General features: G+C 44.5%; 31 protein-coding genes, 1 tRNA gene and 2 rRNA genes. 24 read left to right on the top strand and 10 right to left on the bottom strand.

Going from position 1 to position 43,430, the window contains the following annotated elements:
• The first annotated feature begins 4 nt into the window (after nt 1-4).
• From rrf to recC, 4 genes are all read left to right on the top strand, one after another.
• Nucleotides 5-120: ribosomal RNA gene (rrf, locus tag K6Y31_RS19945) — 5S ribosomal RNA — on the top strand.
• 44 nt (nt 121-164) lie between these two features.
• Nucleotides 165-240 (top strand) — tRNA-Thr (locus K6Y31_RS19940).
• Nucleotides 241-393: 153 nt separating this feature from the next.
• Nucleotides 394-1,311, top strand: coding sequence for a Dyp-type peroxidase (locus K6Y31_RS19935; RefSeq protein WP_233054792.1), 918 nt, complete (start codon nt 394-396; stop codon nt 1,309-1,311).
• Nucleotides 1,312-1,389: 78 nt separating this feature from the next.
• A complete protein-coding gene (gene recC, locus K6Y31_RS19930; RefSeq protein ID WP_233054791.1) occupies nt 1,390-4,788 on the top strand; it encodes an exodeoxyribonuclease V subunit gamma in 3,399 nt (1,132 codons plus the stop codon).
• 556 nt (nt 4,789-5,344) lie between these two features.
• Here the strand turns inward: recC and K6Y31_RS19925 are convergent.
• On the bottom strand, nt 5,345-6,433 hold the full coding sequence (locus tag K6Y31_RS19925) for an AI-2E family transporter (RefSeq protein WP_233054790.1): 1,089 nt from the start codon (nt 6,431-6,433) through the stop codon (nt 5,345-5,347).
• A gap of 162 nt (nt 6,434-6,595) precedes the next feature.
• Here K6Y31_RS19925 and recB point away from each other — a divergent pair, with 162 nt between their 5' ends.
• The 4 genes from recB to K6Y31_RS19905 are packed head-to-tail and all read left to right on the top strand — an operon-like array spanning nt 6,596 to nt 12,998.
• Nucleotides 6,596-10,129, top strand: coding sequence for an exodeoxyribonuclease V subunit beta (gene recB, locus K6Y31_RS19920; RefSeq protein ID WP_233054789.1), 3,534 nt, complete (start codon nt 6,596-6,598; stop codon nt 10,127-10,129).
• Nucleotides 10,123-11,994: an exodeoxyribonuclease V subunit alpha gene (gene recD / locus K6Y31_RS19915; protein WP_233054788.1), complete on the top strand. Its 1,872-nt coding sequence runs from the start codon at nt 10,123-10,125 to the stop codon at nt 11,992-11,994. Before recB ends, recD begins: the two co-directional genes overlap by 7 nt.
• Nucleotides 11,995-12,005: 11 nt before the next feature.
• On the top strand, nt 12,006-12,332 hold the full coding sequence (locus K6Y31_RS19910) for a hypothetical protein (protein WP_232803889.1): 327 nt from the start codon (nt 12,006-12,008) through the stop codon (nt 12,330-12,332).
• A gap of 12 nt (nt 12,333-12,344) precedes the next feature.
• On the top strand, nt 12,345-12,998 hold the full coding sequence (locus tag K6Y31_RS19905) for a YceH family protein (protein WP_233054787.1): 654 nt from the start codon (nt 12,345-12,347) through the stop codon (nt 12,996-12,998).
• 39 nt (nt 12,999-13,037) lie between these two features.
• On the opposite strand, the gene K6Y31_RS19900 is transcribed toward K6Y31_RS19905, so the two are convergent.
• Nucleotides 13,038-13,397 carry a hypothetical protein gene (locus tag K6Y31_RS19900; RefSeq protein WP_233054786.1) on the bottom strand — a complete coding sequence of 120 codons (360 nt, stop codon included), beginning with the start codon at nt 13,395-13,397 and terminating at the stop codon, nt 13,038-13,040.
• A gap of 847 nt (nt 13,398-14,244) precedes the next feature.
• On the opposite strand from K6Y31_RS19900, the gene K6Y31_RS19895 reads away from it, so the two are divergent.
• Complete coding sequence (locus K6Y31_RS19895) at nt 14,245-15,207, top strand: methylenetetrahydrofolate reductase (protein ID WP_233054785.1); 963 nt, start codon at nt 14,245-14,247, stop codon at nt 15,205-15,207.
• Nucleotides 15,208-15,313: 106 nt separating this feature from the next.
• Here K6Y31_RS19895 and K6Y31_RS19890 read toward each other — a convergent pair whose 3' ends face one another.
• The 4 genes from K6Y31_RS19890 to K6Y31_RS19875 all read right to left on the bottom strand — a co-directional run bounded on the left by K6Y31_RS19890 (nt 15,314) and on the right by K6Y31_RS19875 (nt 21,855).
• A complete protein-coding gene (locus K6Y31_RS19890; RefSeq protein WP_233054784.1) occupies nt 15,314-17,473 on the bottom strand; it encodes a sensor domain-containing diguanylate cyclase in 2,160 nt (719 codons plus the stop codon).
• Between the two features lie 135 nt (nt 17,474-17,608).
• Nucleotides 17,609-18,277: a hypothetical protein gene (locus K6Y31_RS19885; protein WP_233054783.1), complete on the bottom strand. Its 669-nt coding sequence runs from the start codon at nt 18,275-18,277 to the stop codon at nt 17,609-17,611.
• 296 nt (nt 18,278-18,573) lie between these two features.
• The gene (locus K6Y31_RS19880) at nt 18,574-20,268 is read right to left on the bottom strand and encodes an alkaline phosphatase family protein (protein WP_233054782.1); all 1,695 of its coding nucleotides are present in this window, start codon (nt 20,266-20,268) and stop codon (nt 18,574-18,576) included.
• Between the two features lie 15 nt (nt 20,269-20,283).
• Nucleotides 20,284-21,855 (bottom strand): alkaline phosphatase family protein, encoded by a 1,572-nt coding sequence (locus K6Y31_RS19875; RefSeq protein WP_233054781.1) that lies wholly within the window; start codon nt 21,853-21,855, stop codon nt 20,284-20,286.
• A 254-nt stretch (nt 21,856-22,109) separates the two neighbouring features.
• On the opposite strand from K6Y31_RS19875, the gene K6Y31_RS19870 reads away from it, so the two are divergent.
• Nucleotides 22,110-23,390, top strand: a complete 1,281-nt coding sequence (locus K6Y31_RS19870) for a trypsin-like serine protease (RefSeq protein ID WP_233054780.1) — start codon at nt 22,110-22,112, stop codon at nt 23,388-23,390.
• A gap of 43 nt (nt 23,391-23,433) precedes the next feature.
• Here K6Y31_RS19870 and nhaA (K6Y31_RS19865) read toward each other — a convergent pair whose 3' ends face one another.
• Nucleotides 23,434-24,732 (bottom strand): Na+/H+ antiporter NhaA, encoded by a 1,299-nt coding sequence (nhaA, locus tag K6Y31_RS19865; protein WP_233054779.1) that lies wholly within the window; start codon nt 24,730-24,732, stop codon nt 23,434-23,436.
• Between the two features lie 323 nt (nt 24,733-25,055).
• On the opposite strand from nhaA (K6Y31_RS19865), the gene K6Y31_RS19860 reads away from it, so the two are divergent.
• Nucleotides 25,056-26,309, top strand: coding sequence for a DUF945 family protein (locus K6Y31_RS19860; protein WP_233054778.1), 1,254 nt, complete (start codon nt 25,056-25,058; stop codon nt 26,307-26,309).
• Nucleotides 26,310-26,342: 33 nt separating this feature from the next.
• Here the strand turns inward: K6Y31_RS19860 and K6Y31_RS19855 are convergent, their stop codons facing one another.
• The gene (locus tag K6Y31_RS19855; RefSeq protein WP_233054777.1) at nt 26,343-26,690 is read right to left on the bottom strand and encodes a response regulator; all 348 of its coding nucleotides are present in this window, start codon (nt 26,688-26,690) and stop codon (nt 26,343-26,345) included.
• A 218-nt stretch (nt 26,691-26,908) separates the two neighbouring features.
• On the opposite strand from K6Y31_RS19855, the gene nhaA (K6Y31_RS19850) reads away from it, so the two are divergent.
• Both nhaA (K6Y31_RS19850) and nhaR read left to right on the top strand, forming a co-directional pair.
• Nucleotides 26,909-28,105, top strand: coding sequence for a Na+/H+ antiporter NhaA (gene nhaA, locus K6Y31_RS19850; RefSeq protein WP_233054776.1), 1,197 nt, complete (start codon nt 26,909-26,911; stop codon nt 28,103-28,105).
• A gap of 113 nt (nt 28,106-28,218) precedes the next feature.
• Nucleotides 28,219-29,130: a transcriptional activator NhaR gene (gene nhaR / locus K6Y31_RS19845; RefSeq protein ID WP_233054775.1), complete on the top strand. Its 912-nt coding sequence runs from the start codon at nt 28,219-28,221 to the stop codon at nt 29,128-29,130.
• A gap of 82 nt (nt 29,131-29,212) precedes the next feature.
• On the opposite strand, the gene rpsT is transcribed toward nhaR, so the two are convergent.
• Nucleotides 29,213-29,473, bottom strand: a complete 261-nt coding sequence (gene rpsT, locus K6Y31_RS19840) for a 30S ribosomal protein S20 (RefSeq protein ID WP_233054774.1) — start codon at nt 29,471-29,473, stop codon at nt 29,213-29,215.
• Between the two features lie 191 nt (nt 29,474-29,664).
• Here rpsT and murJ point away from each other — a divergent pair, with 191 nt between their 5' ends.
• The 7 genes from murJ to glnB all read left to right on the top strand — a co-directional run bounded on the left by murJ (nt 29,665) and on the right by glnB (nt 37,414).
• Nucleotides 29,665-31,227, top strand: a complete 1,563-nt coding sequence (murJ, locus tag K6Y31_RS19835) for a murein biosynthesis integral membrane protein MurJ (RefSeq protein WP_233054773.1) — start codon at nt 29,665-29,667, stop codon at nt 31,225-31,227.
• Nucleotides 31,228-31,282: 55 nt separating this feature from the next.
• Nucleotides 31,283-32,215, top strand: a complete 933-nt coding sequence (gene ribF / locus K6Y31_RS19830) for a bifunctional riboflavin kinase/FAD synthetase (protein WP_233054772.1) — start codon at nt 31,283-31,285, stop codon at nt 32,213-32,215.
• A gap of 34 nt (nt 32,216-32,249) precedes the next feature.
• A complete protein-coding gene (gene ileS / locus K6Y31_RS19825) occupies nt 32,250-35,075 on the top strand; it encodes an isoleucine--tRNA ligase (RefSeq protein ID WP_233054771.1) in 2,826 nt (941 codons plus the stop codon).
• Nucleotides 35,068-35,592, top strand: coding sequence for a signal peptidase II (gene lspA, locus K6Y31_RS19820; protein ID WP_233054770.1), 525 nt, complete (start codon nt 35,068-35,070; stop codon nt 35,590-35,592). Before ileS ends, lspA begins: the two co-directional genes overlap by 8 nt.
• A complete protein-coding gene (gene fkpB, locus K6Y31_RS19815) occupies nt 35,585-36,019 on the top strand; it encodes an FKBP-type peptidyl-prolyl cis-trans isomerase (RefSeq protein WP_233054769.1) in 435 nt (144 codons plus the stop codon). The genes lspA and fkpB overlap by 8 nt, the downstream gene beginning before the upstream one ends.
• A 9-nt stretch (nt 36,020-36,028) precedes the next feature.
• On the top strand, nt 36,029-36,958 hold the full coding sequence (gene ispH / locus K6Y31_RS19810) for a 4-hydroxy-3-methylbut-2-enyl diphosphate reductase (RefSeq protein ID WP_233054768.1): 930 nt from the start codon (nt 36,029-36,031) through the stop codon (nt 36,956-36,958).
• A gap of 117 nt (nt 36,959-37,075) precedes the next feature.
• Nucleotides 37,076-37,414 carry a nitrogen regulatory protein P-II gene (glnB, locus tag K6Y31_RS19805; RefSeq protein WP_232803871.1) on the top strand — a complete coding sequence of 113 codons (339 nt, stop codon included), beginning with the start codon at nt 37,076-37,078 and terminating at the stop codon, nt 37,412-37,414.
• Between the two features lie 98 nt (nt 37,415-37,512).
• On the opposite strand, the gene K6Y31_RS19800 is transcribed toward glnB, so the two are convergent.
• Nucleotides 37,513-38,271, bottom strand: a complete 759-nt coding sequence (locus K6Y31_RS19800; RefSeq protein WP_233054767.1) for an outer membrane protein assembly factor BamD — start codon at nt 38,269-38,271, stop codon at nt 37,513-37,515.
• A gap of 126 nt (nt 38,272-38,397) precedes the next feature.
• On the opposite strand from K6Y31_RS19800, the gene rluD reads away from it, so the two are divergent.
• The 4 genes from rluD to K6Y31_RS19780 all read left to right on the top strand — a co-directional run.
• Nucleotides 38,398-39,372, top strand: a complete 975-nt coding sequence (gene rluD, locus K6Y31_RS19795; RefSeq protein WP_233054766.1) for a 23S rRNA pseudouridine(1911/1915/1917) synthase RluD — start codon at nt 38,398-38,400, stop codon at nt 39,370-39,372.
• 4 nt (nt 39,373-39,376) lie between these two features.
• Nucleotides 39,377-40,111 (top strand): peptidoglycan editing factor PgeF, encoded by a 735-nt coding sequence (pgeF, locus tag K6Y31_RS19790; RefSeq protein WP_233054765.1) that lies wholly within the window; start codon nt 39,377-39,379, stop codon nt 40,109-40,111.
• A gap of 67 nt (nt 40,112-40,178) precedes the next feature.
• Nucleotides 40,179-42,755, top strand: a complete 2,577-nt coding sequence (gene clpB / locus K6Y31_RS19785) for an ATP-dependent chaperone ClpB (RefSeq protein WP_233054764.1) — start codon at nt 40,179-40,181, stop codon at nt 42,753-42,755.
• A gap of 558 nt (nt 42,756-43,313) precedes the next feature.
• Nucleotides 43,314-43,430, top strand: a 16S ribosomal RNA gene (locus K6Y31_RS19780); the annotation flags it as partial.

The following is a 43,430-nucleotide window of genomic DNA, read 5'->3' as shown; positions in this document are numbered from 1 at the left end:
TATGCTTGGCGGCAATAGCGCTGTGGAACCACCTGAATCCATGCCGAACTCAGAAGTGAAACGCAGCAGCGCCGATGGTAGTGTGGGGTTTCCCCATGTGAGAGTAGGACACCGCCAAGCGCCAAATAAGAACCCTCGTCAAAGACGAGGGTTTTTTTCTAAATGCTGATATGGCTCAGTTGGTAGAGCGCACCCTTGGTAAGGGTGAGGTCCCCGGTTCAACTCCGGGTATCAGCACCATCTCCTTCTTCGTTACACAAGTCCTAATACCTCCTGTTATTTTGATATAGATAGAGAAATGCTTTCTTTTACTCGCTATATTAAGCTTCAATAAACATATTTTTATGTACTGATCTGGCAACTATTGCTGGGTTATAGAGAAGTGAGGTTTCAATGTTTACACAAAGCGCAGTGCTAACAGATGCTAGCCCTTTTGCTGACTTTATTACTATTACACTCAATGATAATGAAGCTATTTCAGAGCAATTCCTTCCTTTACTGAAGCTCGTTCCCACTTTAATTAAAACAGTCAATCAAGCTGATAGTTCATGTAATATTGAATGGCTAATCGCATTCTCTGATTCGGCTTGGGGTAAGTTATTTAATACTGAAAAACCGACGGCTTTAGTCCCGTTTACTGAGATGAAAGAAGGGAATCGCCATTTCCCAGCGACAGTCGGTGACGTGTTTATTTTCATTAAATCAAGCCGCATGGATTTAAATTTTCGCATTGCTAAAGGCCTTGCCGATTTATTCGCAAGCTGTGCCACTGTCAGTGAAGATATTCAATGTTATGAGTATCTTAAAGATCGAGACATGATTGATTTTGTGGATGGCACCGAAAACCCAACAGATCAAGAACGTGCTAAAGCGGTACTCATTGGCGAAGAAGATCCAGCCTATCAAGGTGGCAGCTATATTACTCTGCAGCGTTATGTTCATAACTTGAATAAGTGGAATGACCTTAAAGTCTCACAACAAGAGCAGGTGATTGGGCGAACTAAAGTAGAAAATATTGAATTAACTGGTGCAGCAAAGCCTGCTTATGCACATGTTAATAAAGGCAAGGCTACCGACGCCGACGGCAAAGAAATCCCTATGTATCGCCAGAATATGCCCTATGGAAATGCCATTGAGCACGGCAGTATGTTTATTGGTTTTGCCAATACGCCAGAAGTAGTGAATATCGCGCTACGCAAAATGATTTATGCTGACAGCGAGGGCCATTATGATCGCTTATTGGATTACACCCGAGCGGTTACGGGTGGTATTTTCTTTGCACCGCCAGCAAGTTTTCTCAATAGTTTATAGAGTTACCTCCTAACATTTGCATCTTAGGTTAAGATCTTTCACACTCGGTTTTATCTGCTCTTAACCTGAGTTTTGCACTTGTTTAAGTTATACCATTCCAATCGTCTCGATTTTTTAAAAGAAATCCTTGCCCATTTGATCCAAAGTGAGCCATTAGACCATCCCTTTACTGCTGAGCAGATACTAGTACAAAGCCCAGGCATGGCGCAGTGGCTTAAATTAGAGCTGGCCAAGAAAACGGGGATTGCGGCTAATATAGACTTTCCATTACCAGCCAGTTTTATTTGGCAGATGTTTAAATTGGTGTTGCCTGGCGTGCCAGAAAAGAGCCCCTACAACAAAGAATCGATGGCGTGGGCCTTAATGACCTTGCTGCCTAGCTATCTTGAACACCCCGCATTCGCGCCATTAAAAATCTATTTAGATAATGATGAATCAAGTCTGAAACGCTACCAGTTATGCCATAAAATTGCGGATATTTACGATCAATATTTAGTTTATCGACCTGAGTGGATTAATGCTTGGGAGGCGGGTTTAGCTGGACCTGAATGGGAAGAACAGCAAGCTTGGCAACCTATTTTATGGCAAGCCCTATATCAAAAAATCAATCAAGAATTCAATACTAATGAGGGTGTAAAGCCTTATCATCGCGCAGGCTTGTATGCCGATTTGATTAGCCAGTTGCAACAACACAATGAGGTCGCAGGGTTGCCTAAGCGACTGTTTGTGTTTGGCATATCAGCTATGGCGCCAGAGTATTTAAAGGCATTGCTAGCATTAGGTCAACATGTTGAAGTGCATTTGTTTTTAACCAATCCATGCCAAGAGTTTTGGGATGATATTGTTGATGCCAAATACCTCGCCCGCTTAAGACAAAGGCAGCGCACCGAGTTGTCGCTACAGGATAATCAACTAGTCATTCAAGGCTCTAAAGCCTTGGTTCCCGATAGTTTTGAGCTGGATCCTGATATGGGTTATCAATTAGGTAATCCACTGCTAGCTTCCATGGGTAAGCTTGGGCGGGACTTTTTATACCAATTGCATTCGTTACAAGTCGATGATTACGGACACTTTATTGAGCCCGCAGCTGACAACCTATTAGTTTGGGTTCAATCGGATATTCTGTCTTTACACAATGCCACTGCGCAACCTCATCGTACTGTCGCGCCAGACGACAACTCACTGGCGCTAGTAGGTTGTCACAGTGCGATGCGTGAAGTGGAAGTGTTGCACGATCATTTGTTGTCATTGCTACAGCAAGATCCTGAGCTTACACCAAAAGATATCATAGTGATGATGCCAGATGTTAATGCTTATAGCCCTTACATTCAGGCGGTATTTGGCAGCGCGGCTCATGCTACCCATATTCCATTTTCCATTTCAGATCGCAGTGCTTGCCAAGAAAACCCAATCCTGACCAGTTTTATTCAACTGCTGCGTTTACCACTTTCGCGCTGTACCAGCAGTGAATTGTTAGAGCTGTTGGCCGTGCCTGCGGTATTGGCTAAGTTTGAAATTAGCCAGGGCGAGTTTGAACAAATTCGCCAATGGGTGATTGAGAGCGGTGTACGCTGGGGGCTGGATCATCGCGATGGCGAGAAATTCTCGTTACCTGAATTGCCGCAAAACACTTGGCTGTTTGGCTTGCAGCGCATGCTATTAGGCTACGCCATGGATCAACAAATGTTCCAAGGGATCTTGCCTTACACTGAATGCCAAGGTTTGGCTGCCGCACCGCTTGGTAAATTGTGCCAGTTTGTTAACCAGCTGATTGAATTGAGCCGTGAGTTGCAACAGCAGAACAAGGTGGAGCAATGGAAACATATTTTGTTCGCCTTACTTGACGATTTCTATCAAGTTGATGATGCTGACTTTGAAGCGCTCATGCTAATTAAAGAGCAGCTAAATCAACTACATCAACAGGTGGATGCCAGCGGCTTTGATGAAACCTTGAGTCTTGCGATTATTAGCGATTACTTACAGCAAAAGCTTAACCAGAGTAGTGGTGGGCAACGTTTTCTCGCTGGGCAGGTGAACTTTTGTACCTTAATGCCGATGCGCTCTATTCCCTTTAAAGTCGTTTGTTTATTAGGCATGAACGATGGCGCTTACCCGCGCAGTATTCCGCCATTAGGCTTTGATTTGATGGCGGAAAAAATGGAAAAAGGCGATCGCTCTCGTCGCGATGACGACCGTTATCTATTCCTTGAAGCCCTTTGTTCGGCGCAGCAACACTTATACATCAGTTACATTAGTCGTAGCATCAAAGACAATACCGAGCGTACGCCTTCGGTGCTGGTCAGTGAGTTATTGGATTACTGTGAGCAAGGTTTCCATTATGAAAGTGATGATTGGCGTAAACAGCTAATGACTGAATATCCGTTACAACCTTTTAGCCCGCGTTACTTTAATGGTGATTACACTACCTTTGCCCAGCAGTGGTGGTTTGATGGCGAGCGGCAGCAAAAGCTTAACTTTGTTGAGGTAAATGACGGTAAGGTGCTAAGCCAAATTTTGCCTAGTGATGACGTTGATTTTAGTCAGCCCATAGAGCTGGATTTACAGCAATTAATCCGCTTTTTTCGTCACCCATGTCAGAGCTTTATGAACCAAACCTTGAAGGTTTGGCTGCCATTAGAAGAGTGTGGGCAGTTTGATCATGAGCCGTTTAGCTTAAATGGTTTAGATAATTACTTGCTGGGTAACCAGATCTTAATTAAGCAGTTAGCATCCCAAGACACTCAAGCTTTATTTGAAGAAGTGCAAGCTCAAGGTGTTCTGCCTCAAGGCCAGTTTGGCCTAATGGCGTTTCAGCGCCAAGTGGATGAAGTGAAGGCTTTAGCGCAGCAGCTACAGCCTTTACTTGAGCATAAGCAACAGGATTTAGCCTGCGAATTAGGGTGCGTTTCTCGTTATGAAGAAGACGGCGTTGATATAACGGTGAATTTAGTCGGCTGGTTGAAAAACCACTATGGCGCGGGCCTAGTGAGATTTAAGGCAGGCGGCTTAAACGGTAAAGATTTGCTACAACATTGGATTTTACACTTGGCTTATTGCGCCATGGGTTATCCCGCGCGCGCAAGTTACTTATTAGGCAAGGTGCAAGGTGTGGAGTTTAATTCGTTAGAGCAGGAATATGCCAAGCAAAAACTCACCGAGTTAGTTGGTCTATATCTTAAGGGCCAAACTCAACCGCTGCCTTTGTTTCCTAACAGTGCTTATGAATGGGCGGCTAAAATTTGTGAGAAAGAGCCGACGCATATCGTGCAAAACAGTTTTGATGATGCGTTGGCAATGAAAGCGAAGGAGCAAGCTTTAAAGCGTTTTGAGGGTAACTTTGTTGCACAAGGTGAGGGACAAGACCCTTATATTGCGCGTTGTTACCAAGATCTTAACTTAGTATGGGCTGACTTTGCCGCCAACAGTGCAGTATTGTTTGGCCCGTTAATGGCCAACATTAGTCCTTTTGAACCTTAATGGAATTCTTGGTGTACGCCTCAATCTGGCAGGATAATATTTCGAAATCGCCGTGAACACATCCGTGTGGGCTCTGCATCAGCTTCCATGCTGATGAAGTTTCGAACCATTACCCTGCCAGGATCATCCAACCTCCAGCACTGTATAACCTCAATTCTGGTTAATATTTCTACCGCTGGATAGAGTATTTTTTTCCGGCAAATTTCGTTTTCAGGGATGAAAACGCAAAGCGTATAGGGATATATTCACAGCGTTTTGCAGGGAAAATATACTCTTTCCTTTATCTATAGCCAAGACACCTCAAGATGCAGGATTCAGAGCCGCTTATTCAGTTTGAGGCAAAAAGACTAAGGAATTGTCAACCCTTTCGAGGCTTGTTAACGAAAAAATGGGCATAATGAGCGGCTCCCAAAGGGCGAGTTTTGTAGGCTGTTATGCTTTGTTGCTGATTTTCAACGTAGAATTACTATGTCTCAAATCAGCGTCGCGCCTAACAGCCTAAAAATTCTCGCTGAACAAGCATCTTGAGGTTACTTGGGTATATGATTCGGGTTAACTAGTGCTTATCTTGGTAATTTAAGAATTCTTTAAATTCCGTTTCATACAAGTGGAATAAGACAAAAGTAGTGGCAATAATGATAGGTCCGTAAATTAACCCCATTAAGCCAAAGGCGTGGATCCCGCCCATTAAGGACAGAAAGATCACTAAGGTGTTCATTGATGAAATGTTATTCATCAGCACTGGCCGTAAAAAGTTATCGATAGAGCCTACCACCAGTACTCCCCACACCGCTAAAAAAGCGGCCCATTGCCATTCACCAGTCAATAGTAAAAACAGTGCAGCTGGAACCCAAATTAGCGCGGTGCCCACCACCGGAATTAATGAAGCAAAAGCCATGATCGTGCCCCAGAATAGACCAGGGATCCCAACAATCCAAAAGCCAATACCACCAACAATACCTTGGCATAATGCGGTAAGAAATGAGCCGAGTAATGCCGATTTAGATACCATCTGAATTTCTTGGAGCAGGCTATCCTCTTGGCTGCGTGATAATGGGATCGCATGGCGCAAAAAATCGGTGAGTTTGTGATAATCACGTAAGGTAAAAAACAGCACAAACAGCATCAGTACAAAGCTAAAAATAAAACTGGAAATACTGCCAGCAAATTGCGCACTCAGTGATAACGCTTGTTTACCTGAGCTTGAGGCTAATGCCATTAAATCTTGGTTGATCTTCGCACTATCAAATACATCGACAGGTAACCATTCTCTGGCTAGCTGCAGCACTTGGCTTACCCAAGGATGGGCTACGAGTTGTTCGATGCCGCCTGCCTGTATCCAAGCTAACACGCTTTTAGAGTAGCTGGCCGCTTGATTTAAAATGGCTAAAAAGATGAAAAACATCGGTAATAAGATCACACAAGTGATTAAAGTACAGGTTAGCGCGGCCGCGACATTTTCTCTGTGTTTGAGCCTGTTATTAATCCAGCTATGCAGCGGGTGGCACAGCATGGTAAAAATTAAGGCGATGATCACCGGCTCAATATAGGGGGAAATTAACGAGTAGCTGGTATAAGCCGATAGACAAAGCGCCAAAAGGAGTATGACGCGACCGGGGTGTTTCTCAAAATTTAACGCTTTCATTGTGATTAACTGTATGAATAAAATAAACAAATACTCTACTCGTGCGCTGAACCTCAAGCAAGGCAATTTGCCCCTTTTTACACCAGCTTGAAACAAGCTTTTTTGCCTTGATTCGGTATACTAAAGCTATTCTTAATGCTCTTAGTTTGGTGACCCTCCTTTATGGCGCAACAGCTTGATGCAATTACTTTTCCTTTACATGGCCCGCGATTAATTGAAGCTTCAGCGGGTACGGGTAAAACCTACACCATTGCCAGCTTAGTACTGCGCTTATTACTGGGTCATGGTGATGATACCTCGCGTCGCAATGCACCTTTGACCATAGATCAAATATTGGTGGTGACCTTTACCGAAGCCGCAACCGCTGAATTAAGAGATCGTATTCGCCAACGAATTCGCCAGCAGCGGCAGTTTTTTATCGATGGCATCGCACCTGATCATGATCCGGTTGGACAAGCGTTATTAAGGGATATTAGCGAGCATCAACGCGCCGCCCAAATATTGCAAGATGCCGAGCGGCAGATGGATGAAGCGGCGGTTTATACTATTCATGGTTTTTGTCAGCGGATGCTGAAACAACATGCGTTTGAGTCGGGCGCACTGTTTGAAGCGGAATTAATTCAAGACCAAAGTCATCTACTGTATTTAGCGGTAGTGGACTATTGGCGCATTCATTTTTATCCCCTTGATGTTGAGCTTAGCCAAGTTATTTATAGTATTTGGCCCGATCCCAGTGCGCTGCAAGGAGATTTACAAGGCTTGCTGAGCAAACCAAACCTGACGGTCTTGCCGGCGCTAACCGATGCTAGCTTGGCAGAAAAGCACCAACAAATTATTGGCCAAATTAAGCAAGTAAAGGCGGCATGGCTTGAGGTCGGTAGCGACATTTTAGGTATTATTAGCGACTCAGGTGTCAGTAAACGCAGTTACAGTAAAAAGAACCTGCCGAACTGGTTTGCCGCTGTTACGGATTGGGCGCAGCAAGACACCATCGATTATCAGATTAGCGATAAGCTAAATAAATTTAGCCAAGCCGAGCTGTTTAATAAAACCGACAAAGGTGCAGCGCCAGAGCATCAGGTATTCGTTCTCATTGAAGATTTGTTAAGTGCGCCTTTATCCATTAAAGAGCATGCCCTGCAGCAGGCGCTAAAATGGGTCAAAGCGCGCTTATCCCAAGCTAAGCAGCAAACTAATGAACTGAGCTTTGATGACTTACTGTTAAACCTTGGCGCCGCATTGGCTAGCCCAAGTGGTCAATTATTGGCTGAGAGTATTGGTCAGGCTTACCCGGTGGCGATGATCGATGAATTTCAAGATACGGACCCAATCCAATACCAAATATTTCATCATATTTATGGCGCGAGAACTGATGCTGGCTGGTTTATGATTGGCGATCCGAAACAGGCGATTTATGGCTTTCGTGGCGCGGATATTTTCACTTATATTCAAGCGCGCCGTGAGATTAGCGATCATTACACCTTAGGCCATAACTATCGCTCATCGGCCAGTATGATCAATGGCGTGAATCAGGTGTTTTTGCACGCCAATAAGCCGTTTATCTACGATCAAGATATCAGCTTTCAAGGGGTGAGCTACCCCGAAGGCAAGTCTGCCAAGCAATGGTTATATGATGAACAAACGCTGCCTGCGTTACACATTTGGCTCAGCGAGCCTGAAGCGGGTTTACTTAACAAGCACGATTACCAAAATCAAATGGCGCTGACCTGCGCCAATCAAATTAATCGCTTATTGCGTGCGTCGCAGCAAGGGCGCAATTATATTAAAGATGCTAAAGGCATGATCAAGGCAATTAATGCCGGCTCTATTGCGGTGCTGGTGCGAACCGGACGAGAAGCGGCGCGGGTAAAACAGGCGCTGTCGGAGCAGGGCATTAAAAGCGTGTATTTATCGAATCGAGACAGTGTTTTTGCCACTCCCCAAGGCGTTGATCTGTATCGCGTGCTGGCTGCGTGTTTAACACCAACCGATGATCGCTTATTACGGGCAGCGTTGAGCACTTCTTTGTTTAACTACAGTGCCAAGGCTTTAAATAAGCTGTTCGAAGACGAAAACGCGTGGGAGCAAAAGATAGCCGAATTTGTCGATTATCATACTCGCTGGCAAAAGCAGGGCGTGTTGGTGATGATCCGCGAGTTGTTATCACAGCAAGGGATCAGCGCGCGTTTACTGGGTGAATTAAATGGCGAGCGTGAGCTGACTGATTTACTGCACTTAGCCGAGTTACTGCAACAAGCCAGCTTTGAGTTAGAAGGACAATTTGCCTTAGTGCGTTGGTATATGGAGCAAATTAACAACGCCAATGGCAACGCTGATGAACAACAATTACGCTTGGAAAGCGATCAAAATCTAGTGCAGATAGTCACCATCCATAAATCAAAAGGCTTGGAATACGATTTTGTTTTCCTGCCCTTTGTCTGTAATTTTCGCGCCGAAACCACCGCCTTATATCACGACGAGGCAACTGGGCAACAGTATATCGACTTAAGTCGCGCACCTGAGCATATTGTAGCGGCCGATAAAGAGCGCTTAGCTGAAGATTTACGCTTGCTCTACGTGGCACTCACCCGCAGTGTGCATGCTTGCTACCTTGGCTTAGCGCCGCTGAAGTCGCGCATTGGTAAAAGCCCTATTTCCGACTTACATCAATCTGCTATTGGCTACTTGATCCAGCAGGGGCAAGAAATGGACTTAGCTGGCTTAAAGCAACAGTTAACGGAATTAGCTCAGCGTTGTCCCGATATTGCCATTAGTGCGCCAGATGATAGCCCTGAGCCCTTATATGAAGAGGTTAAAGACTCACAAGCGCGCATTGCGCCAGCTATTTTTAATGGCACCATCGAAACCAACTGGTGGGTCACTAGCTATTCTGCGTTATCCCGATTGCATGAGCATGCGCCGTTACCACGTAAGGAAGAGTTACCCGTCGCGGTAGAAGTGGAAGCCGAAGAAGGGAAAAATGTGTTTAGCTTTTACAAAGGCGCACGTGCCGGTACTTTTCTACATACCTTGTTTGAAAATATTGATTTTGCTAATGCAGATCGTCAAAGCTTAACTGAGCTTATTTTGCAACAGTTGGAGCAAGAAGGTTATGAAGTGGAATGGCTGGATGTATTAGTTGAGTGGGTAGAGCAAGTATTGGCGAAAGACTTAGGCCAAGGTTTTGCTTTGGCCGATCTCACGCAAGATAAAAAGCTGGTTGAGATGGAGTTTTATTTACCCATAGCCGCTATTTCCGCGTCGCCTCTAAATCAATTACTGCTGCGCTTTGATCCGCTATCACAGCAGGCTGGGGCGTTGAAGTTTAACCAAGTACAGGGCATGTTAAAGGGTTTTATCGATTTAACCTTTGAGCACCAAGGCAAGTATTACGTCTTAGATTACAAGTCGAATCATTTGGGTAATCAGCTCAGTGATTATCATCAGCAGGCGATGGCGCAGGGCATGATAGCGCACCGCTATGATTTTCAGTATCAGCTGTACAGCTTGGCTTTGCATCGGTTCTTAAGGCAGCGCATACCCAATTATGATTATGATCAGCACTTTGGCGGCGTTTATTACTTATTTTTACGCGGTATGCAGCCTGGTGGTGATGGTGTGTTTTTTACCAAACCGGATGTTAACTTTATTAACGCCCTTGATCAGCTGTTCGCCGGGGAGGAAGTGCTATGCTAGCCCTACTTAACGAACTGCATCGCGCCAATAAAATTCGCCCGTTAGATTACTACTTTGCGCAGTTGATTAATGAACTGAGTCAGCAAGATGATGACGATACCCAAGCTTTAGCAACATTCTGCGCTGCATTTGCTAGCTATGAATTAGGGCAAGGTCACGTTTGTTTCGACTTAGCGCACATCGATAAACTCTTTGCCTCGGGCGGACCGCTGCAAGGCTATGAACTCGATAAATTAGCACTGCCACCACGCGCCAGTTGGCCACAGCATTTAGCGGCCAGTCAGGTTGTCGGTGATGGGCGGCCGATGCAGTTTGAATTAGGCCGGGTTTATCTATCTCGTTACCAGCAGTTTGAACAGCAAGTCAGCCAACGTTTAGCGGTACCTGCAAACATTAGCAATAGTGCAACATTAGCATCGGCTTTAGCAGAGTTATTTGCTGAACGTGGCAATAGCAATGAGATAAACTGGCAAAAAGTCGCGGCGGCGGTGGCGGCAACATCGCCCATTTCAGTGATATCCGGTGGCCCCGGCACGGGTAAAACCACCACTGTCACCAAATTATTAGCCTTGCTTATTATGCAGGCCCAACAGCAAGAGCAAAGCTTAGATATTCGCTTAGTAGCGCCAACCGGAAAGGCGGCGGCACGTTTAACCGCTTCCATTGGCGGCGCGCTGGCGTCGTTAAAATTATCTGAACAAGTTACACAAGCGATTCCGGTGCAAGCCTCGACCATACATAGATTGCTTGGCGTGATCCCGGGGCGCAATGAATTCAGGCATCATCAAGAAAACCTACTGCATTTAGATGTATTAGTGGTAGATGAGGCATCAATGGTGGATCTTTCCTTAATGGCAAGACTACTGGCGGCATTACCGGCATCCGCCAAGCTCATTCTACTGGGTGATAAAGACCAATTGGCCTCCGTTGAAGCCGGCTCGGTATTAGGCGATATTTGTAGCTTCGTAGAACAAGGTTACAGCCAAGGGCGCGCTAAGCAATTGGCGCAGCTCACTGGTTTTGATTTAGTTCATCACCATAAGGTGAGCGCGGCGCCTTGTGTAATGGCGGATAATATTTGTCAACTGCAAAAAAGTTACCGATTTAATGAAAACTCGGGCATTGGCTTTTTAGCCAGAGCGGTCAACGTGGGCCGAGCGGAGCAGATTCCGCCATTGTGGGATAAGTTTGCTGATATTGAGTTATTCGCCCTCGACCAACAAGAACAGCTCAAAGCCATGGTACTAGCAGGTTACGGCTGTTATCTAGAGCTGTTAAAACAAACATCAGCAACAGGTGCCCGCTTTGATGAACATGTACGGCAAATTCTTGAATCATTTAACCGATTTAAACTGCTGGTGGCGCTGCGTGAAGGATCTTATGGTGTAGCAGGATTAAACGAACAGGTTGAGAACTGGCTGAGTGAGAAAAATCTAATCAGCCTTAATCAAGATAATGGGCCTTGGTATATCGGGCGGCCGGTGATGATCAGTCAAAACGATCACCAAGCGGGTTTATTTAATGGCGATATTGGTGTGTGTTTAGCCAATGAGTCGGGAGATAAGCGGATTTACTTTGAACTGGCCGATGGTAAAGTGCATCACTTTTTACCGAGTCGTTTACCTACTCATCAAACCGTGTTTGCGATGACAGTGCATAAAAGCCAGGGGTCAGAGTTTGATCATACAGTGATGATGCTGCCTGAAGCGATGAATCCAGTATTAACCCGAGAACTGGTTTACACTGGCATCACTCGAGCGAAAAAGAAATTAAGTTTGTTTGCCCCTGTGCATATATTAAATCAAGCGGTGCGACAAAAAACGCAGCGTGCGAGCGGGTTAATCGAGCGATTAGCCGCTAAATAATCGGAGTAATAATGAAAGTATATTTAGATTTATCCACTGTGTATGGTTGGCAAGACTTTCATGGCGAAAGCTTCCATGTATTTAAATTCACAGGCTTTTATGACCATGACATGGAGTCATGGACTAATGCGATGATCAATATGATTGAGGATGACGACGAACTAACGGGTATTTACCTAAGTGGTGATGAGCATCTCACCATCATGTTGTCAGGCGTTGAAATGGTCATCAACAATTGTCCTGAAGTGTTGATGGGCTTTATGGAAGGGGTGGCATTGGTAAATCAACGCTTTGCTGACGAAGGTGTGAACAGTCGCATTCGTATTATTGCTAGTTAGAAGGAATCTTCGATGGAACAAAATCTGAGTTTATTTGAAACCCGAGTGCTGGGATGTTTATTTGAAAAGGCGGTTACCACACCGGATTATTATCCGTTAACGTCCAATGGTTTGTTAAGTGCCTGTAATCAAAAAAGCAATCGTGATCCGGTGTTAGCAATGAGCGATAACGACCTGCAAAATACCTTAGATGAGCTTAATAAAAAGCGCTTGGTGACGGTAGAGTCAGGTTTTGGTAGTCGAGTTAATAAGTATGCTCATCGTTTTTGTAACACTGAATTTGGTGAATTAAAGCTATCGGATGCGGAGCTGGCGATTATAGGTGTGTTGTTCTTACGCGGTCCGCAAACACCGGGTGAGCTGAGAACGCGCACCCAGCGACTACATGAGTTTGCGGATGTTACTGAGGTTGAAGCTTGTTTAGATGCAATGTCACAGCGCGCAACACCGTTAGTGAAAAAGCTAGCAAGACAAGCCGGTAAGCGTGAGAGTCGCTATGTGCATTTGTTTAGTGAAGTTAATGAGGCTGAATTTTCGGTGGCGAGTGTAGCAAGTGAAAATCTGGGCAATGATAATAGCCGATTGGATCAGTTGGAATCAGAAGTAGCGGCATTGAAACAAACCGTTGCTGAACTGCAGCAAAAGATATCGGATTTGTTGGATTAATTAACTGAACTAATACAGATTAACGGTTATTCAGTGCGACTAGGCTGCCAAATGGCTTAGTCGAATTTCATTAAATTCGGTATACAATTCTTGTAGCTGCGCTTTTTGCTCTAGATAACTCAACTGGTTGGCCACAGCTAATTCAGTAATGGCTAGATCTGCACTATTTACATCATTTAAATCCATATAGGCCATCGCTTTGATGTTTAATCCCGCCAACTGCGCCATGTATTCATTCGTTTTGATCGCGCGATTAGCAAAAAACAACGCCTGCTCGTGATGAAATGCTCTGAGTTCGAGTTGCGCTTGCGCGACATCTTGTCCGAGCATTTGTGTGGCGGTTGCTTTACCGCTGGACAAAGCAAACAAGCCAAGTAAGGTTCCGGTGATGCTTCGCATAATTACCTGCAATAGCCTAATCAGTTAGACAATAAAACTAAATATTATTTAGTTAATAGTCACCCTCAGGTGAATAAAGCGCAAATTAGAAAAGAAGGGGGTGTGATCTTGACTCTTGTTTTTATCAGCTTTGTTACATTATTTGTTAACAGGGTCAAAAGCTGTTAACAAGGGGATTAAATAGTGATCCATTCTAGGGGAGGGTTAGAAAGCCTTCTTCCTTTGATGGGGGCGCTACATGGCCTAGTGTAAGTGGACTGCTTGGCGATGGTTTGCACTGAGTCAATCACTTTAATCTGCCGGAAGAAGGCATTTTTTTAAACGCAATGTTCATAAAGCTACTAATTAATAAAAGTTACTCTTCGGGTCTATTATTCTATTTGCAACAAAACTGATATGAGCTTGCTTGCAAAAACACCGAACGCTGATACTTTTTCATCACTATGTTACTGGTGTCAAAACGCTTAACTTGTAGCATCAGCTGTGTTCATAATAGATACGCTTTACACTGACTCCTCTGTTGTTAACTAGGTATTAAGTTTTACTTGTTACTCAGTTACTAACACTGGTGTTGCTTACTATTTTTACTCTGTCTTTCACTTTTATATGTTGTCGCTATAACAATTTCGATATTACGTTTGTTTCATTTGTCTTCATTTTCTAACAACTGGCTGGCCTTGTGGCTCTGCCAGATCCGATATGCGATGGGAAGCTTTTGCATATCTCAAATTAATTGTGGAACCAAAACTCTTATTGAGCAAATACAAATTAGAAATATATTTGTACAAGTTTGAGATTTATCCTGTGAGTGTGCGACAATTCTGTCAGTATTTTCAGGAGCCTTGTTATGGAATCAACGTTAAAACAGAAATTTACCGAGCTTAGCCGCGGTGTTTACTTTATTGGCACGACGCCACCGAAAGAAAATACTGAGCTTGATCAAGTCAGCACTATTGCCGCAAAGTTGTTGGCGAGACTCGATGAGATTGAGTTCGACGGTTTGATCGTCTACGACATACAAGATGAAACCTCGCGGATTGATAAGCCACGGCCATTTCCGTTTAAATCAACTCATGATCCCCGTATGTATAGCCAATTATTACGAGAGCAATCTGGTCGTGAAGTGATTACCTATAAAAGCGTATCGCAACGTGATGAGGCTGATTTTTCTGCGTGGTTAGAGCAGGCTTGGCAAGATTTTTCTATTCGGGATTTAGTGCTGGTGGGAAGTCCTTCTTCTGAGGGAGATATTAAACTGCCTTTGGCAGGTGCTTATCAAGTGCTGGCCAATAACTCTTTAGACTTCCAATTGGGTGGCGTGACGATTGCAGAGCGCCACGCTAAAAAAGGCGATGAGCATTTACGTTTGTTAACCAAAGGTGAACAAGGCTGTGAGTTTTTCATTTCCCAAGCGGTTTATGATGCCCAGGCTACCATCGATTTGTTGACGCGATACGCCCATGAATGCCAGCAGCAAGGGAAACAGCCCGCGCGTATTATTTTAACCTTTTCCCCTTGCGGTAGTGCTAAAACGTTAGAATTTATCGAATGGCTTGGCATTTCAGTGCCTGAAGCGACAAGTTTGCGCATTTTAGCTGCAGATAATCCATTGGCTGAGTCGATCAGAATTTGTCACAATAACCTACAGCAAATTCTATCTGCTTGCTTACCATTGGGGATTCCATTGGGTTTAAATATAGAAAGCTTAACCAATCGAAAAGAAGAGATAGATGCCGCTATTTTGTTGTTCAAACTCCTTAAAGCTACTTTGGAGCTATCTCTGGCTGAACAGCAATTAGAAGAGCTTTAAGTATTAATAATCATAATAGCGACTTGAGTAAGGTGCTATTAGCAATCATCATTGTTCTGATTGTTTCATGATTGGCGAAAACCGCCCCCTGAAGCCGTTAGTAAAGTTAACCTGATGGGGCCAGTACTATTTGATTTCGCCCTGCGCTTTTAGCTTTATACATGGCTTTATCAGCTTGTTCGATAAGTTGTTTCGTACTGATTTCAGGCGTTGGCGTTAATGCGGCAACGCCAATCGATACAGTTAAATAGGGCTTAACCTTTGATTCCTTATGAGGCAGTTTTAAATCGCGGATCGTCTGCTGAATTTTCTTTGCCATCACTTGGCCTTGCTCTGCGTTGGTGTCGGGCGATAAGACAATAAACTCTTCGCCGCCAAAACGAGCGCAGCAGTCTGTTGCCCGGTGGCACACTTTCTTTAGTGAATCGGCAACGTCTTTCAAACATGCATCACCACTTAGATGGCCGTATAAATCGTTATAATTTTTGAAAAAATCAACGTCTAGCATGATAGCGCATAGAGGCTTTTTAAGCCTTGTCATGCGGCTCCATTCATTTTCTAACGTTTGTTCAAAGCTACGTCGGTTATGCAATCCGGTGAGGGGATCTTCTGTGGATAGGGTTTCTAGCTTTTTATTGAGGGTTTCTAGCTCATAGGTGCGTTGCGCGACCTTTGCTTCAAGTTCAATATTAAACGCAATCACTTGTTCCTCAGCGCGGCGTTTTGAGATCATTTGTGCCACGTTAAGACCGAATAAACGGATCAATTCTTTTTGTCCTGAATTTAATACGCGACGGTGGGTAAAGTTATCGGCGAACAGGTATCCCATGATGGCGTCTTTACTGCGTAGACACACCACCATATTCCAGCCATAGCCAATTATTTTTGCATCTTGATAAAGCGGCGCTGGGTCCATAAAGCAGTAATTTTTTCCAGAGGTGGTTGCCAAACGCATTATTTCAGTATCAGGCTTGGCCGACTCATAGTAAGACTCATCCACAACTTTTCCAGTCATGTCAGTACCATATGTTCCGGTTAGCTTAGTGTTGTCACTGTTGCTGAGCATAATCGCCACTCGGTCTAAATTCATTTTAGTGCGGGCTAATTTAACAGCGATGTGGCATACGTCTAGTACACTACTGGCATCAGACATTTCAGAAATAGCATTGTTGAGAAAAATCAAATCACTTTCACTACGCCGACGAATGAGCTGTTGAGATAAGGCTGCGCCATAGTGCTGCAGCAGCTTTTTTTGATATTCATGTAAAGGTGCTTTGTTAATTAAATTATCGATGGCAAGCCAGCCAATCGCTTGCTCTCCATCGCGCAAAATTAGCATAGCATTCCAGCCCTGCCCGACAATCTCCTTGAGAGTATAAAGTGGCGCATTTTCTAGTATCACTAGGTTTTGTTTAGGATTACTTAGGGCTTCGAAAAACAGTGGGGCCAAGCTAGACAGTTTAAAATTAGCTTGATATTCATCAGTGGTAATCCCTCGAACATCTGTGCCATAAGTACCGGACATTGACTGAGTTGAATGATCTATTAAATATAAACTCGCGCGGTCAAACCCTAGATCTTCACGAACACTGGTGACGGCGTTAAGATATAAACTATCTAAATCTAAGCAACTGCTAAGCTTTAGGTTTACTTGTTGCAATTTACTCATGTGCTCGATAAACACTTTTTGCCTGCTTATTTCATCTTTTAAAAAGCCTTCTTTTTTATCTCGCTCAAAAGTCTGTTGGAAGATTTTTTGCTTTAACTCGAACCCCTGCATAGCCAATGCACTTTGATTTAATATGTTGAGTAGATTGGGATCTTCTTCGCAATTAGTTGGCGCTTTAGCTGATTGCGGCAGCTCTACCAAAAGCAATATTTGCTCTTGGTGTATTTGCAGTAAATTCACGCCGTAGAAATGTCTATAAGCTTGGTACTTTTCTTTGTCTAGGCTGAGTTCAGGTATTTGTTCGAAGTTATAAAAAGGGGGAAGCTGGGCCCCTCTTTGAAAAAATAACCAAAGCATCTCCTCTGGTACTTCAAGCTCTGTCTGATTAAGAGGCGTGCTTTCATGCCGAGCTGGATGCGATTTTTTTTGTTGGCAGATAAGTTGAAAGTGGGGGTCTTGTGCCAATAAATAAGCGTTAATCGCTTCGGTACGCTTAAAAATAAATTCAAATAAACATTCGCGTAATTGGCGGCCATCTTGCAAGCTGTGTAATTTCTGCTTTAGGGTAAGTAATTCTGCATCACTCATCGATCGCATATGGTCTCGCCTTCAAAGTCCCTTCTTTTTAACACTCTGAAGTATAGGCTAACTCGCCTATGGTTGTGATTTATCTATTGTCGTCGCGATCAATAATTAAGAGTGGATCTGGGCATCACAAATGATGCCCTTAGTTTAGTGTTGATGAGATGAATTAGGGTAGTTATTGTTATTACCGTGGTTAACATAACCTAACTTAATCATTCTACGAACAAAGGGGTCGGCTTCACTGTCCCCGATGTCTGCAAAATCCAATAGATCATACTGGTCAACTTGCGAAAAAAAATCTTGGCTTTGTTTGCTGCTAAACAGCTCTCGTTGTTGAATGCGCTGTTTCTTTTCTAGGTTAACGATTAATGTCGGTACATTTAAATCTTGGTTCCAAGTGAGGCTTAATTGCCCATTTTGTTGATAATGTTGGTAGTGGAAACAATTATCTTCTTGCTTCGTTGCTTTGCCAAGTTGTGAGCGACGATTTGGTGGTAGCATTTGATTGACTTGTTGCCAATCAGGACTTTGATTGATGGATCTTAAGTCACCGTAACTGTAGTAAATTCCTCTTTTTTCTTGGCTAAAGACACGAATAAATTCAACTTTTTCTTGTTTTAATTGCCAGATCTCAATTAACCCTTTACCGGGGTATTCATAAGCAATGCGGTTTGGTTGGCGCCAGACGCGCCAGCTGGCTTGGCCAAAGCCTTTTTGGTTTACATATTCAATGCCTAATTGGTCGGCAGACACGTCTGGGCATGTTGCGCCTTGCGCGAGTCCGCTAATTAGGCTTAATAAGATTAGGTATTTCATTTGTAAGGTCCTTGCCATGGGCGTCGCCCCATGGCGTTATTGATACCCAACCAACTTGAAGATACATGTTTCAGAGCGCTGCCGTGTTCTTAATACTAGGCTCGCTAATGCAGGAGTCTTGGCACTTTCAAATTAGCGTAACAACTCAGCTGTGTTCCCGAAGGGCAAGTTTTACACGCGTTATACTTCGTTATTGATTTTGGTAAGGTGAAAGCCATTACCTGCAATCAATGCCTTGTTTAAACGCGTGTAAATCCTTGCCGAAAGCAAGCATCTCCAGATTGTTTGGGTATAGTTTAAAGGTTTGCTTGTTGTGTAAGCTCACCAGCATGGTTCATCACATGGAAAATCAGGTTTTGCTCTAGAGTGCCTTGGAATAAGTGCGCCCAAGGCCCGACGGCATAGATACCAACATCTTCACCAGCATGTGTTTCAGAGCCAAGTGGCACAAGTGCTTCTTGGTTAAAGTCTGATCGACTTGTATCTATTTGGCTCAAATCCACTCGACCATTGTTGTTTTTCTCTAACTTAGCGCCATCTAACCAAGCGCCAGGACCATTGGTGTAACCTACTGTGGTGTATGGCATACCGTTTAAATCCAAAGATGGATTGAGTTCAGGGTTACCAGCACTGTCGTTGGTGATTACTTTGCCCAAAATTGGGTTACCACGAGTAGGATAGCCTGCAATGGTAAATACATGGCTATGGTCTGCAGTGACGATAATAAGCGTTTCCGACAGGTCTATATTTTGGTGTTTTACCGCCGCTTCAATAGCATTAGAAAACTCTACCGCATCGGTTAATGCGCGATAAGCGTTGCCAGCATGGTGGCCATGGTCTATGCGACCAGACTCCACCATTAAGAAAAAGCCCTTATCTTCATCTTTGGTTAGCATGTCCAAGGCCTTGTTGGTCATGTTCGTAAGCGATGGCTCCGTGCTTGGTCGATCTGTTTCATAGCTCATATGTGAGCTGGTGAATAAGCCCATAAGCTTATCAGTGCTCGCGGTATCAACTGCATCAAGGCTAGCTTTGTCACTCACAAAAGCACGGTTTGCGCCTTTATTTAACCAAACTTGGGTGAGGTCTTGGTTGTCTTTACGTTTGCCCCCCTCGGTGGTCGGAATAAATTGGCGTAAGCCTCCTCCTAGTACCACTTCAATACCATCGCCATAGTTGTAATCAACGAGTTGTTGTGCAATATCGACGCAGCCTGCTGCTTTCTCTGAACTTGGTATATTGCTATCACTTTCCCAGTTTCGTTCTGGAGATACCGCATATGTAGCTGCTGGTGTGGCGTGAGTAATACGTGCTGTCGAAATAATCCCGGTTTTTTTCCCAGCCAGTTCGGCTAAGGTAAGTGCAGAAGTCAGTTCATTACCTGCTACCGAAGCGCAGTTTCCACGAATGACTTTTTCACCCACGCTGATTACGCCGGCTTTTGATTTTACACCTGTCATCATAGCTGTCATGGTACCAGCGCTATCAGGCGTTTGTTGGTTGGTATTGTAGGTTTTTGATAATGCGGTAAAAGGGAATTGATCAAAGCTGAGCATGTACTCTTCACCTGTTTGTCCCTGCTTTTGTCCAGCAAGGATTCGTGCAGCAGTGACAGTTGAAATCCCCATGCCATCACCGACAAAAAGAATAATATTTTTTGCTTTTTTAGTGCTGATTTTAGCTGACTTTACTGGGTCTAATGTCATTGATGCTAAGGCATTTGTTGTTGTAAATACTTGCTGTGCTTGAGCTAGTTCTGCTTGCCCCGCCTCATACCATGTGTTGATAGCTTGCTTTTGGGCATTGGTACGTGGGGTTTCGTAAAGTTTTTCTAATGCCGATTTAACCGGCTCCGGCGTTACTGGAGCTGGAGTTGCCGGCACAGGCGTTACCGGAACAGGTTGCTCTGTTGTCTCTTTATTATTTGAACTGCCACAACCTGACAACACTAATACCGCAGTAATGGCAGTACTGATAAGTGATAATTTCATGATTATATTTCCTTATTAATATGCTTTGGCATCAAGTTGAGCGGCATGGTTGATAATGTGGAAGAGAGTGCTTTGTTCTATCACACCTTGGAACAAGTGCGCGCTTGGGCCTTGCGCATGAAGCGAAATATCTTCACCAGCATGGGTTTCTGATTCTAGTGGTATTAATGCTTCTTGATGGTAGCCTTGACCTTGAGTATTGATATTGGTGGTATCTTGACGGCCTGTCGTTGGCGCTTCATTGTAGCGAGTGTCGCCGCCAACGCTTAAGTCAGCAAAGCCCAAACCATTGTTATAGCCTAGGGTGGTATATGGCAGGTTATCACTTGCTAGGCTTGGCGTGCCAGTACTGCTGCCTGTTGCATCATTGCTAACTACATGGCCAAGTATTGGGTTGCCCTTAGTTGGATAGCCGGCAATGGTAAACACGTGACTGTGGTCAGCTGTTACCACAATTAAGGTCTCGTCGAGGTTGATTTTGTTGTTTTCTGTTGCCGCTTTGATTGCATCGGAAAAAGCCACTGCATCAGTCAAGGCGCGATAAGCATTACCCGCATGGTGACCGTGGTCAATACGGCCAGCTTCAACCATTAAGAAAAAGCCTTTATCGTTATTTGCTAGTACATCGATGGCTTTGGTTGTCATGTCAGCAAGTGATGGCTCGCCAGTGCCCGTGCTATCGCGGTCAGCTTCATAGTTCATGTGTGAGCTGTTAAATAGGCCTAACAACTTAGTTGTTTCTTTTGCATCAATCGCCATTAGCTCTTGACTGTTATTTGCTAGTTGCCCTTGCGGAAAGCGAGTTTGCCATTGACTAATTAGATTGCGGTTATCAGTGCGCTTTCCACCATCTTGTTTTGGTATGAAATGACGTTTGCCACCACCTAGAGCTACATCAATACCATCGCCGTAAGGAAACTCAACCAGCTGCGTAGCAATGTCTTTACAGCCTGAGCTAATCGCTTCTGCTGGCATATTGTTGTCGCTTTCCCAATTACGCTCCGGGCTGTGAGCATAAGTAGCAGCTGGCGTTGCATGAGTGATACGTGCAGTCGATACAATACCTGTTGCTTTACCTAAGTTTTCAGCCAGCATTAGGCTAGTTACTAGCTCATTGCCTTTACTGCTATTGCAATCCCCCCTCACTGCATTTGCGCCTAGAGAGATAACGCCTGCTTTGTTTTTTACCCCTGTCATCATGGCTGTCATTGTGCCTGCACTGTCTGGGGTTTGTTGGTTAGTGTTGTAGGTTTTAACTAATGCTGTATGTGGGAATTGTTCAAAACTAAGGAAGTTTTCTTCACCTTCTGCACCGTTATTTTGCCCTTGTAAAATACGGGCAGCAGTTAGGGTTGATATACCCATGCCATCGCCTACAAATAGAATTACATTTTTTGCTTTGTTGGTGTTTGGTTGTTGAGCAATTTTTTCGGCAATAAGCTGTTGGCCACTCGTAAACCAAGGGTTTTGGCTTTGAACCTCATTGAGTGATGCGGCGTTAGCCGTTATAGCTGAGCTAGCAATTACGGAACTAATGACTGTCGCCACTAACGAGGGGCGAAGCAGTCCATTCATTTTATGGCCCATACGAAAATCCTTGAAGTTATTGGAAAAAATTCATGGTGTAAACTAGCGATCTTCGATGACGCTGATGTTACTGAAAATTTAAGCTTTTAGTTTTGTTATTTGAATCATGAGTCGTTGGCAAATAAACGAAGTGGTTAAACTTGATGGGAGTAAGGTTAAGATTTGTTTGGATAAAGCGACTTCATCTGCTTATCTCGTATCGTTTTAAACGGCTCTTTGTTAAAGTCTATGTATTGATTGATGGAGCGCTCAATATGAAATGGTTTTTGCTTAGTTCTGCTTTGGTTTTTTCGTCTTCTCTTTTCGCGCAAACTCATTTGGCACAAGTCAGCCCGCGCATTGTCGGGGGAGAGGAAGTAACACAAGTTGTGCCTTGGATGGTCAGCCTTCAGCTGGATTATAATGATAGCTTTGCCCATATATGTGGCGGCTCATTGATAGCCTCTCAATGGGTATTAACTGCTGCTCACTGCACTAGAGGTATAAAGTACAGTGGTCAGTTAAATGCTCGACTTGGCATCACCGACTTAAATCAAAAGGGTGAACTCATCCGCGTAGACAAAGTATTTGTTCATCCAAACTACAGTGAGGCAACCTTAGCCAATGATATTGCCTTGCTGCATTTAGAGCGTGCCACGAGCGCAACACCGGTTCCGCTTATCGCGTCACTTGAATTCGCGCAACTAGCCTATCAAACGCCTTTTAAAGCCATAGGCTGGGGGGCGATTAATACCAAAGGTGATGAGTACGGTAGTGTATTAAAACAAGTACAAGTGCCTTATGCTGACTGTAGTAACTTTAACTTACCCGACGGTGTTATTTGTGCTGGTGGAATTGCTGGAGAAGATGCGTGTTTTGGTGACAGTGGCGGGCCGTTACTTTATCAAATGGGTGCGGGTTATCAGCAGGTTGGGCTAGTTAGTGCTGGTTATGGGCAAGGATGTGGTGAGGTTGATACGCCAGGTGGATATAGTAGCACTAGTTTTTTCAATACTTGGCTACAAGCTAATTTAAGTCAGGTTTGGTTGGCTGATAAAGTGGTGAATGATGTGCCCTCGCTTGGCGAATATCGCTTTAGCATCACGCTACATAATGATTCATCGCAAGTTGTTACTCTGGGAGATATCATTACATCGAATGAGGATTTAATGGTGCAATATGGTGAGTTTGATAGACAGATCTTACCTCATTCTCGTTTGTTCATTCCTTTAATCTATTATCCTTATCTTACTCTTGGCTCAACCTCGAATCGCTTTACTTATCAGGTGATTGCTAGGTTGAATGAAGATTTAGACAATAATGGCTCTAATGACTTTATCTCGTCAGAGGTCGTGCTTACTGTCGCGCCTGCTTCTCCTGAACCCATACCAGCGGTGACTCCCGTTCCAACTCTTGAGCCGACACCAGGGGTGACAATAGCCCCAACGCCTGTTCCTACTGTTGTGGTAACCCCTGCGCCATCTTCGGGTGGTGGCAGTCTGTCTTGGTTCAGCTTGCTTGTTTTAACTGGATTAGGACTGAGAAAGCGAGGTTAACAAATAATAAAAAAGCGCGGTCTCCCGCGCTTTTGTTACTTGGTTATTTGTCAGCCACTTTAGGTGATTGCGTCAGTAAGGTGTAACCAATCACACCTGAAATAATAGAGGCAATCAGTACCGCCATTTTTGACGTTAACTGATTAACTTCAGCAACGAACGCGAGGTCGGTAATAAATATCGACATGGTAAAGCCCATACCGGCAAGAAAGCCTGCACCGATAATATGACGCCAAGTGATCCCTTCTGGCAGTGAGCCTATTCCTAATGCAACCAGTGCGCGAGTAAATAAATATATACCCAAAGGTTTACCTACCAGCAAGCCTAACCCGACCCCTAGCGCAATAGGGCTTAATAATTGCGACATAATTTCTTGGTTAATTGGAATGCCCGCATTGCCTAACGCAAACACCGGGACAATAAATAGGGTCGCGAAAGGGTGCAGTGCTTTTTCTTTAATCTGTAGAGGGTTGGATGCTTCATAGCTTAAGCGTTTTATTTTTCGCAGGGTTTTAATTGCGTGTTTGCTAAGTACATCCGCTTTATCGTGACGGTCGGCTTCTAAGCTATGCATCAGCTGTTTTAATTTATCTAGGTAGTCATTCATTGCCATGCCGCGACGTGACGGTACGGTGAACGCAACGGCGACCCCGGCGATTGTGGCATGAACACCTGAAGCTAAAAAGCCCATCCAAACAATACCTAAGCCTGCAACATAGTAAACCCAAAGCTTGCGCACACCGAAACGGTTGGCCACCCCAAGAATGGCTAAACCAATAAGGCCGTATAGCAACTCATTAAAGTTGATTTCTGAAGTATAAAATATAGCAATGACCAGTACCGCCATTAAATCGTCACCGATCGCCAGTGCTGATAAAAACACTTTTAATGCTAGCGGTGCCCGACTGCCAACAAGGGCGAGTACGCCGAGGGCAAAGGCAATGTCGGTGGCCATTGGCACACCCCAACCGCGCGCGGTGTCGCTGCCGCCATTGAAGGCAAGATAAATAATCACAGGAAGAATAACACCGCCTAACGCAGCGACAACAGGTAACGCAGCTTTTTTAACAGATGACAGCTCGCCATCGAGTAACTCACGTTTGATCTCTAACCCGATAAAGAAAAAGAAAATCGCCATTAAGAATTCGTTGGCGATGGCATGTAAATTAATGCTATGTACACCTTTAGCGCCTGCACCTACTTGCCAAATAGTTGCGTGCCAAAAGTGGTGGTAATGTTCAGGGGCAAGGTTTGCCCAAAGTAATGCAGCTAAGGTGGCGGCTACCAATAGAGCTCCACCTGTGATGGGGCTATGTAGCCAGGCCATTTTCTTTCCGGCCATAGAGAGTGCTCCTATAAATAGAATGTAAACAATATGTAAGGTTACAGTAAAAAATTGAAATTGATAAAGATATTTGTACTCACTTAATTGCACCTTTAAGGTTGGCAGTCGAACTTTTTTCACTGCTTTGTTGGTTGCTCTAACCCCTTTTTTTGTTTTTTTGTTGATAAGTTTCAATCCTATTAATTGCAAGAATAGGCGTCAATTTGCCAATGTGCGTTATAAAATTTTGATGCTTAGAACATTCTGTTGGTTTGAGGCTAGGATTCGTAGTGTTGATTTGCTAGCCTCTGCGACGTTAATTTTCTTAAATAAGGTTAAACATGAAAAAGACCCTGATCGCAGTTGCTGTTTTAGCAGCCGCTGGCGCTGGTAGCGTTTACTATGTTGGCGAGTACACCCAGCAGCAAGTAATTGCATTAATCGAACAAACGAATCAACAAGAGAATGGCGTTAGTGCAAAACTAGTGAACTACGATAAGGGCTTCTTAGCTGCGCAGTCACAAATTGAATTAACGTTTGAGCATCCTGAAAACGCCGAGCAAAAATGGGTGTTGATGGTGGATGGGAATACCCAGCACTGGCCTTATAAAGCGGTCATTAATTCTAAAGTATCCGTGACAGATGAAACCAGTAAAGAAGTGGTGCAGAAGTTGTTTGGTACCACAGCTCCCTTTACCGCAAAGGATGAAATCAATTTACTGGGGCAGCTACAAGGGCATGCGCAGCTAGCACCTATTGACCTTGCTGACGGCGGAAATTCAGTGAAAATGACGCCTGTAAGCATGACCTATTCAATGAATTTAAACGAGATGTCAGGTCAGTCATTAATTGAACTGGCGTCGCTGGACATTAGCAGTAAAGACGGCGAGCACTTTATGTTTAAAGGCTTGGAGGTGGATGGCGATTTTGCGCAAATAGCCGATTCCAGCCTGATGACATATGACTACTTATTTAAGATAGCTGAAGCAGAAGTGAGAACCGATGATGCTAATGCTGATTTCACCCAAGTTACGATGCAGACTGCCTTTAAGCAAGGCTTGCAAGCTAACACGTTAGATACGTTAGTTGGGCTCACTGTTGGTAATTATGTGTTAATGGGTGATGAGTTATTGGCTTTTTCAAATACCGCGGTTGAGCTCAATGTGACAGGTTTAGATGAAAGTGCGTTACTTGAGTTATCTCGCTTGCAGACTAACCCTGAGCAAATTGATGAAGCATTGGCACAGCAGTTGCTGTTTGATCTGGTAGGAAAAGGAGCGAATGTATCGGTATCTAAGTTAACCTCGCAAACTCCTTGGGGAGATGTTAATGCCGATCTAAACATTAATTTACCCGCAGGCGTCATTGATGAGACTATTTTAATGCGCGGTCCACAAGCTGCATTAGCTTATATTTCGGGCTCTGCTAATGCGCGTTTGTCTAATAAGTTTCTTGAAATTCCGGGTATTGGCGATCAACTTAATGTGGCCATTATGATGGGCGTGTTAGCACAAAAAGGTGAAGAATTAGTGCTAGAGGGATCGTTAAAAGACGGCCAATTAGTGGTGAATGATAATACTTTCCCTGTTATGTAATTACTCTGCTATGCAGCGACTGAGTCTGATGGTTTAGTCGCTGCTGACATTTCTTAAGCTAGCCTTTAGTTGCGCCAATTTAAAAGGTTTAACCAAAAAATGTCGATATTTTATCCCCGTGCTCTGCAATGCCCGCTCATCATCTAAATGGCCACTCATAAAGATAAATGGGATATGGTCTGGAATACTCTGCTTCAATTTAATCCCGTCCATTTCTGGCATGCGAATATCTGAAATAATGAGATCGGGAACTCGGTGCAACATGGTTGCTAATGCCTGCTGGCCGCTTTTGGCTGTGTCCACTTGATGACCAAGAAGTTCCAAGCAATCCGTTAGGCAGCTAACAATGTCTGGCTCATCATCAACAAGTAGAATGTTCATTTTTAATTAGTTTCCTTGCGTAAATAGAGTTTTAAAATAATCTGATATTCATTTTTCAGTTGGCTAACGGCTTGTTAACATTTCGGACACTAAATGTATTATTAGTCTTAATTGTCGGAAAATCCGATATTTCGTGTTGCTAAAAGTGATTTTCTTATGCAGTTCACTTCCCTGTAGACTGAAGTCCGTTATATCCATTTATACAGGTTTTGTTTCATATGGCACTTAAGCAGTTTTTCAAACAAGAGTCTGCACCCGGCATTATATTGATTTTTGCAGCCCTCACAGCCTTACTGATCGCAAATTCGCCTCTCACCGCTGTTTATCAAGATTTTCTCGATATGCCGGTGCAGTTACGCATTGCGGCATTAGACATTGATAAGCCATTATTGCTTTGGATCAATGATGGTCTGATGGCGATTTTCTTCCTACTTATCGGTTTAGAAGTAAAACGAGAGTTAGTTGAAGGCGATTTATCAACCCGAGAAAAAGCCATGCTACCGGCGATTGCGGCCATTGGCGGCATGGTGGTACCTGCTGCGGTATTTTTATTGTTTAACTTTTCCGACCCTGTCGCTAGCTCCGGCTGGGCTATCCCCGCAGCCACAGATATTGCTTTTGCGTTGGGGGTATTAGCGCTCTTTGGCAAGCGTGTCCCTGTAAGTTTAAAAGTATTCTTACTTGCGCTCGCTATTATTGATGATCTTGGCGTTATCGTAATTATTGCACTATTTTATAGCTCAGATTTATCGCTGACCTCATTGCTGGTGGCGGCGCTAAGTTGCGCTCTATTATTTGCGATGAGTATTCGCGGTGAGCGCCGTATCAGCTTGTACATGGTAGTCGGGCTAGTGCTATGGGTGGCGGTATTAAAATCAGGCGTGCATGCCACCTTAGCCGGCGTGGTGCTTGGTTTTGCTATTCCGCTGCGCAATCGTGATGGTGAAACGATGGCAGCTAAGCTTGAACATGGCCTTCATCCTTGGTGTAGCTTTATGATTTTACCGTTATTTGCGTTTGCTAATGCAGGGGTATCCCTTGCTGGCATCCCATTTAGCGCGGTATTACAGCCATTACCAATGGGCATTATTTTGGGGCTGTTAATAGGTAAGCCATTAGGTGTGTTCACCATGAGTTACCTTGCGGTGAAAATGGGCTGGGCGAGTTTGCCAAAGGGAATTAACTTTATGCAAATATTTGCAGTGTCTATTTTATGTGGTATTGGTTTTACCATGTCTATTTTTATTACCTCTCTAGCGTTTACTGCAGAAGCTGCTGCGTTAGGTGACATTTCACGCTTAGCTATCTTAATTGGCTCTGCTATTGCGGCGATATTAGGGTATATGACATTGCACTTCTCGCTCGCTAGCGAGCCTAACACTCAAGTTAATCGCTCAGAATTGAGCCTGAACTAACACTATTTTTAGCTTTTATTATGTAAAACACCTGCTTCCTTTGCGTGGCAGGTGTTTTTTATTACAACTTATATTAACCTCTGAACAATATTGTTTCTTTACTGAGAACAACCATGTCCCATCTTAACTACAATCACCTTTACTATTTTTGGATGACCCAAAAGAAAGGCTCAGTGACGAAAGCTGCTGAAGCGCTGTTCTTAACGCCACAAACGGTTACCGGGCAAATTCGTCAGCTAGAGCAGCGTTTAGGCGGCCGCTTATTTGTGCGCAAAGGCCGTAATTTAGAAGCCACTGACTTGGGGCAGCTGATATTTAAGTATGCTGATCGCATGTTTACTTTAAGCTATGAAATGATCGACATCGTGAATTACACCAAAGATAAGAACATATTATTTGAAGTTGGAATAGCGGATGCGTTGTATAAACGCCTGGCTAGCCGGGTGTTAATGACAGTCGTTCCCGATGATGGCTCAATCCACTTATGCTGTTATGAATCGACTCATGAAATGTTGCTTGAGAAGTTAAGTCAGCATAAGTTGGATATGATCTTATCAGATTGTCCGGTTGACTCTAGCCAAAACCCGGGCTTGTTTAGTAAGCAAATCGGTTACTGTGGCGTGAGCTTCTTTTGCCATAAGCCTGTGCCTACTTCACCTTTCCCTGCATGTTTAGAAGAGCGTAAGCTGTTAATGCCGGGACGCAGAACATCTCTGGGCCGCAAGCTCATCACCTACTTAGACGAATTAGGGGTGTCGCCGCAAATTCTGGGCGAGTTTGATGATGCCGCCTTAATGAAGGCGTTTGGTGAATATAACAAGGGTATTTTTGTTGCGCCAAGTATCTACAGTGATGAAATCACCGCCTCTGGTAATGTTGAGTTGATAGGTGAAACCCATGAAATTACAGAAGAATATTATGTGATTTTTGCTGAGCGCATGATCCAGCATCCAGCGGTAAAACGTCTGTGCGAGAGTAACTTTTCTGCGTTATTTTCAGGTTTAGAAAGCCCTGCTAAAAGATAGGTTTCCGGTTGAGGCATAAATAACAGGCAAAAAAAAACCGACCTAGGTCGGTTTTTTCAAATACTTAGCTTAGCAACAAAAATTAAAGCGCTTTAATTTTCGCGTTAAAGTTGCTCTTATGACGAGCAGCTTTGTTTTTGCTGATTAGGCCTTTAGTTGCGTAGCGGTCAAGGATAGGTTGAACCTTCTTGAATGCTTCTTGTGCAGCTTCTTTGTTACCTTCTGCAATAGCGGCAACAACTCTTTTCATGTAAGTGCGCATCATGGAGCGACGGCTAGCGTTATGCTGGCGGTTCTTCTCAGCTTGGATTGCGCGTTTCTTAGCAGACTTGATATTAGCCAAGTTCTAACTCCTAAAATCTGTCTAAACAGGGTGTATTTAAAGGCCGTGGAATATGCCTTATTGTACGTGTTTTGTCAAACCTTTTGTGTAATTAAACACCACTGCATGGTATCTCACCCGCAGCACGGTTAAACTAGTCGGCGGATTTTAGCAGCATTCGCGCTGCACTAACAGTTCTAATGAGGCAATACTTGAGTAAAAAGCTACTTAAATCGGGCGCAGTCGTCAGTGCCATGACCTTGATCTCGCGGATCTTGGGTTTAATCAGAGATATGGTGGTCGCAAATATCTTAGGGGCAGGCGCCGCTGCAGACGTATTTTTAATGGCCAATAAGATCCCCAACTTCTTACGGCGCTTGTTTGCAGAAGGGGCATTTGCGCAAGCATTCGTACCTGTTTTCTCCGAGTATCAGCAAAAAGAAGACGAAACCGAATTACGAAAGTTAATTGCTGCGGTATCTGGAACTTTAGGTACCATTGTCACGGTGATTACGCTGATCGGTGTGCTCGCTTCGCCTTTGATCATTGCGCTATTTGGCTTTGGTTGGTTTGTGGATTGGTGGCAAGGTGGGCCTGATGCAGAGAAATATACTTTAGCGTCAACCTTACTTAAAATTACCTTTCCGTATTTATGGTTTATCACTTTTGTCGCCATGAGTGGCGCCATTTTAAATTCATTGGGTAAGTTTGCCATCGCCGCATTTACGCCGGTATTTTTGAATATTGCGATTATTTCTTGCGCTTTGATTTTTGCTCCATATGTCGAGCAGCCCGAATATATCATGGCATCAGGGGTGTTTTTGGGTGGCTTAATCCAGTTCTTGTTTCAAATTCCTTTTTTGAAACAAGCGGGTGTGCTGGTCAAGCCGAAATGGCAATGGCATCATCCTGGCGTCGTCAAAATTAGAACCTTAATGATTCCCGCTATGTTTGGGGTATCCGTTAGCCAAATCAACTTGTTATTGGACACTGTTATTGCCAGTTTTTTACAAGATGGCGCGCTGAGTTGGCTGTACTTTTCGGACCGTTTATTAGAGTTCCCATTGGGGTTGTTTGGCATCGCCATTGCTACGGTGATTTTACCTAGCTTATCGCGCCTCCATGCGAGTGACTCGAAGCAAGATTTTGCCCAAACTCTAGATTGGGGCTTTCGACTGGTGTGCTTGTTGGGGGTGCCGGCGATGTTTGGGTTGATCTTACTGGCGCAACCTATGCTGGCGGTGCTGTTTATGAGCGGGAAATTCGGCCAAAGTGATGTACAAATGGCATCAATGAGTTTAATCGCTTATGGCTTTGGTCTGCTTAGTTTTATGTTAGTTAAAGTGCTCGCGCCAGGTTATTACGCGCGTCAAGATACCAAAACACCGGTTAAATACGGCATTATCGCCATGGTCAGCAATATGGTGTTTAATATTATTTTTGCTATTCCTTATGGTTATGTTGGTTTAGCCATTGCTACTTCTTTGTCGGCTTCATTAAACGCCTTTATGTTATGGCGCGGTTTAAAAAATCAGGGCGTGTTTGTATTACAACCAGGCACGGTTTGGTTTTTGACTCGTTTACTGCTTGCGGCATTCGCGATGGGGGCGTTTTTAGTCTATTTCACTCCCGATTTATCAACTTGGGCTGAACAACCTAAGTTAAGTCAGGTTTGGTTGTTAGCGGCTTTAATTAGTGCGGGGGGCGTGATTTATTTAGTCATAAACTTAGTATTCGGTTTGCGTCCACGCGATCTTCGTACCTCGGGGGGCTGATTACTCAAACTGGCTGTTATATAATCCGTCAGTTTTGTGGCTATTGGTAGAGAGAATGGATCTAATCCGAGGCATCAAGAATATTAAACCTGAGCATCAGGGCTGTGTTCTTAGCATAGGTAATTTTGATGGCGTCCATAGAGGACACCAAGCGGTATTGCAGCAGCTATTGCTTAAGGCTGCTGAATTTGCGGTGCCTGCGACAGTGATGACCTTTGAGCCTCAACCCTTGGAATTATTCCTGGGTGAAAACTCTCCCGCTCGATTAAGTCGCTTACGAGACAAATTTAGGCGTCTCGAGCAATTTGGCTTAGACCGGTTGCTATGTGTTAGATTTAGTCGTCACTTTGCTGCCATGGATGCCAATCAGTTTATTGAACAGGTGCTGGTGAATAAGCTAGGCGTAAAATTCTTGGTGGTTGGCGACGATTTTCATTTTGGCTATCGCCGCCAAGGTAATTTTGAGCTGTTGCAACAAGCGGGCAAAAAATATGGTTTTGATGTGATCGCCACGCAAAGCTTGCTGCACGGTAGCACTCGGGTGAGCAGCACACAGATCCGAGATGCCCTTGCTGCAGGTCAGTTACAACACGCTGAACGCTTACTGGGCCGGCCATATAGCATTAGTGGACGCGTAGCCCACGGCCAAAAATTAGGCCGCACTATCGGCGTGCCGACCGCCAATATTTGGTTAAAACGTTTAGTAACCCCAGTGAAAGGGGTGTATGCCGTTGAGATTAAGGGAATTGCACAAGCGACCTATAGCGGCATTGCGAATATTGGTACTCGCCCAACACTTAATGGCGAGCGCCAGCAGCTAGAAGTACATATTTTCGACTACAGCGGCGATCTTTATGGCCGCCAGCTTGAAGTCGTGTTAAAACAAAAAATACGAGATGAACGCAAATTTGAAAATTTTGCGGCACTAAAACAACAAATCGAACTAGATGTCGGTCAGGCGCGTGATTATCACGGCTTGGCTGTTTGAAAATTGACCTTCCCGATAATGGAACTTGGATTAAATGAGCGACTATAAAGACACCCTGAATCTTCCTAAAACAGGGTTCCCGATGAAAGCTAACTTAGCTAATCGTGAGCCAAACATGTTGAAAGAATGGTATGCAAAGGATCTTTACGGCAAGATCCGTGAGGCAAAAAAGGGTAAAAAATCCTTTATCCTACATGATGGCCCTCCTTATGCGAACGGCGATATTCATATTGGTCACTCAGTTAACAAGATCCTAAAAGACATTATTATTAAGTCGAAAACCCTAGCGGATTTTGACTCGCCTTATATTCCAGGTTGGGATTGTCACGGTCTGCCGATTGAACTTAAAGTTGAGCAGAAGGTAGGCAAGCCAGGTCAAAAAATCAGTGCGGCAGATTTTCGTAAAAAATGCCGTGAATACGCGGCTAAGCAAGTCGACGGTCAGCGCAAAGATTTTATCCGTTTAGGTGTATTAGGTGATTGGCAAAATCCCTACTTAACCATGGACTTTTCAACGGAAGCCAACATTATTCGAGCCTTAGGTAAAATTATCGATAACGGCCATTTGCATAAGGGCTCTAAGCCGGTGCATTGGTGTACCGACTGTGGCTCAGCACTGGCGGAAGCGGAAGTGGAGTACGAAGATAAAACCTCTCCAGCCATCGATGTGCGCTTTGCCGCTAAAGATGAAGCGGATGTGGTATCTCGTTTCGCCCTTGAAGGTGATGCAGGCGAAGGTCAAGTATCAGTATTAATCTGGACCACCACGCCTTGGACCTTACCGGCTAACCGCGCGGTAGCATTAGCAGCTAATCTTGATTATGTGCTGGTTGAAGTGGTTTCAGCGGCCGGTAAAGAGCGTTTGATTTTAGCTGAAGAGCTAATGGAAGCGTGTTTGGCGCGTTACGAGATCACTGAGTTTCGTAAACTCGGCTTTGCCAAAGGTGAAGCATTAGAGCTCGCGCAATTTAACCATCCATTCTATGACTTTAGCGTGCCGGCTATTTTAGGCGAACACGTTACTACCGAATCTGGTACAGGTGTGGTGCATACCGCGCCGGGCCATGGTCAAGACGACTTTATCGTTGGTAATAAATACGGCCTAGAAGTGGCTAACCCAGTGGGTGATAACGGGGTGTATAAAGCGGATACTGAGCTATTTGCTGGTCAGCACGTATTTAAAGCCAACGACAGCGTAGTGGAAGTGTTAAAAGAAAAAGGTGCGTTAATGCACTTTGTCGCGTTCCGCCACAGTTACCCGCATTGCTGGCGCCATAAAACGCCGATTATCTTTCGTGCCACGCCGCAATGGTTTATCTCGATGGATCAAAATGGTCTACGTGACACCGCCATGGGCGAAATTAAGTCGGTGCGTTGGATCCCTGAGTGGGGCCAAAATCGTATCGAGAAAATGGTTGAAGGGCGTCCTGACTGGTGTATTTCGCGCCAACGTACTTGGGGTGTGCCAATTGCTTTATTTGTCCACAAAGAAACCCAAGAGCTACACCCGAATTCATCTGAATTAATCGAAAAAGTAGCGCAGAAAGTCGAAAAAGAAGGGATTCAAGCTTGGTGGGATCTTGACGATGCTGAGCTGTTAGGTGGTGAAGCCGACCAATACCGCAAGGTACCTGATACGTTAGATGTGTGGTTTGATTCTGGTTCAACTCATGCCGCTGTTGTGGCTGCTCGCGCTGAATACAATGGCCATAAAGCGGATATGTACCTTGAAGGTTCCGATCAGCATCGTGGTTGGTTCCAGTCGTCTCTAATGACCGGTACTGCGATGAATGGCGAAGCGCCTTACAAAGAAGTGCTCACTCACGGTTTCACCGTTGATGCTAACGGCCGCAAGATGTCAAAATCTATCGGTAACGTGGTATCACCTCAAGTGGTCATGAATGAGCTAGGCGCGGATATTTTACGCTTATGGGTGGCATCAACGGATTACACCGGTGAGATGACGGTATCGGATGAAATCTTAAAGCGCAGTGCTGATAGCTACCGTCGTATTCGTAATACCATGCGTTTCTTATTAGCTAATTTAAATGGTTTTGATCCGAAAACGGACATGGTGGCACCAAGTGAAATGGTTGCCCTTGACCGTTGGGCGGTTGGTAAAGCCAAAGAGCTGCAAGATGCGCTAGTGGATGCCTACGATAACTATCAATTGCTAACAGTTACGCAAAAGATGATGCACTTCTGCTCGATTGATTTAGGTAGTTTCTACTTGGATATTATTAAGGATCGCCAGTACACCGCTAAGTCTGATGGTTTAGCTCGTCGCAGTTGTCAAACGGCCATGTACTTGATTTGTGAGTCTTTGGTGCGCTTAATGGCGCCGATCATGAGCTTCACCGCAGATGAAATTTGGCAGCGTATGCCGGGAGATCGTGATGAGTTCGTATTCACTGGTGTGTGGTTTGAGGACTTATTTGCATTAGACGAGAACGAAAAACTGAATAACGAATACTGGGATGAAGTGATCCGCATTCGTGGTGAAGTGAATAAATCGTTAGAGCAAGCGCGTCGTGATGGCAAAATTGGTGGTGGTTTAGCGGCGAATGTAACGCTATATGTAACCCCGGCTCAAGCTGAAAAATTGGCCTTAATTGAAAACGAATTACGTTTTGTATTGTTGACCTCTAAAGCGTTGGTCAGTGTCGAAGCTGCGCCAGAAGCGGCAATAAAAACAGAAGTTGAAGGCTTGTCGGTATTGGTTGAAGCGTCAGAGGCCGCGAAATGCAGTCGTTGTTGGCACCACATTGAAGATGTTGGTTCAATTGCTGAACACCCAGAGCTATGTGGTCGCTGTGTTACCAACGTATCAGGTGAAGGGGAAGTTCGCCACTATGCCTAATCCATCGCCGCAAGAAGCGATGCAAAAAACCGGACTGCGCTGGCTTTGGCTTGCGATTTTGGTGTTTGCTGTCGACATGATCACTAAGGCTTATGTGCATCTGAACTTTGATTTGTATGAATCAATTCAGGTGTTGCCGTTTTTTAACTTCACCTATGCCCGTAACTATGGCGCCGCTTTTAGCTTCTTGCATGATGCGGGTGGTTGGCAACGTTGGTTTTTTACCAGTATTGCAGTCTTTGTGAGTGGCGTGTTGCTTTACTGGCTGAAAAAGTCGCCGTATCAAGAAAAGTGGCTAAACGCTGCTTATACCTTGATCCTTGGTGGTGCGATTGGCAACTTGGTTGATCGCTTATATCACGGTTTCGTGGTGGACTTTTTAGATTTCGATTTTGGCTTTTATCGCTGGCCTGCATTTAATATTGCCGACAGCGCGATTTGTATTGGCGCGGTAATTATCATTATCGATGCGTTGCTCGTTAAACGGCCAGAGCAAAAGGATATTAAGAATGACTAAGGCAATTACGGCGAACAGTGAAGTGGTGATGCATTTCACCATAAAACTGTCAGATGGCTCTGCGGCTGATAGTACAAAGGTAAATAATAAGCCGGCAAAGTTTCGTATGGGCGATGGCAGCTTAACCGTTAACTTTGAAAAATGTTTATTAGGTTTAACCGAAGGCGAAAGTAAGTCGTTTGAACTTGAGCCAGAAGATGCTTTTGGACAGCCTAATCCAGATAACATTTATTACGTTGAACGCAGTAAATTTGGCGCTGATGCACCGGCAGAAGTGGGGGCGATCATTGCTTTTACTCAGCCTGATGGTAATGAGCTACCGGGCATTGTACGTGAAGTCACGGGTGAATCGGTCACGGTGGATTTTAATCATCCGCTAGCAGGGCAAGCGTTAACCTTTGATGTTGACGTGATCAGCATAGACTAGGAGCTAATCATGGAAATTTTATTAGCTAACCCGCGTGGTTTTTGCGCTGGCGTTCACCGTGCTATTAGCATCGTTGAGCGAGCATTAGAGCTATTTGAACCGCCTATTTATGTGCGTCATGAAGTGGTGCATAACAAATACGTGGTTGATGGCTTAAAGGCCCGTGGTGCGGTTTTTGTTGAAGAGCTTGATGAAGTGCCTGATAATTCGATTGTTATTTTTAGCGCTCATGGCGTGTCTCAAGTGGTGCGCAAAGAAGCGCAGCGCCGCGCGTTAAAAGTATTTGATGCAACCTGCCCGCTGGTGACTAAAGTGCATATGGAAGTTACCCGCGCCAGTCGTCGTGGTCATGAATGTATTTTGATTGGTCATCAAGGTCATCCCGAAGTGGAAGGCACCATGGGCCAGTACAACAACGAACAAGGTGGTATTTACTTGGTTGAGTCGGTTGCTGATGTGGCCGCGCTAACGGTAAAAGATCCGGAACATTTACTGTTTTGTACTCAGACCACTTTGTCTGTTGATGATACTTCAGAAGTGATTGATGCACTGCGCGAAAAATTTCCGCAGATTGAAGGGCCGCGTAAGAAAGATATCTGTTACGCGACGCAAAACCGTCAAGATGCAGTGAAAGACTTGTCTGATAAAACCCAAGTGGTGTTAGTGGTTGGCTCTAAAAACTCATCTAACTCTAATCGCTTGCGTGAGAAATCAGCAAAAGCTGGGACCACAGCGTACTTAATTGATACCGCGGAAGATATTCGCTCAGAATGGCTGGAAGGTGTGAGTCAGGTTGGCGTGACTGCGGGAGCATCAGCGCCTGAAGTGTTGGTGCGCGCTGTGGTGAGTCGCGTTGAGGCCTTAGGTGGAACAGCTGTGATCGAAAATCCAGGTGTAGAAGAAAATGTGATATTTGAGGTACCCGCAGAATTAAGGTAATCAAGTTTGCTTTGCTTTGCTTTGCTTAGCTTAGCGCCTTGAATATTCAGAAATATTTTATCACAATGAAGGTACAGTATGGCCTTTGGGCCCCGATACATAGGTAAAGGTTGAGTAATGAAAAAAATCGAAGCGATTATTAAGCCGTTTAAAATGGATGATGTACGTGAAGCGTTAGCTGATATTGGCATCACAGGGATGACAGTATCGGAAGTAAAAGGTTTTGGCCGTCAAAAAGGTCATACTGAGCTTTATCGCGGTGCCGAGTACATGGTGGATTTTTTACCTAAGGTAAAAATTGAAATTGTGGTGCAAAGCGAAGATGTTGACCGTTGTATCGAGGCTATAATTCAAACTGCTCAAACCGGTAAAATCGGCGATGGTAAGATTTTTGTGACTGATGTAGTGCGTGTTATCCGTATCCGTACTGGTGAAGAAAACGAAGAAGCAATTTAATTGTTCTTATTTCGCAGCTTAGGATTAAGGTAAGCAGCAGATACTAAAAAGGCTCATATTAATGAGCCTTTTTATTTGCGGTTAGAAAAGTCTGTACCTTAGCGAACCCACTTATTGTCTGGGAAGTTGGCTTTCATCACGGCTAACGTACGAGCTTTGGGTTGATCAACTTTTAGCTCTGTATAACCCGTTAGCATCACTTCTAGCGCCTGCTCAGTGGCGGAAGTGTCTGGGAAGTGTTCTAAAACGTATTTACCACGATTGATCGCAGCAACAAAAGCATCGCGTTTGATATACCATTTAGCCACTTCGATTTCATAGCGCGCTAGGCTATCTTTGATACCTATCATCCGAGCTTGCGCATCGGCGGCATAAACACTGTCGGGATAACGTTGTAATAACCGTTTGAAATCCATAAAAGCATTTTGATAAAGCGAGGTATTGCGGTCAAAGCGGTCGATGCCGAATACACTGTGGAAAAAGGTTGAACTCATCGCCATATGAGTTAAGCCGCGCATATAGTATACATAATCAATATCTTTATGGGTTGGGCTTAAACGCAGAAAGCGTTCGATGTTAGCCATGGCCTGCGCCGATTCATTGCTTTTGTAATAAGCGTAAATCAGGTCAAGTTGCACTTGTTCTGAATGAGGACCAAAAGGATAACGAGCATCTAGTGCTTCGAGAACTTCTGCAGCTTGGGTATAATTGCCCGCTTGTAAAGCCTGCTGTGCGTCTTCGTATAAAACAACAGGCGCTTTATCTGGCACTTTTTCTGCGTCATCTTTTGATGAGCAGCCTAAGGTAAATATAGCGGTCAATGCCACCGCTGAAATTAGCCGTACGCTCTTCTTCATAATACCTATTTGTTTCGTCTTTTCGTAAAAGGTGAAAGTATCCGTTATGCTGAGACAAAAGAAAAGTTAAAATAAATGATATAGTGAAGCAATTCAGCTTTTACACCCACTAACGATAAGAAGTATATGAGTCAGGAATTAGAATTACAGGGTGAGGTAGCGCCTCATCAAATTGGACAGCGATTAGATCAAACGTTAGCGGAGCTTTTCCCTGATTACTCAAGATCGCGTATTAAAGAGTGGATTTTGGCCGATCGCGTGTTTTTAGATGGGCGGATAGCGAACAAGCCAAGGGAGAAGGTATTACCAGGACAAGAAATTGTGTTGAATGCCGTATTGGAGGACGAAGTGCGTTTTGAAGCGCAGCCGATCCCACTGAACATTGTTTATGAAGATGACGACATCTTAGTCATCAATAAACCTGCTGATCTTGTGGTTCATCCCGGTGCTGGTAATCCAGATGGCACGGTTCTAAACGCCTTATTACACCATTGCCCGAGTATTGTTGAAGTGCCACGCGCCGGTATTGTACATCGCTTGGACAAAGACACGACCGGGTTGATGGTAGTAGCAAAAACCGTTCCGGCACAAACTCACCTAGTTACCGCGCTGCAAGCACGTAATATTACGCGTGAATATGAAGCGATTGCTATTGGTAAGCTGACTGCTGGCGGATTAGTGGATGCGGCGATTGGTCGTCACAGCACCCATCGTACTCAAATGGCAGTCAAAGAAACAGGTAAACCCGCGGTTACACACTACCGTGTTGCTGAAAAGTACCGTTCACACACACGGTTAAGGTTGCGCCTAGAAACTGGGCGTACCCATCAAATTCGCGTGCATATGTCTCACTTAGGTCATCCGTTGGTCGGTGACCAACTTTATGGTGGGCGTGCCCGTTTACCAAAAAATGCTGGTCCTGAACTGGTTACTGTGTTGCGCGGCTTTAAACGCCAAGCACTACATGCCGCGATGTTAGAATTAGAGCATCCAATTACAGGCGAGTTGATGCAATGGCATGCACCGATACCTGATGACATGGTTGAACTGGCGGAAATTCTGCGTCAAGACACTAAAGATAATCCAGAAGAAGAGTATTAATCCTATGCGCTTACTCAAACCGAACTGGCCAGCTCCTGTTAACGTAGTGGCTTACTCGACTACGCGAGAGGGCGGGGTGAGCCAGGCGCAATATTCAAGTCTGAATTTGGGATTGCACGTTAATGATAATGCTGAGCATGTATTAACTAATCGGGCGTTACTGCAAAGTGAACTGGGGCTTGCTAATGAGCCACTATGGTTAGAGCAAGTACATAGCACCGATGTGATTAAGGCCTCTTTGTCTACCGCCGTGGTGCCCGTTGCCGATGGCAGTTGGACCGATATTCCTGAGCTAGCATGTGTTGTCATGACGGCTGATTGTTTACCGGTACTGATAACAGATCAGCAGGGCTCTTTTGTGGCGGCGGTTCACGCCGGATGGCGCGGCCTTTGTAATGGTATTTTAAAGCAAGCTATTATGCAGGCCCCCGCTAATAATCAAGATATATTAGTGTGGCTAGGCCCTGCGATCGGGCCAATGGCATTTCAAGTTGGCAGTGAAGTGCGTGATGCTTTTATTCAACAAAGTGACGATTTTGCGTCAGCATTTACCACAGACAAAGAAGGTAAATGGAAGGCTGACCTGTACCAACTCGCGCGATTAGCGTTAGCTGAGCTGGGAGTCAGCCATGTCTATGGCGGTGATCATTGTACATTTTCAGAAACAAATACCTTTTTTTCATATCGAAAAGAAGGGGTTACCGGGCGCATGGCCAGTTTGATTTATTTAACAAAATAAAAACTTGAAACTCGTGCCAGTGCACCTATCTATATAATCAGAAGATGATTAATTTTAGGATTGTTGTATGCGACTCGATAGACTTACCAGTAAATTTCAACTTGCTATCTCTGATGCCCAATCCCTTGCGTTAGGGCGAGACCACCAATTTATTGAACCCGTGCATTTAATGACAGCGTTGCTAAACCAAGACGCGGGCTCTATTCGTCCATTGTTAACCGAAGCTGGTGTTGATGTTAGCGCATTACGCTCGCAACTTTCGCAAGCGCTTGACAAACTCCCTAAGGTAGAAGGCATTGGCGGCGATGTGCAACTTGCTAATAACTTGGGTGTACTCCTTAACTATTGTGATAAGTTGGCGCAAAAGCGTAAAGATAAATACATATCATCGGAGCTATTTATTCTGGCCGCTTGTGAAGATAAAAGCGCTTTAGGTGATATTTTGCGTAAAGCTGGCGCAAACCAGAAAAATATTGAATCGGCGATTGAAAAAGTACGTGGTGGGCAAAAGGTAGATGATCAAAATGCCGAGGACCAACGACAAGCCTTAGAAAAATACACAATCGATCTGACTGAGCGCGCAGAGCAAGGTAAATTAGATCCTGTGATTGGTCGCGATGACGAGATCCGCCGCACTATTCAAGTGTTGCAACGCCGCACCAAAAATAACCCGGTGTTAATTGGTGCGCCCGGTGTTGGTAAAACTGCAATCGCGGAAGGTTTAGCTCAGCGTATCATTGATGGTGAAGTGCCAGAAGGATTGAAGCATAAACGCGTGCTTTCTTTGGATATGGGCTCATTGGTCGCGGGCGCTAAATATCGCGGTGAATTTGAAGAGCGTTTAAAAGCAGTGTTAAACGAATTGGCTAAAGAAGAAGGCCAAGTGATCCTCTTTATCGATGAACTTCATACTATGGTTGGCGCGGGTAAAAGTGATGGTGCGATGGATGCGGGCAATATGCTTAAGCCTGCATTGGCGCGCGGTGAGCTTCACTGTGTTGGAGCCACCACGTTGGATGAATATCGCAAGTACATCGAAAAAGATGCTGCGTTAGAGCGTCGCTTCCAGAAAGTGTTGGTTGAAGAGCCATCGGTTGAAGATACTATTGCTATTTTACGCGGCTTGAAAGAACGCTACGAGCTACACCATAAAGTAGAAATTACCGATCCTGCGATTGTTGCAGCAGCCCAATTATCTTATCGCTATATTTCTGATCGACAGCTGCCTGATAAAGCAATTGACTTGATTGACGAGGCGGCATCAAGTATTCGCCTGCAGATCGATTCGAAACCTGAGCCTCTTGAGCGTCTTGAGCGCAAAATAATTCAGCTTAAATTAGAGCAGCAAGCGCTGACAAAAGAAGAAGACGATGCAAGTAAAAAGCGTTTGCAATTACTGTCTGAAGAGTTGGTCGAGAAAGAGTTTGCTTTTAAAGAGCTCGATGAGGTTTGGAAAGCCGAGAAAGCTGCTTTGTCAGGCACTCAACATATCAAGTCTGAATTAGAGCAAGCGCGTCTTGACTTAGAATTTGCGCGTCGTGCAAGTGATTTAAGTCGGATGTCTGAATTGCAATATGGGCGAATCCCCGAATTAGAGAAACAGCTAGATTTAGCTTCACAAGCTGAAATGCAAGACATGACATTATTGCGTCATCGCGTGAGTGAAAATGAGATTGCTGATGTGTTGTCACGTTGGACCGGGATCCCCGTCAGTAAGATGCTCGAGGGAGAAAGAGAAAAGCTGCTGAAAATGGAGCAGCAACTGCATACTCGGGTGATTGGACAAAATGAAGCCGTTGAAGCTGTGTCTAATGCCATCCGCCGCAGTCGAGCTGGACTTGCGGATCCGAATAAACCCATTGGCTCGTTCTTGTTTTTAGGGCCAACAGGTGTGGGTAAAACCGAGCTATGTAAAGCGTTAGCCAATTTCTTATTCGATACCGAAGACAATATGGTTCGTATTGATATGTCCGAGTTTATGGAAAAACATTCTGTTGCTCGGTTAGTAGGGGCACCTCCGGGCTACGTGGGTTACGAAGAGGGTGGCTATCTTACTGAAGCTGTCCGGCGTAAACCTTATTCAGTGATCTTGTTAGATGAGGTCGAGAAGGCACATCCAGATGTGTTTAACATTTTGCTACAGGTGCTAGATGATGGCCGTTTAACTGATGGCCAAGGTCGTACGGTTGATTTCAGAAATACGGTAATCATTATGACCTCGAACTTGGGCTCAGATGTGATCCAAGAGCATTTTCAACATGCCACTTATGCTGAAATGAAAGAGCGAGTGTTAGGTGTGCTAATGCAAAGCTTCAGGCCTGAGTTCTTAAATCGCGTCGATGAAACGGTCGTGTTCCATCCATTATTTGGTGAGCACATCAAGTCAATCGCCAAGATCCAGTTGCAGCGTTTGCAGGCACGTTTAACGGAAAAAGATTACCAGCTCAATGTTACTGATGCGGCATTGTCGCATATTGCGGAAGCTGGGTTTGATTCGGTATACGGTGCTCGTCCTTTGAAGCGGGCTATCCAACAAGAATTGGAAAACCCATTAGCGCAGGCCATTTTGTCGGGTAAATTGATACCAGGGGCATCAATCAATGTAGATATGGAAGGAGATCGTTTCAGTTTTACCCAGAATTAATCTGCTAGGCGGCTTAATACTGCTTACAGTAACCACCTTCAGATGTCATCTGAAGGTGGTTCTGCTGTAAACTTGCTCAACTTGGTTGGTTTTTGTTCGTTAATGTCTAGCTTTTATAAATCTGCGTAAAACCCCTTGCACCGAAATTGAATCTCCCTATAATGCGCAACCACTGAGACGGCACAGCGCAAGGCGCAACGCAACATCAGGTGGTTAAGAAGCTGCGGTTTCTAACCAGAAAGATAAATCGAAAATTTCTCGAAATTAACGATTGACTTTCAAATCGGCTAGCGTAGAATGCGCAGCCCTGACGAGGTAAAGCGAAAGCAATCCAGTCAATGTTCTTTAACAATTTAATCATGCAATCTGTGTGAATACTCATGTTGAAAGCTACGGCTAACAACGCAATGGTAACGAATCGCCAAAACGATTTATTTATCAATGTAATTTCTGAGTGTTCATATAGAACAAATCGAACTTCATTTATTTGAGGTTCAAAAACAGAATTCATTGAGCAGAGGAAGTTCGCTACTTGTAGTGGATGGAATCAAAAAACTTTAATTGAAGAGTTTGATCATGGCTCAGATTGAACGCTGGCGGCAGGCTTAACACATGCAAGTCGAGCGGTAACAGAGAGAAGCTTGCTTCTCTGCTGACGAGCGGCGGACGGGTGAG

The sequence above is a fragment of the Motilimonas cestriensis genome, assembly GCF_021295315.1.
GTDB classification, from domain to species: domain Bacteria; phylum Pseudomonadota; class Gammaproteobacteria; order Enterobacterales; family CBDFNC01; genus Motilimonas; species Motilimonas cestriensis.
This window is presented reverse-complemented; position numbering and strand designations above follow the sequence as displayed.

Bases quoted from the DNA above. Each gene is read 5' to 3' on its own strand.
- K6Y31_RS19935 (WP_233054792.1), top strand. From the start codon at position 394: ATGTTTACACAAAGCGCAGTGCTAACAGATGCTAGCCCTTTTGCTGAC.
- K6Y31_RS19925 (WP_233054790.1), bottom strand. From the start codon at position 6,433: ATGAAAGCGTTAAATTTTGAGAAACACCCCGGTCGCGTCATACTCCTT.
- recB (WP_233054789.1), top strand. From the start codon at position 6,596: ATGGCGCAACAGCTTGATGCAATTACTTTTCCTTTACATGGCCCGCGA.
- recD (WP_233054788.1), top strand. From the start codon at position 10,123: ATGCTAGCCCTACTTAACGAACTGCATCGCGCCAATAAAATTCGCCCG.
- K6Y31_RS19910 (WP_232803889.1), top strand. From the start codon at position 12,006: ATGAAAGTATATTTAGATTTATCCACTGTGTATGGTTGGCAAGACTTT.
- K6Y31_RS19905 (WP_233054787.1), top strand. From the start codon at position 12,345: ATGGAACAAAATCTGAGTTTATTTGAAACCCGAGTGCTGGGATGTTTA.
- K6Y31_RS19900 (WP_233054786.1), bottom strand. From the start codon at position 13,397: ATGCGAAGCATCACCGGAACCTTACTTGGCTTGTTTGCTTTGTCCAGC.
- K6Y31_RS19895 (WP_233054785.1), top strand. From the start codon at position 14,245: ATGGAATCAACGTTAAAACAGAAATTTACCGAGCTTAGCCGCGGTGTT.
- K6Y31_RS19890 (WP_233054784.1), bottom strand. From the start codon at position 17,473: ATGCGATCGATGAGTGATGCAGAATTACTTACCCTAAAGCAGAAATTA.
- K6Y31_RS19885 (WP_233054783.1), bottom strand. From the start codon at position 18,277: ATGAAATACCTAATCTTATTAAGCCTAATTAGCGGACTCGCGCAAGGC.
- K6Y31_RS19880 (WP_233054782.1), bottom strand. From the start codon at position 20,268: ATGAAATTATCACTTATCAGTACTGCCATTACTGCGGTATTAGTGTTG.
- K6Y31_RS19875 (WP_233054781.1), bottom strand. From the start codon at position 21,855: ATGGGCCATAAAATGAATGGACTGCTTCGCCCCTCGTTAGTGGCGACA.
- K6Y31_RS19870 (WP_233054780.1), top strand. From the start codon at position 22,110: ATGAAATGGTTTTTGCTTAGTTCTGCTTTGGTTTTTTCGTCTTCTCTT.
- nhaA (WP_233054779.1), bottom strand. From the start codon at position 24,732: ATGGCCGGAAAGAAAATGGCCTGGCTACATAGCCCCATCACAGGTGGA.
- K6Y31_RS19860 (WP_233054778.1), top strand. From the start codon at position 25,056: ATGAAAAAGACCCTGATCGCAGTTGCTGTTTTAGCAGCCGCTGGCGCT.
- K6Y31_RS19855 (WP_233054777.1), bottom strand. From the start codon at position 26,690: ATGAACATTCTACTTGTTGATGATGAGCCAGACATTGTTAGCTGCCTA.
- nhaA (WP_233054776.1), top strand. From the start codon at position 26,909: ATGGCACTTAAGCAGTTTTTCAAACAAGAGTCTGCACCCGGCATTATA.
- nhaR (WP_233054775.1), top strand. From the start codon at position 28,219: ATGTCCCATCTTAACTACAATCACCTTTACTATTTTTGGATGACCCAA.
- ribF (WP_233054772.1), top strand. From the start codon at position 31,283: ATGGATCTAATCCGAGGCATCAAGAATATTAAACCTGAGCATCAGGGC.
- ileS (WP_233054771.1), top strand. From the start codon at position 32,250: ATGAGCGACTATAAAGACACCCTGAATCTTCCTAAAACAGGGTTCCCG.
- lspA (WP_233054770.1), top strand. From the start codon at position 35,068: ATGCCTAATCCATCGCCGCAAGAAGCGATGCAAAAAACCGGACTGCGC.
- fkpB (WP_233054769.1), top strand. From the start codon at position 35,585: ATGACTAAGGCAATTACGGCGAACAGTGAAGTGGTGATGCATTTCACC.
- ispH (WP_233054768.1), top strand. From the start codon at position 36,029: ATGGAAATTTTATTAGCTAACCCGCGTGGTTTTTGCGCTGGCGTTCAC.
- glnB (WP_232803871.1), top strand. From the start codon at position 37,076: ATGAAAAAAATCGAAGCGATTATTAAGCCGTTTAAAATGGATGATGTA.
- K6Y31_RS19800 (WP_233054767.1), bottom strand. From the start codon at position 38,271: ATGAAGAAGAGCGTACGGCTAATTTCAGCGGTGGCATTGACCGCTATA.
- rluD (WP_233054766.1), top strand. From the start codon at position 38,398: ATGAGTCAGGAATTAGAATTACAGGGTGAGGTAGCGCCTCATCAAATT.
- pgeF (WP_233054765.1), top strand. From the start codon at position 39,377: ATGCGCTTACTCAAACCGAACTGGCCAGCTCCTGTTAACGTAGTGGCT.
- clpB (WP_233054764.1), top strand. From the start codon at position 40,179: ATGCGACTCGATAGACTTACCAGTAAATTTCAACTTGCTATCTCTGAT.